The following is a 57,671-nucleotide window of genomic DNA, read 5'->3' as shown; positions in this document are numbered from 1 at the left end:
GCTGACGCTAGTCGTGGCAGTGGCGGCATCTGCTTAGCTGTTAGCCCTGCGCTTCGTGCAAAAGGGGTGAAAAACCGCTGCAGGCTCTTTGAGATACCAAGAGATGTCAAATTTATCATCGCGCCGCCTAGGATGCAGTTTTACATCGACTACGCCGCAAGGATCTATGAAATTTATCTAAAATATGTCTCCAAAGAGGACATCTACGTCTATTCGATCGATGAGTGCTTCATAGACCTCACTTCTTACTTGAAATTTTACGCTCTTGGCGCAAAAGAGATGGCGAAGATGATGATGGATGAGATACTAAAAACGACTGGTGTGACGGCGACTTGTGGCATGGGGACAAATTTATACCTCGCAAAGATCGCGCTTGATATACTAGCAAAGCACCAAGATGACGGCATCGCCTATCTTGACGAAGAGCTTTACAAAAAGCAGCTCTGGACGCATCAGCCGCTAAGTGACTTTTGGCGTATCGGAAAGCAAACTAGGCTAAAGCTCGAAAAATGCGGCATTTTTTGTATGAAAGATATCGCAAATGCACCAAAAAGCCTGCTTGAAAAAATTTTTGGCGTCGATGCCTATATCACGATAGATCACGCAAACGGCATAGAGCCAACGACGATAGCTGAGATAAAGGCGTATAAACCAAGCACGAAGTCCTACTTTAGCTCAGAAATTTTGCCAAGAGACTACGAGCGCTGTGAGGCGGTGATCGTGCTAAAAGAGATGGCTGACAGGCTCGCGCTTAGGATGATAAACAAAGATGTAAGAGCGAGTGGGCTAACGATAAATGTGAGATTTGCCGATAAGCTCGAGCCGCAGCAACGTGCAAGCGTAAGGTTTAAAACGCCAACAAATATCTCAAGCGTGCTGATGAGCGCGGCTGAGGAGCTACTTTTAAACAAGATAAAAAACGTTGGGCTAATCAGGCAAATAGGCATATCTGCAAACGATGTGGTAAAAGAAAATTTGGTTGAGTTTAGCCTATTTGAAGATGACGCTAAAGAAAAAGCGGTGTTAAAATCGCTAAATTTGATAAAAGAGAAATTTGGTAAAAACTCGATCCTGCGCGCGATCGACCTGCTGCCAGAGGCGACTGGGCAAGATAGAAACAAAAAGATCGGAGGGCACAAGAGCGGTGAGTAAAGATAGGGCGAAAATTTTTAGCTCGTTTAATCCTCTTTCTACATTAGAGCGAGCCTTGCGTCAAAAAGAGCGAGAAAAATGCGAAAAACTAGAGCTTGATGAGAGCAAGGTCGATGAAATTTTAAAAAAGATAAGCGAGATAAAGATAGCTGACGAAGTGCGTGTGAGCTACCACGACGGCTTTACTTACGTAAAAACTAGCGGCCTAGTCTCAGATGTAAATTTCAAAGATAAAACCCTCATGATCGTAAAAACTAAGATCAAATTTGAGGATATAAACGAGGTGGAGATAGTTAGAAGATGGGCGATTGCTCGCCCTTTGAATTAGTTTTTGCGTGTGTTTGCGTCTGGAGTGAAAAGTGGCTTATCAAGAAGTTTGAAGTCGCCTATAAATTTCTGACCCTCTTCGCTTGTCGCCCATTTTATAAATTTCTCTGCATTCTCGATGTCAGTTTTAGGGCAGTGTTTTGGATTTACTGCGATTAGAGAGTAGAAGTTTTTAAGGTCGTTGTCGCCCTCGTTGATGATGACCATCTCAGGATGACCTTTTTGGTTTGCTTCATATTTGATATAAGTACCGCGATCAGTAAATGTAACGCCTTTTTGCTCAGCAGCAGCATTTATCGTAGCTAGCATGCCTTGACCTGTTTGCATATACCAGCTATCTTTTTCAGGGACTTCGCCAGCGATCTTTTTCCAGATGCCTTTTTCTTTATTATCTGTGCCTGATTTATCGCCACGTGAGAAGAATTTGATACCATCTTTTTTGATGAGCTCAAAGCTTTGTTTTATATCTTTACCTTTAAATTTATCAGCGATTGATTTATCAGCGATAACGACGAAATCGTTATACATTACGGCATTTCTTTTTAAGCCAAAACCTTTTTCTACAAATTCTTTCTCAACTTTTGGTGAGTGAACAAAAAGTATGTCAGCGTTGCAGTCTTCGCCAAGCTTTAGTGCAGCACCTGTACCAACAGCTGTCCATTTTATATCAACACCTGTTTTTGCTTTATAAGCTGGATAGATCGCATCAAGCAAGCCAGTGTTATCTGTACTTGTTGTAGTCGCCATGATTAGTTCATTGTCAGCGCCAAACGCCAAAACTGCGGCTGCTAGTGAGCCTAAAATAATCTTTTTCATTTTTCTCCTTTAAAAAAAATTGTGATATTATAGCACATTTAAAATAATCTTAAGAAATATGCTAGGAAAGAATAATTGGATTTTTTACTTAATGGCTTTACAGAAGCCTTTAATCTACTTTTAAACGGCAACCTTGAAACATATTCAGCCATCAAGGCTACTCTTTACACATCAAGCGTGTCGATACTTTTTGCTGTTCTTGTTGGCTTCCCGCTCGGTTTTATACTTGGCTTTTATGACTTTAGGGGCCGAAAAATTTTACGCCTTTTAAGCGACACGGCTCTTGCCATGCCAACAGTTGCGATCGGTCTTATTTTATATGCATTTATCACTAGAAACGGCCCGCTTGGCAGCTTAAATTTACTCTTTACGCTAAAAGCGGTCATGCTAGGTCAGTTTGTGCTCGCCCTTCCTATCATCATCTCGCTTACTGCAAGCGTGGTAGAAAATATGGAGAAAAAGCACTATCTAACTATCCTAAATTTACGCCTTGCGCCGGCAAAGCTAGTTTGCTGTGTGCTTTACGAGCTGCGCTACGCTCTCATGGTAGTTATCGCCACCGCATACGGCAGGATCGTGGCTGAAGTAGGCGTTGCGATGATGATAGGTGGCAACATCAAGTACTTTACTAGAACGATCACCACAGCTGTTTCGCTTGAAACGAACAAGGGCGAATTTGCCATGGGTATAGCGCTTGCCATGGTTTTGATATTCATCGCATTTTTGGTAAATTTAGCGATCTTTGCGCTCAAAAAACTCGACAAATAGGAGCAAATTTTGATAAAGATAAGAAATTTACACCTAAGCTACGGCAAAAGCGAGATCCTAAATATCCCAAGCCTTGATATAAATACCAAAAAGATAACCGCTCTAATGGGCAGTAATGGCAGTGGCAAAAGCACGCTAATAAGAGTGCTCTCGCGCCTGCAAAGCCCAGATAGCGGCGAAATTTCACTTTGGGGAGAAAATAGACCGAGCCTTGAAATGCTACGTAAAATTTGCGTTTTACTGCCTGAGCCTGCCCTTTTAAAAAGAAGCGTTAGAGAAAATTTCAAAGTCATCTTAAAAAGCAGAAATTTACTAAGCGAATTTGATGAGCGAACTAGCGAAGCACTCGCTTTTGTGGGACTTGATGAGAAATTTTTAGACAAGCGCCACTTTGAGCTAAGCTCCGGGCAAACTCAGCGCATCGCATTTGCACTTGCACTTTCTTTAAGAGCGCCATTTTATCTGCTTGATGAACCGACAAATAGCGTTGATATCGGCACTTCAAAACTCTTTAGCAAGGCTATAAATTTGATGCACGAGAGATATGGCTGCGGCTTTGTCATCGCAAGTCACGACGAGAAGTGGCTTAGTATGCTAGCAAACGAGTGCGTGTTTTTGCACAAAGGCAGGGTCTGCGAGTTTGAATACAAAAATATCTTCGAGATAGAGGGTGGTGTGCTAAGCTTTGGTGGTGGCGCACGGCTAAATTTACCTTCAAATTTTAAAGGTAAAAGCAAGATAACGATCAACCCAAGCAAGATAAAAATTTCTAAAAAAGGTGGAGAGGGTCAAATTTCAGGGATTTTACACTCGGCCTCGCTTTATATGGGCGATGAAAAGCTTTTGAAGGTCAAAGTTGGCGACTTTTTGATCAAAATTTTTAGCCACGATGATGAAATTACAAAGATCGGAGAGAGGGTATTTTTAGAATTTGAAGAGGACTCAATGCTAGCTTTGGAGTAAAATTTACTCCCACTCTTTAAATTTAGCTCAAATTTAAAAATGGATATCAAAAAATAGCTAAATTTTAATAATCCTGCTAAAAAATCATATTTTGTGCAATCCCCTAAAAATGGCGTTTTTAAATATGCAATTAAGGCATATTTAAGCTTTTTTTAACTTTTCTAATTTATTTTATTTTAAGCCACATTAATAAGGCAATTAATTGTATAGTTTCAGTGTCGTTAAAAAACTATTTAAGGAAAAAGGTGAGCACAAAAGAGGAATTTGCAGCTGGCAGAAAACTTTACTACGCTACTTTCTCTAAATTCTTCGTATTTAGTGAAGATGAAAAGAGATTTGATGGCCTTAGTAAAATGCTTGATCTCATTGAAGAATATAGCTTAAACGATGAAATATCGCGAGCTGTTGCAAATATAAAAAGTAAATTTAATGAAAAAAATCCAGAGAATTTGATCACCGAATTTGATGACATTTTTCACACTCCGCCAAGTCCGCTTCGAAACTCACTCTCTTTTTACGATGAGGGTTATGAAGTGGGTCATGCTTGCGCTGATGTGCGTAAAATTTTGGCTAAGACAAACATCAGAAGAGATGAGAGTAAATTTAAAGAAAATGAAGATAATGTGGGCTTTGTCTTTACACTTATGAACGAGTTTATCGGTAAATTTGACGAGTGCGAAGAGGAGCTTTTTAAAAATATTATAAATCCAAACATTGATGAGTTTATAGAGAATTTATATGAGCATAAAAATAGTGAAATTTACAAGGATGTGGCCGTTTTGCTAAACGAATTTATCGCGTTTGAGCGCGTGGCACTAAACTCACCAAAACCAGTCAAGATAGACCACAAAAAGAGCGATGGTCTTTCAAGATCAGAAAGCATAAGAAGAGAAAAAAACAGGATAAGAAAACTAAGAACGGAGGGTACATATGCAAAATAGACGCGAATTTCTAAAAAAAGTCGGTCTAGTTGGCGCTGTGGCAGCAAGTGGTGCGGTAGCAGCAAATGCTAATGAAAATTTAAAATCAGGCAAGAGTAAAAAGACCGAAGTGCTTTATAAAAGAAGCAAAAACTGGGAACTTTACTACAAACAAGCAAAATAAAATTTGATAGAAATTTAAGAAAGGATGAAAATGTCTGAAGCTAGATTAAACGCTACGCCAAACAACATCGGCCGTAGATCGTTTTTAAAAATGGCTGCATTAGCAAGTACTTGTGGCGCGGCCGGCTTTGCAGCAAGCAATGTCACAAGAGAAGCAACAGCTCAAGAGATGGCAAACCCATTTCCAGACTCAAAAATAGTAAAAACTGTCTGCACAGTTTGCTCTGTAGGATGCGGAGTATTAGCAGAGGTAGAAAATGGTGCATGGGTACGTCAAGAAGTAGCACAAGATCACCCAGTAAGTGCTGGTGGTCACTGCTGTAAAGGTGCAGACGTTATCGATATGGTGCGCTCACACTGCCGTGTAAAATATCCGATGAAAAAAGTTGGTGGCAAGTGGCAACGCATCTCTATGACGCAAGCACTTGACGAGATCGGCGCAAAGCTAAAAGCTTACCGCGAGAAAAATCCAGAGCAAGTAATGTTTCTAGGATCAGCAAAAGATAGCAACGAGCAGAGCTACTACATCAGTAAATTCTCTGCGATGTTTGGGACAAATAACCTAGATCACCAAGCAAGAATTTGACATAGCGCAACAGTCGCCGGTGTGGCGAATACGTGGGGTTATGGAGCTATGACAAATCACCTTGGAGATATCCAAAACGCGAAGTCTATCTTTATAATCGGCGCAAATCCAGCGGTAAATCACCCAGTTGGCTTTAGACACTTTTTAAAAGCAAAAGAGAATAATGGCGCAAAGCTGATCGTTGTCGATCCAAGATATACAAGAACAGCTGCAAAGGCTGATTATTTTGCTCAAATTCGCCCAGGCACAGACATACCATTTATGTATGGCATGATGAATCTCATCTTTGAAAATGGCTGGGAAGATAAGAAATTTATAGATGAGCGCACATACGGCATCGATGAGATCCGTAAAGAGGCTGCAAAATGGACACCAGAAGTCGTTGAAGATGTGACTGGAGTGAGCGCTGCAACGCTAAAAGAGATCACAGAAATTTATGCTAAAAACCGCCCTGGCTCAGTCGTTTGGGCGATGGGTCTAACTCAGCACACAATAGGCAGCTCAAATACTCGTATAGCTCCGATCTTGCAACTAGTTCTTGGCAACATGGGCGTAAGTGGCGGCGGATGCAACATCCTAAGAGGCCACGACAACGTTCAAGGCGCTAGCGACATGGCAAACGCACCTGATAGCTTGCCTGGATACTACGCTAAAAACGAAGCTACATGGAAATATTTTGCCAAAATGTGGAAAGTGGATTACGAGTGGTTACAAGGAAATTTCGTAAAACCTGAGTGGATGATGAAGCCTGGATTTACTCTAGCTCGCTGGTGGGCTGGTGTGCTTGATGGCAAAGATGGCAACGACGCTATTGAAAACGCAGGCGATAGCCTAAAAGCTCTTGTGGTTATAGGTAACGGCATAACATCTACTGCGCAACAAGCAAAGGTTCAAGAAGGTCTTGACGGACTTGAGCTTTTAGTACTTATGGATCCATTTGTAAATGATGCTGGCGTTATCACTAATAAAAAAGATGGCGTTTATCTTCTCCCAGCAGCAACTCAATATGAAACTAGCGGCACAGTCGTAGCTACAAACAGAAGTGGTCAATGGAGAAGCCAAGTATGTAAGCCACTTTATGAGAGCATGCCAGATCATGAAGTTTTATTTGAACTAGCTAAACGCATAGGCTTCTATGACGAGCTAACTCGCACTATAAGGGACGCTGATGGCAAGATAGAGTGGCCAGAAGCTGCTACCCGCGAGATAGCAAATATCGTAAAAAGTATCGGACTTACAGGCTGGACACCTGAGCGCCTAAAACGTCACCAAGAGAACTGGGATAAATTTGATGAAAAAACACTTATGGGTAAAGAGGGCACTGACGTAGCTGGTGAGTATTACGGCTTGCCATGGCCTTGCTGGACGGAAAAGCACCCTGGTAGTCCAAATTTATATGATATAAGCAAACCAGTAATGCAAGGTGGTATGGGATTTAGAAACCGCTTTGGTTTAGAGCATAACGGCGTTAATCAGCTTGCCGCAATGGGCTCTGCTCCAGAACAAGGTGCGATAAATGGCGGATATCCTGAGATAACTAAGAAAAATATCGAAGAGGTTCTTGGCATAAAACTTACAGATGAAGAGCGCGAAAAAATGGGCGCTACATGGGCTACTGATGGCAGTGGCATAATCGCTGAAAAATGTATGCAAAAGGGCATAGCTCCATACGGCAATGCACGTGCTAGAGCGATAGTTTGGACATTTGTTGATCAGATCCCTCAGCACAGAGAGCCGATCCACTCACAGCGTCAAGATCTTGCGCAAAAATATCCAAGCTTTGAGGATAAACCAAATCACTACCGCGTATATACGAAGTATAAGAGCTTGCAACAAAGTAAGGACTTCTCAAAAGAATTCCCTATCAACCTCATTACAGCTCGTCTAGTAAATTTCAGTGGTGCTGGTATGGAGACGCGTGCTAGTAAGTATCTATCACGCATTACACCTGAGATGTTTGCCGACATCCACCCAGAGCTAGCGGCTAAACATGGCATTAAAAATTGGGATTTTGTTTGGGTTCATTCACCTGAGGGCACTAAGATCAAGGTTCGCGCAAGGATCGTGCCATCAGTTAAGCCTAATATGATCTTCTTGCCATTCCACTGGGCTGGATATATGCAAGGTGTTGATATGACTGGAAATTTCCCTGAGGGAACAAGACCTTTTGCAGTTGGCGAGAGCGCAAATACCGTAACAAACTACGGATATGACATAGTCACTCAAATTCCAGAAACAAAAGGCGGTCTTTGCCGCATAGAAAGGGCATAATATGAGCGCATTTAACGATAACAATAGACTTAAATTTTACTGCGACACAGATAGATGCATTGATTGCAACGGCTGCGCAGTAGCATGTGATGAAGCTCATGAACTACCTATCGGCGTTAGAAGACGCCGCGTTATAACGCTAAATGAGGGTGTACCAGGTAAAGAAATTTCAACGTCAATCGCATGTATGCACTGTGAAGACGCGCCTTGTTCGCTTGTTTGTCCGGTTGATTGTTTCTACATCAGAGCTGATGGCATCGTGCTTCACGATAAAGATATCTGCATAGGCTGCGGATACTGCTTATATGCTTGCCCATTTGGTGCGCCACAATTCCCTAAAGATGGTGCTTTTGGTGCAAGAGGCGTAATGGATAAATGTACCATGTGTGCAGGCGGTCCGCTACCAACTAATAGTGAAGAAGAGCGCGAAGTATATGGACAAGATAGAATTTCTGAGGGCAAGGTGCCAGTTTGTGCTGCGATGTGCTCTACAAAAGCTTTGTTAGTTGGCGAGTCAGATGTGATCGAAAAAATCTACAATGACAGAGTTGCTGCAAGAGGTTATGGCGAAAAAGACCTAAAACAAACTACTGTTTGGAAGATCGCTTACTACGCTGGCGACAGACTAAAACTAAAAGCGTAAATTTATAGGTGCTTTTTGCACCTATAAATCATTAAAATTTAACAAAAGTGTATTTTTACTGAACTTTAAGCACTCTATCAGGAGTGTTTAAATATAATCCACTTTTCTAATACTTGGACAGATGGGTGAGCGGCTGAAACCACACCCCTGCTAAGGGTGCAGCTCTTAATCGGGGCTCGAGGGTTCAAATCCCTCTCTGTCCGCCACCAACACAGTATTTTTCTTTCTAATTTCCCTAAATTTCGGTGTTTTAGCTACATTTATTAGCAGATATTTTTGTCCTAAATTTCAGACAAATCAGCTTTGTTACAGAAAATTTGCACTTTTGTTACAGAAACTATTTGGATCATTCTATGAGCTCTAGATTGATCACCAAGGTTCCCAATAGACCAAATTTCTACTTTTTTGATACTGCTCTTAAAGATGGCAAAAAGCTAACTGTTAAATTTTGCCTCTTTACAAAAGATATAGATGAGGCGGCAAGACTGGCAAATTCTATAAAAGCCGCAGCCAACGAAGCTCTTGCTAAAAAGATAACCACGACACACGCGAACTCTAAAAGTCTAAGAGCCTTAATAAACATTAAAAGGCAAAATGAGCGGTGCATTAAACAAAATGGCATATTTTTAGATGTTAGCGAATATAAAGAGCTCTCACAAGAGGTGATAGCTAAATTTTATAATCTAGTAGCGCCAGAAGAAAAGCTTGAAAAAGAGTTCAAAACATTATTGGATACATCTTTAAGTCCAAAAGAAACCATACCGATATCCTTTGAAGCAGTAGCTAAAAGATATGTGCAAACAGAGTGTTTAAAGCTAAAATCTAGTGATAAGACAAAGGGCTATTATGTTAAAACTGGCAAGCTCTTGGATGAGTTTTTTAAAGATCATCAAGGTAAAGAGTTTAGCTACGGCGATGCTGAAAACTTTCAAACAACTCTAACAAGCAAAAAGCTCAACAAAAAGACCATCAACAACTATACATCTTACTCAAAAAGGCTCTTTGACTATGCCATAAAGATGGGCAAGCTCACGACCAATCCTTTTAAAATGCTTACATCTTTTAAAATTTCAGCTGACGAGAAGTCGCCAAAAGATAACTTTAGCCTAGATGAACTAAAAATAGTTTTTGATACTAAAAGGCTTGATCTACAAAACTATATGATGTTTGCACTTCATACTGGGCTAAGGCTTAATGAAATTTGGCAACTTGATAGCAAAAGTGTAGGCGAAGAAGATGGTATAAAATTTATAAATGTTAAGACTGCCAAGCAAAAAGGAGGCGTTAGCAAATATAGGCAAATTCCGCTGCATAAGAATATTGAGCATTTGGGTGATTTGAAGTGGCTAGAGCAAATCAAGAAAGGAAAAGAGAGTAGTGATTATTTTGGAAAGCGCCTAAATAGACATATCCACAAATCTATCCCAAGTGCAAATGTTAGTTTTCACAGACTACGTGGCAATTTCGCAAAAGCCATTAAAGACTATTGTTTGGAAAATTCTCTAGCAGATCTTACTTCCGTTCTTTTAGGTCATAGCACAGACATAGCAACTGATACATATGCAAAAGGAGTGTCCTTGAAGGCTAAAAAAGAGGCATTAAAGGGGCTTGATGACTATTATTTACTAATTATTTAAAAATACCTATTTTGAAAAGTATGATTAGGTGGTAAAGGTTGTAATTATCTTGGTGTAAATTATAGAGATGGTGTTGGCTTTGACAAAAATATACAAAACGCATACTCTTACTTCAAAAAGTCTTGTTATGACTACAACTATGCTAGGGGATGCACAAATTTAGGCGAAATATTATACAAATATGGCAATTATACCAATGCAAAACAAGAGGCACAAGACGCGCTAAACAAAGCATATTATGAACTAGGCGACAAGAAAGCACTAGATATACTTAATCAATATTTTAGCAACTAAACACTCATGAGAAACTCTCCCATGAGTAAATTTATATCTTATAAAACCTCCCGCCAGAGATCTTCATCTTCGTCTTTTGACTCTTTTGCTTCTTGAACTAAAACGTTTAGTCTTTTAAGCAGTGCATCAAGCTTTTGATTTAGCACTGGCACTTCAGACTTCTTTTTTGTCACTATGTCTTGCTTTATGAGTAAAGAGCGCCTTTTAAATAGCTGCTCGTTATATACCAAAATTTCATTATCCCCAAGATCCACATTAGTAAAAATACTACTGATACCAAGCTCTTTTTGATAGCTTAACTCAGCCTTTAAAAGGTCATTTTCATCTATAAATATAGGCGAAGCTTTATAAATTTTACCATCGTGGTAATACTCAAATTTTTTTAACTTGCTAAAGTCTTTATCCTCTCCGCTGGCGTATTGTCTGACCGAGTTTTTAAAGAAGTATTGATTGGTTAAATTTCCCACCAGCTCTTTATATCTTGAGTCGCTACCAAGGCTAATTTTTAGCACATCTTCGTTTTGAAAGGCAAGTATTAGCTCAACCCTAGCCTCTCTTAGCACATCAGCGTGCAGGTCGGTTGATGGATTTAGCACACGCTGCGCCTCGTCTATAAAGATACTAACTGGCACCTTCTCTTCATTTGCTATGCGTTGCGCCATATTTGAAAGGGTGGAATTTAACATAAGCTCAACCGCACTATCCTTTAGCCCTTGAGAATTTACAACAACTATCTTTCCTTCATTTAGTAGCTTGCTTATGCTATTGCCATGATAGTTTAGCATCTCATCATCGGCTATGCTTTGCAAGGCAAAAAGCATAAATGTGTAGTTTGAAAAAAGTCTTGCTTTTTGTGACTCTTCATCATTTCTTACACCTTCATACTCCTTAAAAGCTTGTATGAAATTTTCAGATTTTTCATTAAACTCGCCTAATGCCCAAATTTTCTCATTTAAAGAGCTAGCCAAATGTCTTCTTTTGCTTATACCTTTTGCAAATGCTGTGTCGCTTTTTACATGGTCATCTACCAGCTTAACTAAGGCATAAAATTTTTTAAAGTCGCCTAGCTGCTGGGTTGATTTGCATAAATTTGCAAAGCTTGGCTTTATATCTTTTGCTCTATTTTCTATATATGTGGTGCAAAAACCTTGCTCCGTAAGGTCACATATCGCCTTCATCGTTGAAAGGGACTTTGTAGCGATATTTGCCGCTAAATTTCCCCAAAAAGGATCACGCTTTGTGCCAAATGTCTTTTGAAAGAAATTCATCAATAAACTCTCACTTGCATCATCCATTATGTTTATTTTGTTCCCCCATGGCACGTTTATCATTACGACATCTTTTAGCCTGCCATGCTTATTGGCTAGAAATTTAACCTTTTTATGCTCAACTCCTTTATAGTCAAAGACAAGCATCCCATGCCCTACTTTTATACGCTCATCCATCGCTGGCAGGATCGCTGAAGTGGTCTTACCGCAACCCGTTTGCCCTGTTATCATCGCATGCGTAAAGCTAATAGGTATGCTAAGAGCGTTTGAGGCAGCGACTTGAGCTAGCTCTTTTTTGTTGTTGATTAGTGAAAAAACTGACATATTATTCTCCTTTATTAGTTGATATTATTTCATTGGCTAGGCCATAAGCAATGGCTGATGATGCGTCTATATAGCAGTCTCTATCGGTGATCTGCTCTATCTTTGCTATTTTTAGGTTGCTGTTAGCCTTTATCATCTCATTGACTTTTGATTTGATTTTTAAAATTTGATTTGCGATTAGTTCGATGTCGCTTGCCTGACCTGATGCACCACCAAGAGGCTGATGAAGCATGAGGCTTGAGTTTGGCAACATATAGCGCTTATCTCCGTTTAAAAATATAAGTGCGGACATAGAGGCAGCTAGCCCCACGCAAAATGTATTGATTGGTGATTTTATGGTCTTCATAAAGTCGATTAGTCCAAAGCCATCATATATCGAGCCTCCAGGGCCACTTATATATATGTTTATGTCGCTTTGATCTACGCTGTCAAGATACAAAAGTGTCTTTTGTGTAGTCAGGCAAATTTCTTGATCAATCTGCCCATATAAAAAGATATTTCTATCAGCTAGCAAGCTCATGTGAATGTCGGCGAAATTTAACTTGTCAAACTCTGCCATCTTCTCTTCTTGTTTTTGGTTTTTGTGAGAGAAGTTTAAGATAGTAGATGAGTCTTTAAATTCCACCTATTGCTTCTAGAGCCGGTGGCTAGGTCGTTTATAAAAGCTCTATGTCGTCTATGTGATGTCCTAAAGCAGGAGTTCTTTTTTCATCGATGAATAAATTTAAGCTCTTACCAAGAAGATCTTCAAAGTAAATTTTAGCTAGCTCTTTAGAGTTTTTGTATTTAAAAGGAGCATGCGTGGCAAGATATAGTCCGTAGATATTATCAATAAGCCACTGCCTTGCGTATCTATCTTTGTTTGTTTCAAAATTTTTGTAAGAAAGATCATTTTTTAGATTTTCTAGCTCTTTTTTAAATTTGCTTAACACAAAAATATTTTCATCTTTAAAGGATTTATATATAAGCTCAGGGTCTAAAAGCAAGCTATCATCTAAAGATCTTAAGCGCTTTTTAGTAGGGGTGGTTTTTATTTTTATAACATTTTGCTTTATCTTCCAAATTTCATCATAAATTTGATCAAAGTTACCAAAAAATGCGGGTGAAAATATAACCAAGGCATCGTCTTCTCTAAAGCTTATATATTTATCTTTAAAAATTTCAAGCTCAAAAATTTCTGATCCCATATTGCTAAAAACTAGAGTTTGATTGTCCATATCTAGCCCCATAACAAAGCCTCTTTTTATGATCAAAACATTCATGGATTTTAAAAATCTCTGAACTTTTGCCTCGTCATAAACATAGCTTAAAAGATAACGCGTCATATCATCTGGCTGACTAATTGAAAAGTCTTTGTATTCGCCCTTCCAAAAGTACTCCCCTAGGTTTAAACACATCATTATAAAAGCAGCGTCTTGCATATATGCAAATTTTTTATCATCGTCTATTGATCTACTTTTTAGAGATTTTACATGCTTTTCTAGGTCATCATTTGGAGCTAGGATGTAACTATTTTTATCATTTATATGCTGTTTTTGGCTCGGTACCAAATTTTGATCTAGCTTTATAAGCGCAAAAAACTCTTCACATACTTTTTTTAGCTTTGTATTTATCTGCTTTCTTTTGCTGTCTATTTTTTCATCAAAATTTTTGATGTAGCCACGAAGTCTTGGCACATTTACTATTAGATCTTCGTCTTTACCACAAACTTTGCAAACTTCATCCATAAATTTTTCAGTCTGCTTATCTCTTTCTTTATCAACCAACTTTTTAAGTATAGGTAGATCATTTACATTAAAATCATAAAATTTACTAACAAAAAGAGAAAGTGCATATGTATTTACAATAGAGTTTAAAATAGGTGTTTGACATATTTTTAGGCTATTATTTGGTTGCCTTTTACTTCCATCATTAAAAAGATCATATTCAACCTCAAATGACATATTTTATCCTTGTAAACAAAATAAGCAAATTCTATCAATATTTCATTGTTTTAATATAAAAATCTGCATAAAACTGATGAGCTACTAAATTTAAATTTATCTTATCAAGTGATCTATCAAGAGAGATAAAAATAAAACATATACTTATACAATTTAAGTATTCAGTAAGAATAATTCTTATATTATTTTTCGCTTAGTAAATAAATTTCAAACATGGAATCAGTTATGAAAGATCTTTTTAAAATAGTAGTTTTTGTCGCTTTATCATTAAATTTCTTGTATGCAAAAGCTACGATACTAGTAGATGGCTACACAAAAAAATTGCTTTTTATGAACTTAAAAGATGGTGGCACTATCTATGTAGATAACGAAAAAAGAGGAGTGACATCTTTAAAAGAGCCAGCGTCCATTTTAGCCGAAAATGGCAAGCATGAAATAAAAGTATGCTTTCCAGACGGAAAAAGTACAACACATAAAATATGTGGGGAGCAAAACGTCACCCTATCAGATAATGAACAAATCAATATAAAAATAAAAGCAGACAAACTTACCGAGATGTCGCCACTAGAAAAAAATGAAGCAAAATGTCAATATGGAGATTTAGGGGCTTGTATTGTTTTGGGGATGAACTATTATAGTGATAAAAATGCACAAAAAGACTATAAAAAGGCAGATGAGCTATATCAAAAAGCTTGTGATGGTGGAAATATGAGAGGCTGCGTTGATGTTGGTTTTGCTTATATGTATGGCAAGGGCGTAGAAAAGGATACCAAAAAAGCGATAGATCTTTTTAAGAAAGCTTGTGAAAAAGGTGAAATGAGTGGTTGTGTTGTTTTAGCAGATGCATTTGAACATGGCAAAGGGATAAAAAAAAGATCCTCTAGAGGCTATGCGCCTATATGAAAATGCTTGTAATGGAGGCAATATGGCAGGTTGCGTTAAATTAGGGATCGCATATAAACATGGAACATGTGGTATAAAAAGCGTTTCAGAAGCAACAAAACTGTTTGAAAAAGTTTGTGATAGTGGGTATGAATGGGGATGCTACTATTTAAATCAGTTAAAATCTCAAAGATATTACTAGAACCATATAAAAGGCTTTAAATAATATAAAACTAATTCAAAGGGCGAGCAATCGCCCATCTTTTTATAAATTTTCATATTTTTTAAATTTATTTTTAATCACTTAAACTAAAAAACCAAATTCAAAATAAGACAAAAACAGCAAAAAGCTCCGTAAATTCAGCGTCAAAGAAATATGCAAATTTTGCATATTTACTTAAAAGAAAATTAAAAAAAAATATTAGTTTTAAAAATAATTTTATATTCTAAGGTATATAATAACCGAGTTATTAGAAATATTACTTGAAAGGAAATCTATGCAAAAGATTGTTCAAACAACCTGTCCGTATTGCGGAACTGGTTGCGGCATAGACCTTATCGTAGAAAACGGTAGGATAGTCGATGCAAAGCCGACTGAGAACCACCATGTAAATGATGGCGAGTTGTGCTTAAAAGGTATGTTTGGTTGGGAATTTGTAAATTCTCCAAAACGTTTAACTAAACCAATGATGAGAAAACTAAACGGAGAGTTTAACAAAGAGGGCAAACTTGAAGAGGTTAGCTTTGAAGAGGTTTATGAATTTTTAGGAAAGACTTTTAAAAATAGCGTTGAAAAATATGGTCCAAGCTCTATCATGGGCTTTAGTTCGGCTCGTTCAAACAACGAAGACAACTATGTATTTCAAAAATTCTTTCGTGCTTTAGGAAGTAACAACGTAGATCACTGCGCTCGTCTTTGACACGCTCCAACAGTGGCAGGTCTTGCCAGCACCCTTGGAAACGGAACAATGACAAACGATCTTGTTGAATTTGCAACTGATACAGATGTATTTTTACTAATAGGCACAAACACAAGCGAATGCCACCCGATCATCGCTATGCAGATGCAAAGAGGCTTAGAGCGTGGTGCAAAAATGATTGTTGTGGATCCAAAACGCACCGATATGGCTAAAAAAGCCGATATATTCTTGCAAATTCCAGTTGGCTCAAACATCAAAACACTAAACACAATGATGAACGTCATCATCTCTGAAAATTTACAAGATACAGAATTTATCGAAAAATATGCAGAGGGTTTTGAGTACCTAAAAGAAGCCGTAAAAGACTTCACTCCTGAGAGATTTGAGCGTGAGACTGGCGTCAAAAAAGAGCTTATCACTGAGGCTGCTAGGATGTATGCAAAAGCCGGCAGTGCTGCTATTTGCTACACTATGGGTATCACTCAGTTTAGCGATGGTACATCAAATGTCTTCTCGCTTTCAAATTTAGCGATCCTAACAGGAAATTTAGGTAAAAAAGGCGCTGGAGTAAATCCGCTTCGTGGACAAAACAACGTTCAAGGCTCATGCGATATGGGCGCACTACCTAACGTCATCCCAGCAGGTGCAGTAAATAGCGCTTACGCACAAGAGCAAGCTCGCAAAGTTTGGCACTTCGAGCTTAATCCAGTGCCTGGCTTTAAACTAACATATGCACCTGATAAGATGGATAGTGGTGAGCTAAAAGTGCTTTACGTTTACGGCGAAAACCCTGTTATGAGTGACCCTTGGACAGAGCACTTTGTGCATGCTACGCACCACCTAGACTGCTTTATCGTGCAAGATCTATTCTTTACTGAAAGTGCTCAAAAGGCCGATGTTGTCCTACCTGCAGCTGGTTGGGGTGAGAAAGATGGAACATTTATCAACACATCTCGCCGCGTTCAAAGAACTAGAAAAGCAAGCGAACCAGTAGGTGGCGTAGAGCCTGACTGGAAAGTAGTTTGCAACATTGCAAAAGCTATGGGACTTGAGGGATTTGACTTCTTAAGTGCAGAAGAGGTTTGGGATGAGCTTAGAAAACTAATGCCTAAATTCTTTGGTGGTATCAGCTACTATAGACTTGAAAAACTAGGTGGCATCAGCTGGCCATGCCCTGATGAAGATCATCCAGGCACACCTGATCTTTATACCGATCACAAATCAATGCTACCTGATGGTAAATTCCGCCTAGCTCCAGTACTTTACGCAGACGATAAAGATAAGCGTGCGAGCATGGAGGCTGAATTTAAAGCCAAAATGCATATACCTGATGGCTATCCAGTAGGCTCAGGTGCGATGAGCGAAGTACCTGATGAGGTTTATCCTTGCTTATTTACAACAGGTAGAAAAGTTTATCACTACCACACAGGTACGATGACTAGAGAGTGCCCACCGCTAGAGTATGGCGCTGGCATCGAAGGTCCACTAATCGAAGTAAGCCCTGATATCGCAAGAGAAAGAGAGCTAGAAGATGGCTGCTACGCAATGGTAGAGAACAAACGTGGCAGGATCGCAGCTAAACTTCGCGTAAATCCTGACCTTAGAGAAAGCACGATATTTACGACTTTCCATTATAGTGAGGCTGACGGTAACGAGCTTGCAAATGCACAAGATCACGATCCACTCTCAGGTATCACACCTCTTAAGATCACTATAGCTAACATAAAAAGGTTAAGCGAAGAGGAGTATATAGCATTTAGACAACAAAACGAGATGTCTATGCACTCTGAAAAACCTTATCTTTCACCTGTTAGATCATAATTTCAAGGGCGCAATGCCCTTGAATCATACAATTTCATAGAAATATTTTCTCTTATCATCTGCATTTAAGCTTCACTATAAAAGCTCTTCTTTGATCAAAAAATTTGCTTATAATGTGTATATATTTTGTATCTCTAACACTAATAAATACAACAAAGATATACTCTTATAAAATAAAAAATCAATCAAAAAATCAAGAAATTTTAAAAATAGCTACAAATTCGTTTATGAGATAAAAGCCCTAACAAGCACATAAATTCCAAAAACTACAATACAAAAATGACTAGAAAAATTTTAAATAAAGAAAGCATATCCAAACCTTTATTTTAAATTTTAAAAAACAAATTTTTAGCTCCGTTTTTTCGCGGCAAAAAGTGTGCTTGTGTTCTGCAAAGACCTGCACTATTTAAATTTAATAGGTCAAATTTAAAAACTAGCGCTAAAAATTTAAAATTTAATCTTTCCAAAGCCACCATTTTAGCTTGGCTTTGTCTGGGTGCGGAGTGTTTGCGTAATAACAAATCATGCGGTAAACATATAGAATACACCTATCACTGCCGCGTCCAAGCGCCTTTGTGCGTTCAAACATCTCCTCAGGATCCACTCCCTTTAGCGAAGCGATATCCTCGTAGCCCAGTGCCAGCAGATCGGCCTGCGTCGCCTCGCCGACATAGGGGATTTTCTTAAAATCGCTCAAATTTACCTCAAATTTCTTTTAAGCTCGCCAAGCTCGCCGCAATGAAATTTTAAATTTTATTCGTGCGCTACAAAGCTAGCTAAATTTCATCTTGCTACTACGCTGAGTCGCTATCCAAGCTTCTCACAAGGTGGTCTAATTTAAATTTCTTACACGAAAAGCCATACTTAAAATGATTTTAGATCAAATTTTATGCAAGTTAGGGTGCTAAATTTGCTCCAAAATGCGTTCGCAAATTTCTCTTGGATTTGCGTTTTCGTAGATCGGCCTGCCAACAACGATAAAGTCACTGCCCTCTTGCTTTGCGCTAACTAAATTTGCAACCCTCTTTTGATCGCCCGCACTCTCGCCAAAAGGCCTAACTCCAGGGCAAAGCGTGATGAAATTTTGATTTGTCACGTCTTTTATGAGCTTGCTTTCAAAGACCGAGCAGACCATGCCGTCAAGCCCCGCTTCAAAGCTCATCTGGCTAAATTTCCTGACCGAGCGAGATAGCGTATCGTTATAAACCGCTTCAAATTCGCTCTCATTAAAGCTAGTAAGTGCCGATACCGCAAGCACTAAAGGGCGATTTTGCAGCGCACTAAGACGCTCCATCACAGTTTTCATCGCGCGTATGCCAGCGCTTGCGTGCACGTTTATCATATCCACACCTATCTTTGAGACGACCTCAGCCGCGTCTGCCATCGTATTTGGGATGTCATAGAGCTTTAGATCAAGAAAGATTTTAAACTCCCCTGCCCCTTTTAGCTCCTCTATAAATTTAGCTCCGTCTCTAAGATAGCTTCTAAGCCCCACTTTTAGCCAAAGATCAAGCCCTTTTAGCTCTTTTACAAGGGCTAAATTTTCATCCTTGCTCGCCATATCAAGAGCGACGCAGAGCTTCACAGATCGCCCTTTATCTTATCTAGCACGCCGTTTATAAATTTTGGCGCCTGGTCGCTTCCAAGCTCTTTTGCAAGCTCGATCGCCTCGTTTATGATGACGGCTTTATCTGTCTGGCTAAATTTCATCTCGTAAAGCCCAAGTCTAAGGATAGCAAGCTCTGTTGCGCCAACCTTGCTAAAGTCGCCGTCTTTTAGGTGTGGCTTTAAAATTTCATCTAGTTTTTCTTTGTTTGCTAGCACCTCTTTAAAGGTCTGCTGCGCCTCGTTTTTGCGCTCATTTCTTATCTTTTTCTCTTCTAAAAATTCCTCTTCAAACTCCGCAGTTACCGGATTTATCTCGTTTGAGTAAAGTAGCGAAACGATGGCTTGTCTCACTTGATGACGTGTGGCCATTTTACTCTCCTAGCTTTTTGTATAAATTTAGCATCTCTATAACGCCCGTCATCGCTTCAAAGCCCTTGTTTCCAGCCTTGCTACCAGCTCGCTCGATCGCTTGCTCGATGTTATCTACTGTTAGCACGCCAAATGTGACTGGTTTTGCGTATTTTAGCGTGACGTTTGCGATGCCTTTGGTGGTCTCGGCACTTACATAGTCAAAGTGTGGCGTTGAGCCTCTTATCACCGCTCCCACACAGCAAACCGCGTCAAATTTACCGCTTGCAAGCACCTTTTCAAGCGCCATAGGTATCTCAAATGCGCCAGGGACTAGCACTAAAGTTAAATTTTTCTCGTCGCCGCCGTGGCGTAAAAATGCATCTTTTGCGCCCTCTACCAAGCGGTCTGTGATGATGTGGTTAAACCTTGCGTTTATGATCGCTATCTTTTCGTTGCCTTTTAGGGCCAAATTTCCCTCGATTATTTTCATATTTGCTCCTTTATTTTTTATGCAAGTTTAGCAAAAGCTTGTTTAAAAATAGACCCTTCGTCAAACTATCTTTAGCATGATGACGCTAAAGATGATGAGCGCCAAAAACAAGGCTTTTTTAAAATTTATCTTCTCACCTTCAAAAACTACGCCAACCACTACTGCTCCGATCGCTCCGATGCCTGTCCAGATCGCATACGCCACCGACATAGCGATAGTTTGCATCGCGTAGCTAAGTAGTGTTAGAGAAAGGGCGAAATTTCCAAGCAAAAGGATGAAATTTGCCCACTTTTTTACGCCTGTGCTTTTTGAAAATTTCGTGATAAAAAAGACGCCAGAGACCTCGCAACATCCAGCTAATAAAAGCGCTAAAAAATGGATCATTCTTTTATGCCTTTTAGCCCAAGCACGCCTAAAATGAGCGTCGCTATGAAAAATAGCCTAATGAAATTTGGCATGATCCCGCTTGTCACGTAGTCGCTGATGATCTCAGCTATGACGATAAAAACTGTCCCAAAGCCCACAAATACAGCGTATGAGATACTTACAGGCAGATATTTTAAAGCCTTCATAAACGAGACAAAACTTATGCTAACAAGCAGCGTCGTAAGCAAAAATTCACTTAAATTTGACGCGTGCTTTAGCCCATACGCCCAGCCACACTCAGCCACCGCACCTAAAAATATCCACAAAAAGCCTCTATTTGACATAAATTTACTTCATACCTTTTATGGTATCAACGATCTCTTTTACGTTTGCGCTAATCGCCTTATTTTCAAGGCTATCATCGTTATTTTGTCCAACTAATCCCTTTAAATTTCCAAAGACCCCAGGGTTAAATCTTAGCTCACTAGAGCTATAATGCCTCAAAACTTCGCCATTTCTAACGACTTCTACCTCGTAAGTAAGGTAGATATTGCCCGTCCTGTCGCTTTTAGCAAAGGTCGCCTCGCCTATAAATTCTCTGCGGTGAGTTACCTTTATCTTTAGCTCGTCGTTAGAATTTGGATCAAGCAAATTTTCTTTTGTAAGCGCCTCAGTGATTTGCTTGTTATACTTTTTCTCGATCATTTTTGGGCTTTGATAGAAAAATTTTGTCGGCTCGTGGCGCTGCACATGAGTGTAGCTAATGCCCTCAAATTTATACTTGCCAGCAAGTGGCACCTTTGGCTGAGATGAGCCGCAACCTACTAAAAACAACACTCCAAAAAGTAACGTTAAAATCCTTTTCATCTCTCTCCTTAGTTTAAAAATTTAAAATTTCCTCTATCTTTAGCGTGTCATTTACGACCTTTTCAAGCTCGTCTAAATTTAGCATATTTGGTCCGTCGCAAAGCGCTTCGCAAGGGTTTATGTGCGTCTCATAGAAAAATCCATCCACCCCAACGCTAGCTGCTGCTCTTGCAAGATACGGCACAAACCTAGCGTCTCCGCCACTTTTTTCGCCAAGTGCGCTTGGCATCTGCACGCTGTGGGTCGCATCAAAAATGACTGGCGCAAATTCTCTCATCATCACTAAATTCCTCATATCAACGACTAAATTTCCATATCCAAAGGTGCTTCCACGCTCGGTTAGCCAGACGCCATTCGCCTTTGCGACCTCGTATCCATCACCGCTCACACCCCTTGTTTCAAGCACCTTTTTCACAGAGTGCTTCATCGCTGAAGCTGCTAAAAACTGCCCTTTTTTGATATTTACGACCGCTTTTGTCTTTGCAGCTGCTACTAGCAGGTCAGTTTGACGGCACAAAAATGCAGGGATCTGTAGCACATCAGCCACTTCGCCAACAGGCTGAGCTTGATAGCTCTCGTGGATATCGGTTAAAATTTTAAAGCCAAATTCTTTTTTCACCTCAGCTAAAATTTCACAACCCTTCTCTAGCCCAGGGCCACGAAACGAGCTAATGCTCGTGCGATTTGCCTTATCAAAGCTCGACTTAAAGTAAAAGTCAAGCTTTGGATTTTCATTAAATTTAACTAGCCTTTTTGCCACTTCAAAAACAAGCTCCTTGCTCTCTATCACGCAAGGTCCAGCGATTAAGATCATTTTTTCTCCTTTATTTTTCTTTAACAACTAAAATTCCACTCACCACAACAAGCACGATACCTGCGAGTGCTAGGTGATTTGGCAACGCATCGCCCATAAAATAGCCAATTATAAGCGTAAAAATGACGTCAGCGTAGCTAACCGCAGCGATCACGCCAGCTTTTTTGCCAACTGCAAATGCCTTTGTCATAAACGCCTGAAAATAGTAGCCACTAAGCCCCATCAGCAAGATAAACACGACGTTGTGCCAGCTTGGCATAGCAAATTTAGAAAATAAAAAATCAAGAGGCTCATAGGTGAAAAACTCAGCCATCCCCATGCAAATAAGCGGCAAAAACGAGCCCCAAAGCATGAAGCTTAGCACGATCACGTTTGTGCCGTAGCTCTTGTTTAGCTCCTTGACACTCGTGTAGGCAATAGCCGCTCCAAGGCCGCTCCAAATGCCGATGATATCGGTTTTATTGATACCTAAATTTGGCTGGATAACAAGCAAAATTCCGCCAAATCCCAAAAAGACAGCAAACCAGCCAAGCGAGCTTAGACGCTCTTTAAAAACAATAGCTGCGAGAATGGCTGTGAAGATTGGATTTGTCTTTTGAAAGGTAAAGGCTGTGGCCAAATTTACATGTGCGACGTTATAAAAAAAGGCAAAAAGCGCCACCGTGCCCACAAAACCGCGAAACATCAGCAAGAAAAAGTGCCCGCCAGTTTGTTTAAATGGAAATTTATAGATGGCGTAGATGACGATGAAAAGTCCGATCAAATTTCTAAAAAAAACAACTTCGATAGAAGGCATATCTTTGCTCAGATACTTCGCAAATGCGCCAGTCACGGCAAACATGAAGCAAGCAAAGAGCATATAAAAAATGCCAAGATGTGAAATATAAAACCTTTTTAACATCGCAAAACCTCTAAATTTGAAGCACTCATTTTAATAAAAAATGGCTTAAATTTTGGTTGATTTTTTCTTTTATTTCGGCGCTTTTAAGCGTAATTTTATACTTTATATAAGAGAAAAATTTGTATAATCAGCCATCATAAAAAGGACAAAATTTGCAAAAAGTAATATTAGTAGGCAAGCCAAATGTCGGCAAAAGCTCACTTTTTAACCGCTTAGCAAGAAGACGCATCGCCATAACAAGCGACGTTAGCGGCACTACAAGAGATACAAACAAAGCTAAGATCGAAGTTGAGGGCAAAGAGTGTATATTAATCGACAGCGGCGGGCTTGATGATAGCAGCGAGCTTTTTAAAAACGTAAAAGCAAAGACCTTAGCAGAGGCTAAAAACTCAGACGTTATCCTCTACATGGTCGATGGCAAAATGATGCCAGATGATGAGGATAGAGCCATTTTTTACGAGCTTAGCAAGCTAAATTTACCAATCGCTCTAGTCATCAACAAAATCGATAGCAAAAAAGACGAGCAAAGAGAGTGGGAATTTGTAAGTTTTGGCGCAAAAAACTCATTTGGAATTTCAGTAAGCCACAACACTGGCGTCGATGAGCTTAGCATCTGGCTGGCAAAACACTTAGAAGCGAAAGTGCAGATAAAGGCCGATACGAGTGAAGATTTTGATGATTTTTTAGAAAACTATAACGACGAGGGCGAGCTAAGCGACGAGATAGACTATGAGAGCAAAAACATCAGAGTTGGCATCATAGGCCGCGTAAATGTCGGCAAAAGCTCACTTCTAAACGCTCTTGTAAAAGAGAGTCGCGCCGTCGTTAGCGACGTGGCAGGCACTACGATCGACCCAGTAAATGAAATTTACGAGCATGATGGCAGGGTTTTTGAGTTTGTCGATACTGCTGGTATCAGAAAGCGTGGCAAGATCGAGGGCATCGAGAGATACGCGCTAAATAGAACTGAGAAAATTTTAGAAGAGACAGACGTAGCGCTACTTGTGCTTGATAGCTCTGAGCCACTAACAGAGCTTGACGAGCGTATCGCTGGTATCGCTTCGAAATTTGAGCTTGGCGTCATCATCGTGCTAAACAAATGGGACAAAAGCAGCGAAGAATTTGACGAGCTTTGCAAAGAGATAAAAGATAGGTTTAAATTTCTCTCATACGCGCCTATCATCAGCGTCTCAGCACTTGGCGGCAAAAGAGTGCATAAAATTTACCCGCTCATAGTTGAAATTTACAAAAACTACACCCAAAAAATCCAAACTTCAAAGCTAAATGAAGTGATCGGCGAAGCGACCAAAGCGCATCCACTGCCACGCAACAAAGGCAGGGTCGTAAAAATTTACTACGCAGTGCAGTTTAAAACCGCGCCTATCATGATAGCGCTCATAATGAACCGCCCAAAATGCCTACACTTTAGCTACAAACGCTACCTGACAAACAAGCTTAGAGAGAGCTTTAGTCTAGCTGGCGTGCCTATCGTACTGATCCCTAAAAAACGTGGAGAGAGTGATGAAGACAAAGAACAATAATATCGTTTTGATAGGGTTTATGGGCGTTGGCAAGGGCACAACCGCAAGGGCGCTAAGCAAGGCGCTAAAGACGATGAACCTTGACTGCGACGACTTGCTAGAAAGCTCGCAAAATATGAAGATAAAAGCTATCTTTGATGAATTTGGCGAAGAATATTTTAGGCAGCTTGAAAAAGATCTAGCTAAATTTTTAGCCACAAATGTCAAAAATGCGATCATCTCGACAGGTGGGGGCTTTGCAAAGGTTAAAAATTTAAACAAAATAGGCACCGTGATCTATCTAAAAGCAAGCTTTGATGCGATCATGCAGAGGCTAAAAAATAGCAAAAATAGCGAGAAAAAGATCGCTAAACGCCCACTTTTAAGCGACCTAAAAAAGGCTGAGGCGCTTCATCTGGAGCGAGAGAAACTCTATGAGAAAAAGGCTGATTATATCGTTGAAGTGGAGGGCAAAACTCCAAAGCAGATCGTAAAAGAGATAAGGATACTTTTAAAAGTTTAGTTGCAAAGTGGCGAGGGCTACTTGCAACGATAAATTTCAAGATCAGGCTAGATGGCTGTCTGGCGTGGTGTTGGAATTTGTGATGTTTGAGCCAAATTTAACGTTTTGTAGTGAGAAATTTTGGCAAAATTTTGAGATAAATTTTGCTTCTCTTTATTAGAGCGCTAAAGCGACAAATGTTGTGCAGTCAAATTTTAATCAAGACTAGGCATTTAGTCTGCGAGATAAATTTTAAGATCAAGCTAGACACATAAAGTCTAACGTGATGTTAAAATTTAAAAAGCATTTTGGCGAAGTATCGTGAGATGATTTTTTGCTTCACTTGTTCGCAACGCTAAAGCGACGAGAGTAGTGTAGAAATTTTAAGCCGAGGCTAGACATATAGTCTGCCGAAAGCTTAAAATTTCAAATCTCTATCAAAAGCGCTCGCGAGAAAAAGCCAAAATTTGAAAGGATAAGATGAGAGTATTAACCGGCCTCCAACCCTCCGGCAAACTACACCTTGGCAACTATTTTGCCTCGATAAAGCAGATGGTTGATATGCAAGAGCAAAACGAGATGTTTATGTTTATAGCAAACTACCACGCGATGACCAGCCTTAGCAACGGCAAGGCACTAAAGAAAAATACATTTGACGCTGCGTGTGCCTTTTTGGCGCTTGGGATCGACCCAAACAAAAGCACGTTTTGGGTGCAAAGCGACGTTAAAGACGTGCTTGAGCTTTACTGGGTGCTAAGCCAGTATACGCCTATGGGGCTACTTGAGCGCGCGCACAGTTACAAAGACAAGGTCGCAAAAGGCCTTAGCTCGCACCACGGACTCTTTAGCTATCCAGTTTTGATGGCGGCTGATATCTTGCTATATAACGCGCAGGTCGTGCCTGTGGGCAAAGACCAGATCCAGCACGTAGAGATCGCGCGTGATATCGCGATCAAATTTAACAACGAACATGGTGAGATTTTCACTCTGCCTGAGGCAAAGATTGACGAAAATGTCGCTACCGTGCCTGGCACAAATGGCGAAAAGATGAGCAAAAGTTACGGCAATACGATCGATATCTTCGCAGACGCCAAGACACTTAAAAAGCAAATTTCAAGCATCGTGACTGATGGCACACCGCTTGAAGAGCCAAAGCAGTGGCAAAACTGCAATGTCTATAATATCGCAAAGCTATTCTTAGACGAGAGCGGACAGCGCGACTTGCAGGCTAGATATGAGCGTGGCGGCGAGGGACATGGGCATTTTAAAGCCTATCTAAACGAGCTTGTTTGGGACTATTTCAAAGAGGCAAGAGAGAAATTTGAATACTATCAAAACAACCCTGACGAAGTGTCTGGGATTTTAGAGGTGGGCGCTAAAAAGGCTCAAAATATAGCTAGCACAACGATAAAAAAAGTGCGTGAAGCAGTTGGAATTTACAGATAAGGAAAAATATGCAAAATTTATATCCCTACGCGCAGATAATTCACCTTTTTTGTGCGATTATCTTTGTTGGTTATCTATTTTTTGATGTGATTATATTAAGAGCGGCGAGCAAAAAGATGCCACCAGAGCTCGCTCAAAAGGCAAAACAATCCATCGGCTCAGTAGCTGTTAAGATCATGCCTATTTGCGTACTACTTTTAGTTTTAACTGGTGGCATGATGATGAGTAACTGGGTCGGCAGCAAGGCTGGAGGCTACTTTGAGACAAATTTACAGATCGCTTTTATGATCAAATTTTGCTTAGCGATGGTGATCGTGGCTGCGGTGATAGTAAATTTAAGCTGCAAATTTATATTTAAGCGCCCTAGCCCACTTGGCAACATCCACCCTATCGCACTTACGCTTGCGGTGGCGATCGTATTGCTTGCAAAAGTTATGTTTATGGTTTAAGGAGAGGATAATGATAAATTTAAAACTACTTGAGACAAACTACGATGAATTCGTAAAAAAACTAGAGGGCAAAAACGTTAAAGCTAGCTTGCTAGACGAGCTTTTACACACTTTTAACGAGCTAAAGCAAAAGCGCAAAGCACTTGAAAATTTCCAAGCTATCCAAAACGCAAAGAGCAAGGAGCTTGGCGTAAAAGCAAGAGCTGGTGAAGATGTGAGCGAGCTTAAGAGTGAGCTAAATTTAAACAAAGCTGCCCTTGCTGACGCTGATGAGATCGTTAAACAATATGAAGAAAAGCTTGAGCAAATTTCATTTAGCGTGCCAAATATCACTGACGATGACGTGCCATTTGGCAAGGACGAGGACGATAACGTCTGCATAAAAACGGTGCTTGAGCCAACTAAATTTGACTTTAAGCCAAAGGAGCACTGGGAGCTAGGTGAGAGCCTTGGCTGGCTTGACTTTGAAAGGGGCGCAAAGCTCTCAGGATCTCGCTTTACCGTGCTTCGCGGCATGGGAGCAAGGCTTAGTAGAGCGCTTGTTAATTACATGATCGACTTTAACAACGCGCGAGGCTTTGAGCTTGTAAATGTCCCTTATTTGGTAAGCTCAAATACACTTTTTGGCACCGGTCAGCTGCCTAAATTTGAAGAGGATCTTTACAAGGTGCGTGACGAGGATCTCTATCTCATCCCAACTAGCGAAGTGCCTGTGACAAATTTATACAATGACACCATCATTGAAGCCGAGCAGCTACCTATAAAGATGACTTGCTACTCAGCATGCTTCCGCCAAGAGGCAGGCTCAGCAGGACGTGACACAAGAGGCATGATCCGCCAGCACCAGTTTGAAAAAGTTGAGCTTGTAAGCATCACAAAGCCTGATCAAAGCGAGGGCGTACTTGCTGAGATGATATCTTGCGCTAGCGACTTGCTAACTAGCCTTGGTTTGCCTCACCGCCATATGCTTCTTTGCAGTGGCGATCTAGGCTTTAGCGCGGCAAAGACGGTGGATCTTGAGGTCTGGCTACCAGGTCAGGGCAAATACCGCGAGATAAGCTCTATCTCTAATACTCGTGATTTTCAAGCAAGAAGAGCGAAAATTCGCTTTAAAGATGGCAAGAAAAATATGCTTGTAAATACCCTAAATGGCTCAAGTCTGGCAGTTGGCAGGACGCTAATAGCGATAATGGAAAACTATCAAAAAGCTGATGGCACTATCGAAATTCCAGAAGTTCTTAAAAGGTATATGTAGTGGCTGATGACGAGGTTGTAGTTCTAAAACCACCTGGCGAGCAAGCAGAGCAAGCGCCTGAAGAGGCAAAATCCGAGGCACCTGAAGAGATCGTCTCGCTTGAGAGCATCGCAAGTGATGGCGTGCTTCAAGATGAGAGCATCCCAGAGCCAATACCAGTAAAAAAGAGCAAGAAAAAGCTCTTTATCATCATCGGTGCGGCTGCTTTGGCACTTGTCATCTTGATAGTTGTTTTGCTAATCGTCTTGCTAAAAAAAGATAAAAAAGAGGAGATAGACACTACAGCTATCGTAAAAAATATAGAAAACAACTACCAAACGCAAAATTTTGGCGCTTCAAAGATAGATGAGATGATAAACAAGGCTAACCAGCTTTACGAGCGTGGCAATAAATTTGAAGCGTTAAAAATTTATGAAAACATAGCTGTTTATAACCAGTCACTTTCAAACTACAACCTCGGCGTTTCGCAGATGAAACAAGAAAAATGTGACGAGGCGATCATCTCGTTTAACAAAGCGATAACTGACCGTGAAAACACCGCAGTTAGCGCCATAAACGCCGCTGTTTGCTCACTTGAGCTAAATAACACCAAAAATTTCAACTACTACATAGGGCTTGCAGACTCCTTTTTGCAGTATGAAAACAGCTCGCCACTTTACAGCTACTACTATGCGCTGGTTAATTATTACAAGGGTAATTATTACGAGGCGCTACAAGCACTCTCGCACCCTAGCACAGAGGACTATAAGGGCGAGTATGCTTATTTGAGCGCAAAAATTTTATCGCTTCTTGGCGATGATGAGAGAGCCATAGCTAAGCTTGAAGGGCAAAAGGCGTTTAAAGCTGATTTTACGCTAGCACAGCTCTACGCAAGACTTGGTAAATACGACAAGGCAAGGGACTATCTAACAAAGGCTTCTAAAAATACGCCAAATATCGATCTTATCAAGATGACTGAGGCGCTAATCGATCTAAAAACAGCTGATTATGGCGATGCGGCGGCATTTATCAAAGATGTTTATGACTACAACGCCTCGATGCCAAGTAAAATTTACAAGATAAAGACCATCCTAAAGCCAGATCTTTTTGACGTTAGCCTAGCTCAGGCGCACTTTAGCGACGATATGTTTTTTGATAGAACAAGGCGCTATGAGACGCTATTTTATTTTGCGCCGTATAAGGTTTTTGACGCAAAACAGAGCATCGAGCAGATAAGAAAAGGTGGAGTTAGCGTCTTTTTAGATGACACCTCAGCGGCAAATGACTACCTTAGCCAAAGTGCCGCCGCCTCAAAGGTCAATGCCAAACTTAGCGAAGCCATCGCAAAGGCACTTAACTACCGCTTAAAAGAGGCAAACAAGGACTTTGAAGAGCTTGCCAAAGCCTACCCAAACCACTCGATCTTGCAGTATAACCTAGCTCTTAGCTACGCTCAGCTTGGAAATTTTAGCCTTGCAGCAAAACACTTTATAGCAAGCTACCATCAGGACGTAAATAACCACCTTTCAGGTATCTTTGGGGCTATCTGCATGGATACAAATAGAAATTTAAACCCAAAACTAGTTGAAGAGATCGGCGAAAATTTAGAAAACGACAAGAGCCTAAAGCCTGTAAATTTATATGCCTCACTTTTAAGCCTAGTTAGCGGCAACCAAAGTGCGATGATAAGGTGGCTTGAAGAGCCAAAAGAGCCTACGACGCTAAATTTAGCCTTTGATATCATCATCGCTAAAATTTCAAACAACGATGAGCTAATGTCAAAAAAAGCTGATGAGCTTATGAAAATTTTGCCAAACGACATCATCGCAAATATCTTAAATTTCATCTCTAAAAACAAAGATCAAAACGTCAAAGAGTATGCAAAAGCGATACAAATTTACTTCATCGATAAAAATCTCGACTCAAATGCCTTCTACCACGGCGCTGATATCATCAAAAAGCAATACATCAAGCTGCTTCAGATCTCAGGTCTGCTAACAAGGGAGCGCGATAAGCTAAGAGACGAGCTAAAAGAGGCTCCAAAAAATATAAATTTGATCCAAACTCTAGCCTACGTGGATATCTTTACAAATGACTTTGATGAGAGCTATAAGCTTTATAATGAGGTCATAGACGAGTTTAAGATAAATGACGCTGGAACGCTCTTTTTAGCGAGTGTAGCAGCCACTGGAGCGAACAAAATAACAAATGCGATCGCACTTTTGGAGCTTACAAAGCTAAATGATCCAAGCGCTGTTGAAAACAGAGCCGCCCTTGGCTTTATGTATCAGCAAATCGATAACATAAAAGCAGCTCTTATACAATACAGCAAAGTAGGAAACGTAGAATATAACAACGAATTTTATGATTTTATGATAGATAACTAGAAAATTTAAAGCTAGGTCTTTAAAAGCCTAGCTTTAGATAAAAATGGCTCTAAAATTTAAATATTGGTAACTTCAAGCCTTATCTGATCTGAGACTTCACTAAATTTATAAAACAAATCACCACACTTATACTCTATACATTTTTCATTGATCTCATCTTTTTTATCTTTTTTAGACAAAATTTTCTTCATAACGCCAGGAAGCTCTCTTTGCAAAAGCAGTTTATAAGACATCCCCATGCCGTGAGTTAGAGACTTTATAAATTTGCCATCAACCTCGCTCTCATCTTTTATCATATGAAGTGTCGCGTCAAAATTTAGCTTCTTAAGAGTCTCGTAAAGCTTGGTTTTATCCTTTGATGGGGCTATATCTGTGTCATAAATGCAGTGATGGCTAACGTAAACTGGTTTTTTATAGCTACTTTGAACAGTTAAATGATCTAAATTTAGGATATTTCTTATCTCTTCTCTTGCATCACTAAAATAATATGGTGATTTCTCATTAGGTGTCCAGTAGGTCTTATCAAAAAAATAAAGACATAAATTTTGATACAAAGTGTCAGTGCTAAAACAAGGATAACTAGTAAAATCAATCTCTTTACCAAAACCAATAAGTCGCCATAAAAATATAGCATAAGAGCTATTATCTATCACCGCATCAACTAGCCATGGAGCGATCTTAGCGCACATATGTGCCAAGTATCCACCATGTGAGCTGCCTACCATTATCACTGGTAGATGTTCAAATTTGGCACTATTTATATATTTTTTTGTATAAAGCACGGCATTTAGCACGTCCATTGCTTGCATAACGCCAAAATTTTGATATTCATTTTTTGTTGGAACCATCGTAATGCTAGCATTTAGCCTAAAATCAGCCGGCAAAATACCGCTCTCTTTTCGAATAGTTATCTCTTTACTAAGAAATTTAAGTAGCAAATCAACCTTCTCGTGGCAGTCGATACTTTTTAGATCGATTGGTAAATTTATACCTATGCTTGACAGCTCTCTTGTTAAGATTTCGCGATCTATATCATCAAGTCCAAATTTCGCCCCAAGCTGTGGGCGGTTGCCTATACAGTGATAGTCCACACTAATGCATGCCACATCATAGTTCTCTGCCATGGTCTGCATGAGATGAGTTCTATATCCAGAGTCAGAGTCTGCTCCAAGACCAGGGATGATGACTAAAAGAGCTTTTGCCTCCTTGACATCGTCATAACAGGCATAAAATGATAAAGCAGAACTTCTTTTGATGCCAAGCTCCACATCATCACAAGATAAAATTTCGTAGCTTCCATTAACTAGCATCTTAACTCCTTTTAAATTTCGCTAAATTTCTCTACCTTTGTGAGACGTTATAAAAAAAGCTAACGATCTGTTTTGCTAGGCGCTCTTTGAAAAATGGCCAGATGTAGCTTGGCGAATAGACATTGCCAGCTTGCATGAGCGAGATATTTGTCGCTTTCTCACCGCCATCTTTTGGGCGCACTAGCACGCTTACTTGCATGTAGTAAGCATAGCTGTTTGTGCTAAAGTCGTCATCATAGTCATCATAATCAAATGGGAAAAACATCGAGTAGCCAAAGCCAAAACTTGGTCTGCCAAAGCCATATCCCATGCCCATTGAAAATCTAGGATCTCTTTTGGTTGTCCTAGAAAAGCTTTGCACGTCGCCAAGGATGATGAAGTCGGCATTTTTGATATTTGGCTCATTTCTAAAGCCAGCCTTTGCAAATTCGCTTAAAATTTCAGCATTTACATCTTGTCCGGTCGCGCTATTTTTAAAATTTACATATACGCTTTTGTTTGCTTCTCCAAGCGTAAAAAATATCGGATCGCTCGTTTTTACCGAGATATTTGGCGTACTGCTAGCACATCCGACAAAAAACACCGCTAGAACAAATAAAAAGAAATTTCTCATCTTCACTCCTATAAGAGCGATCTTATAGCACCTTCAAGCACACTTTTTGGTGTAAGACCGATAAATTTTGATCGCATCTTACCATCTTTATCAAAAAAATAGATAACTGGCACGCCCATAACGCCACCAACTGCCTTGCTGAAGTAATCCACCGAGACCTTGTCACTTGTAGTTTTAAAGGTGATGTTGTGCTCTTTTAAGATTTCGATATCCTTATCAAAACCCTTGCTAGGTCCTAAAATGCCGATAAATTGAACCTCTTTGCCATACTCTTTTTCAAGCGCGTTTAGATCAGGGATCGCAGCCTTGCACACTCCGCAGTCCGTGCCAAAGAAAAAGAGCATATATGGCTTATCGCCGATCTTTAGGCGCTTTTCGGTAGGGAAAAACTGCGTATCGATGCCACTTGAGTCATTTAGCGTGATGTGGTGCTTCTCATACTGCTTGACGCAGCCCAAAACTAGGGCTGAGACTAGGCATAAAAGTAAAATTTTATATCGCATTTGGTACCTTTGGATTTTCGATAGTGCGAATTTTCTCTAGCTTGCCGTGTCTTAGATAGACGATCTTATCGCCATATTCGCCTAGATCTGGGTTGTGAGTGACTAGAAGTATCGTCTTACCCTCTTTTCTTAGCTTGCAAAATAGATCAAGTATGATCCTCTCATTTGCCTCGTCAAGGTTACCAGTTGGCTCATCTGCTATTAAAATTTCAGGGTCGTTTATGAGTGAGCGCGCGATACAAAGGCGTTGTTGCTCGCCACCACTTAGCTGACTTGGTCTGTGCGTTAGTCTGTGAGAGAGGCCAACTGCCTCAAGCGCCTTTTTAGCATCATCTTCATCAACTGAGCTGTGATAATACTGCGCTATCATCACGTTTTCAAGTGCGCTAAGATATGGCACTAGGTGAAACTGCTGAAAGACAAGTCCGATCTTTTCACGTCTAAATTTAAGCGTATCATCGGCATTTAGGTTGCTCGCATCATCGCCACCAAGCATATATACGCCACTACTTGGAGTATCCATTAGAGAAAGGATATTTACAAGCGTACTCTTGCCACTACCGCTTGGTCCCATGACGCTGACCCACTCTCCCTTTTTAACCTCAAAACTTATATCATCAAGTGCTTTTACATCGCCAAAAATTTTACAAATATTTTTAAGTTCTAGTGCATTTTGCATATCATTCTCCTCTTAGTGTATCTGCCATTTTGTTATTAAGTGCCCGCTTAATCGGGTAAAACGCTGCGATCGCTGCAAAAAGAAGTGATATGACCACAGCTACTGGGATGCTTAGAATTCTAAAATCAATACTAGAATCAAATATCGCATAACCTAAAATTTGAGCTAGTAGATAACCTAAAAACGCTCCGACTAACGCTGAGATGAGCGCTGTTACAAATGTTTCAAAGCCAAATAGTCTTAGCACGTCTTTTTTGCTTGCGCCTATGGCTCTAAGAAGTGCGATCTCACGTGATCGAGAGAGCAAGATAGCACTAAGCGTTGTATTTACGCACATTGAAGTAATCAGCAAGATGACAAGGCTGACAAGTGCCATTAGAAGTTTGATCTTTTCTAAGATATAGCCCTCAGACTTTGAGACCTTTGCCACTGGTTTTGCGACTATTTCATCGTTGCTTATAGTTTTTGCAAGCGATGTTATCTCGTCAAAATTTCCAAGCACAACAGCTTCAGCGTAGTTTATCTTGCCAACTTTGTTTGAAATTTTCTGAGCCAAAGATAGCGACGTGATCAAAAGAGCATCCTCTTTATCGCCACTTGCCACTACACCTTTTATCTTTACATTTATGCTCTCGTTTGAGCCAATGGCACGAATTTCTATATCATCGCCTGCTTTAAAGCCAGCTTGACGAGCAAGATCGACGCCTATTAGCACGTTTTTATCGTCAAAATCGACATTTATCATCCCTCCATCTCTAACATCTAAAAACGGCTTAACCTTTTTTAGATTGCTAAATTTTGTCCCCATGACGATGGCGTTTGTCGGACCGATATTTGCCTGAGCAAAGAGATAACCGCTCTCGCCAAGAAGCTTATCTTTTGGCACTTTAGCGATCATTTCATTATAGGTTTTTTCACTCATATCATCACTTGTCGCCATATCTTTTGGAGCAAAGATCATATTTGCACCATAAGTTTTTAGCTCGCGTGAGACCTTTGAGTCGATGTCCAGATAGACATTGACAAATGCCGCACACACGCACGCTCCAAGCAAGATCGAGATCACGATGACCATAACCCTTGATGAGCCATTTTTTAGGCTTTTGTAGATTAGATTGTAAAAGAATTTGCTATTTGCGGTCATATAGCACCTCCGCAGGTAGTAAATTTATGACGTTTCTCATTGGCATTAGCGAGCCAACGACTGATATGAGCAAGGCAAATGCCACGCTAATTGGCAGCACGATCCATGCTATGCCTATGCCGTGAGAGAAGATGATGTAAGACATCACGTAGCTTAGCGCGTATCCTAAAAATGCTCCCGTGATGCCCGCAAAAAAGGCAACCACAAGGCTCTCGCTAGCAAAAAGGGCGTAAATTTCAAAGTTACTTGCGCCTATGGCTTTTAAAAGACCGATCTCTTTTTTACGGCGGTAAATTTCACTTGTCATTAGCGACGTTATGCCAATAGCTGAGACCACAAGAGCGATGATACTAACGATACCCATTAGGCTTTGAATTTTCTTTACGATATTACTCTCAGCATCACTTACTTGAAGACTGGCTTTTGCGCTAACGTTTGGTAAATTTTCTTCTATCTGAAATGCGATCGATCCAGCGTAGGCCGAGCAGTACCATTTGTCATACTCTGCGCTATCAAGGTTGTCTAAATTTCTTCTAGCCTTTAGCGATAGGTCATTTTCTGGGATCGTCATGGCTGAGACCTCGGCTTTTGTGTATGAGCCAGGATGCCCTGAGAGATCGCCAGCAAGTTTGAGCGAGCCTATTAGCTTATGTGCCTCATCACTTGCCCCTTTTAAGATGCCAACTACGCTAACCTCTTTTGTGCCATTTTTGCCCACAAGGCTAAATTTGTCGCCAACTTTTAAATTTTTAGCCTTTGCAAGCTCATCTCCTACTAAAATTTCATCCATGCTCTCATCTTTTGGCCAAGCGCCCTCAACACCCCAAAATCCATACAAGCTCTTAACGCCTGTGCTAAATTCTGGCTCATCTTTTAGTCCGATATTTTTATCAAAATATGTCCCCTCAAAGCTAAGCTCATCGCCCTTAGCGTCTTTAACTTTTGTCTCTAAAAACGGAGCAAAAGCGACGATGTTATTTCTCCAAAAGATCTCTTTTATCTTGTAGATATCAGCTTCTGGGAGTAAATTTTGTGATTTTAGTGGGGTGAAATTTTTACCCTCGATCTCGATGCTTAGGCTCTCACCGCGTGGTAAAACGACGATATTTGAGCCATATCCTCTAAGCTCGCTTGCCACTTGATCGCCGATTTTTAGCGTGATATTTAGCATGCAAGCTATCAAAAGAGCAGCTAGCAAGATGGTGATAAACGCCATCGTCTTTTGCACCTTTGAGCCAGTGATCGAGCTTTTTATCATTCTTAGTTGCATATTTTTCATTTTAACGTTCCATTTGTTTCTACATATTTTTCTGGATTTGCTTCAAATTTCGCCTGAGTTTCGTTGCTCTCAAAGAAATATGTGCGTCCGTAGTATAAATATGATCTTGAATCAAGATTGCTCACCTTTTTGTGGCTTACTGGGTCAAGCACCATCTTTTCGACGACCTTACTAAAGTAGTTTGCCCCTGCGACGATCGTTTTATAATCAACTATGATATTTTTACCATCGAAGGTAAATGCCATAGGGATTGGGTTACAACCGCCCTCTTTACCAACTGACGGTAAGAAAATTCTAACATTACAAGAGATACAAATAAGATCATTTCCTCTTTTTATATAGCCCATATCGCCGCATATCATGCACGAGTCAAAGACGATGACAGGCGAGACGCGGTCGCTAAAGCGGTTTAGCAAGAAAAATCTTATCTGTTTGCCCTCATCTGTGATGTAGGCAAATCTGTGAAGTTCATTATCTTTTAACATATCAACATCAAATATAAATTTATCTCCCACTGGCTCAACCAAGACTGGCTCTGAAATTTGAGGTGGGCGAGATGCGTAAAGGTCATAATAAAGAGAGAAGCCAAGCGCTATTAAAACGCTACAAAATGCAAATTTTGCATTGTCAAAGACATTTTCTCTAATGGCTTTTGTAAAGCGGTATTTGATAGAGCCAAACGTGCTCTTATCGATACTCTTTGGCACAAAGCAAAGCGCGATGATGCATAAAAGAAGGATCACTGCTATGTAAAAATAGGCACTAAATTCTGTGACGTAGATGCCTTTTGCGCTGATAGATAAAATTTGAGAATTTAGCTCGCTACTTATCTTTAAAGCGCCTGCACGTAAAAGCTCAAGTGCAGTTTGTGAGCTTCTATCAACTAGTAAAAATACTAATGTGATAAGAGCTAAAATTTTAGCTATTGATGATGGGATGCTTGCTTTTAAATTTGAAATGAAGAAAAATAAAAATAGTATCAAGATCATCGCAAAGATCATCAAAAAGAAGCTTATGACTGAAAGCGTGTCAAGCAGCTCGCCGCCAAATAACGGGAACAAAGCGCTACTTGAGCTATAGCCAAAGCCAAAGCCGATGCCTAAAATAAAAAACGTTACGATTTTTGCTATCTTAAGCTCGAAAAATATCCATAAAATGCTAATTAGTAGAAAAACCAGTGTCACAGAATCTATGAAAATTTTAAACTGGTCATCAACAAGCGCATGACGAGCAGCTTTAAAGATAAGCACACCAGCAACAACGCCAAGAAATGACGGTAAAAAGATCGTTTTTAAACTTTTGCCATTGTTATTTAAGGCAGCAAAAAGCGTAAATCCAAGGAGGGCTAAAAAGACCTGATAGAAGTATATTGACATAACAAAACCCTATGAGAATTTTTAAAAAGGGGCGAGAACGCCCCAAAGCGATTATTTAACAGGACCACCTGTCCATTGAAATTTATAAGTTGTTGTGAAAGGCTCAAACCATTTACCAACACCAGTCTCTTTATCAGCGTGGCGACCAAAGCCTTGTTTTTCTGGATTGTCGATGTGGAATTTAAGCTCATAGTTACCAACACCTGTATCCATTTTTACGTTAGCGCCGTAGTGTGGGCCATCGCTTGCAACCATTGGCATAAATGTACCTTTTTTAGTTTTACCATTATCAAGGTTTTTTAGCTCATAGTTGATCTTTAGATATGGGATCCACTCGCCTTCGCCAAAGCCGTTTTTGTTGCCTTTTATAGCGTGGATGTCAGCCTCTAAGTGAAGATCAGCTAAGCTTGGAGCTAGATCAACGCCTTTTGGCTCCATGTCGATTGGCTCAAGATAAACAGCAGCTATCTCCATACCATTAGCCTCTACAGGCTCGCCGATTGGGTGCTCTCCAGCAAGTGCAAAACCAGCTGCTAGGCTAAGTGCTAGAGCTGAACTAAGAATTTTATTCATTTCCTCTCCTTTTAATAAGATTAGTTTTTATTTTGTTTTGATTTCATGATAACGATGCCTATAATTAGGGCAAGCACCATAATGATTTGAGGTATTAAACTCTCGTAATATGGCATAAGTCCTAGCCAGTCTCTCATCCAGTCAGGAAAATTTAGTCCTTTTATGATAGTTGGGATGAAAATTTTGCCCTCAACTAGCTCGCCAACGCCCTTGCCAACAAAGACGATCGACATGTAAAAGATGATAGCTGATGTAAATATAAAAAATGGCTTAATAGGAATTTTAATAGCGAAAATTTTAAATAAGAAATAGACTATCAAAAGAACGATAAGACCTACAACAAAGCCAGCTGCGATCATTAAGTAGCCAGCTGAGTCTTTTGCATCAAAGATAAGCGCTTGATAAAATAGCACTGTCTCAGCGCCCTCTCTAAATACCGCTAAAAATACAGTCCACCAAAGCGCTGTGCTTGAGCCACTTGAGATAGACTCAGATACGTGAGATTTGATATAGTCGTTCCATTTTTTAGCGCCAGCATTTGAAAGAAGCCAGAAGCCAACATAAAATAGAAGTCCCACAGCAACAAGCATCGTGATGCCTTCCATAAGCTCTCTTTTTTGACCTGCTGCCTCGCCAAAGATGATGTTCATTATCCAAGCCATGACAAAGCTTAAGATGACAGCCACGCCAACTGAGCTATATACGACCTTACCCATAGATTTTGCATTGCCAGTTTTTACAAGATATGCAACGACGGCTGCAACGATTATAAGAGCCTCAAAACCCTCTCTTAAGATGATAGTTAGAGCCCAGATAAATAGCGTCCAAGGTGAGCTTGAACCGCTAGTTTTCTCAAGTGCAGCTGCTAGCTGAGATGACATCTTGCTTGCACTCTCTTCAAGTGTTTTTTCGTCTGCACCTGATTTCATAAGGGCCACAAGGTTACCAAATGTAGCTTCGATAGCTGTTTTTAAATTTACATCTATCGCACCTACTTTGTTCTCCATGCCGCTACCTTCAAACTCATCAAAGTAGATGTCTTGGATATCGCCCATAGCTTTAGCGCTATTGCCACCTTTGTAAAGCGCGATGGCTGCTTGAATTTTGTCATTTATGTTTTTAACAGTTTGAGTGTAGTCTGTGCCACTATCTTCGCTGCTATCGCTAGATGCTGCACTACTCATATCAACTTTTGCTAGTTTTACTGTCTCAGCTGGGAGTTTTGAAACGGCATCATAAGCTAGTTTTTTGATCTCTTCTAGCTTTGTTTTAAAATCATCTTTTGTTATGCCGTTAGCGATGCCACTGATCGCTTCACCCATCTTTCTTTGGATGTCAGCATCTATGCTTTTGCCATTTTCTATATATTGACGAACGGCGATTTCAAGTTGAGTATTTCTATAATCATTAAATTTAGCATCTTGGATAGAATTTTTAGCATCATCTTGTTTATCGCCCTCATAGCTTGCTATGGCTTTATCCAAAGTAGCTGATAAATTTTCAAATGCCACCTTCCACTCAGGGATAAATTTAGAAGTGTCATAGCCACTTGTAGCAGCTTGTGCTGGAGTGTCTGAATACTCACCAACAAGCTTATGACCATTTAAAATAACTGGCAAAACTTCAGCGATTTCGCTATTTATCTGATCTATTCTTTTTTGCACGTCATCTGGTGCTTCGCCAGCTTTTATCGCCTTTCTGATCTCGCCAAACTGCTTCTCCATAGAGTAAGCTTTTTTCTGACCTAAATTTATTCTGATGCCAGCTTCGACATCTTCAAATAGGCCAAAATAAGCATTTTGAGTATCGCTAACTGCTTGCTCGACGTTGCCAGCTCTATACTCTGTTATTACTTTTTGTAATGACTCTTTTATCTGAGCTGCGACTTGTGTGTAGTCGTCATTTTTTGCTACAAGCCAGATAGGCAGTAGCATGATAAGCATAAATTTAAAAAATTTATTCATTAGTTAAACCACCTGTAAAATATATTTTGCCCGAATATTAGCAAGCCTTTACTTTGATTAAAATAAAAACGATTATCATAAAAGAATGTAAATTGAAAGCATAAATAATATTTTTTACAATCTAATAATCAACTTTACGTAAATTTAGGGCTTTAGAGGGTTAGAGTAAAATTTCATATTGAGATAAAAAAGTTATATATTTTTGATAATTTTAATAGATAAGAAAAATTATTGATGAAATTTTAGATTATAAAAATCATAAAAATAATTTAAATTTTATAAATTTAAAAGGAGAGCAAGCGCCCTCCTTAGTGTTATACGTTTAATCCTGTATTTCTTAGCATAACGCGTTTGCGATATACATTTGAAACCTCAGCAGCGTCGCCAACTAAAAGCGCGTTTGTAGAACAGATAGCCGCACACATAGGCACTTTCCCCTCAGCCATTCTGTTTTGACCGTAAAGCTCTCTCTCCTCGTGTGAGTTAGTTGGCTCTGGACCGCCTGCGCACATAGTGCATTTATCCATTACGCCTTTTACGCCAAATGCCCCGTCTCTAGGGAACTGTGGCGCACCAAATGGACAAGCATATAAGCAGTATCCACAGCCTATGCACTTATGTTTATCATGAAGCACGATACCATCGGCTCTAATGTAGAAGCAATCAACCGGACAAACTTGCTCGCAAGGTGCGTCGGTGCAGTGCTGGCACGCGATAGTAGTTGAGACCTCTTTACCCTCTATGCCATCGTGAAGCGTGATAACCTTTCTTCTATAAATTCCCACTGGAAGCTCGTGAGCAGAAGAGCAGGCGACTTGACATCCAAAGCAGCTGATACATCTATTAGTATCTACAAAAAATTTCATTCTTGCCATTTTTCTCTCCTTACTCTTTACCTAGGGCGTCTCTCTCGCCATACTCGTGATAAAACGATGTTTTAAAGGTATTCTCCTCAGCTTTTTCTATGCGGCAAAGACCTGCGTTAAATTCTGAAATTTGAGTAACAGGGTCAAATCCGTAGTTGGTAACTGTGTTAAAGCTCTCGCCGATAACATAAGGCTTAGTGCCCTCTGGGTAGCGAGCTGAGAGATCGACACCTTGCATAACGCCAGCGAAGTTATAAGGCATACAAATTCTATCTGGAGTTACCATATAGCTGTGGTAGCATCTTACTTTGATCTTCGTGCCTTGTGGGCTGTGGATCCACATCATATCGCGATCTTTTATGCCGTATTTTAAAGCAAGCTCAGGGTGAACGTTAGCAAACATCTCAGGTGTGATGGCTGAGAGATATTTACTTGTTCTTTCGATCATTCCCGCACCACTTAAATTTACGACGCGTTGCGTGCTAAATACGATAGGGAATTCTTTTGACCAGTCTTTTGCTTGTTGCTCTGACTTAAATTTAGTAGAAACACGAAAATTTCTAGCTTGATCATCAAATGTCGGATACTTTTGGACAAGATCCCAGCGTGGTGAGTGGATAGGCTCTCTATGTTTTGGGATAGGATCAAGAAATTCCCAAACGATAGCTCTAGCCCTTGCGTTACCATACGGCACTACGCCTTTTTCACGGCATTTTTCTAAGATGATACCGCTGTAGTCCATGCTCCAGCTAGGTCCTATCTTAGCTTTTTCTTCTTCTGTTAGAGTGATGCCTAGGACTTTTTCTATATTATCTTTTGTGATTTGTGGGTAGCCACCTTTTATGGCTGAGCCAACTAAAGTTGCCTCTTCGCTAGCTAGCTGACTAACGCCGTTATGCTCTAAGCCAAAGCGGTTTCTAAAGCCAGAGCCGCCCTCTGCGTAAGGCTTGCTCATATCATAAAGTATCGGTGTGCCAGGGTGTTTTTCATCCCATGCTGGCCATGGCTTGCCGTAGTACTCACCTTTTACCTCGCCGCCAAGACCTATTAGCGTATCTGGGTCAAATTTATCCCAGTTTGCTTGGTGACGTCTAAACATCTCAGCAGTTCTGCCACCATAACCGATAGAATTTCCAACCCTTGCTATCTCATTTGTCGCATCATCTGGCCATACAAAGTCATCTTTTACTTGTTTTAGCTCTCTATCTACAACAGCCATCTTCATGCCTTTTACATATTCATCGTAAAAGCCAAATTTCTTAGCAAATGCAAACATTACTTCGTGATCGCCCTTGCTCTCATAAAGTGGATCAACGACTTTTGTTCTCCACTGACCTGAGCGGTTTGTAGCGTTTAGGTGACCTTCGTTTTCAAAGGCAGTTGCCACTGGCAAGATATAAACGCCATCTTTTCTATCTGAAAGGATAGAAATTTCATTTACAAATGGCTCAGCAACTACGATCATATCTAGTTTTGAAGCTGCTTCTTGAATTTTAGCTAGATGCGCCATAGATGTAAGGCCAGTTCCTTGAACCCAAAGAACTCTTAACGCGCCACTGCTAAAGGTATTTTCCTCTTTTAAGACGCCTTGCCACCATTTTGAAAGCGACCAGCCTTTTTCATTTCTCCAGTTTCTATCCTCTGGATTTTTAGGATCGTGGTAATAATACTCTTCAAAAACAGTGTTTTTAACTGGCGTGCCGCCTTGTTTTGGCTCTTTGGTTGAGACTGCAAAGCGTTTTACAAACTCGTCATAATCAACACCCCAGCCTTGGCAGTAGTACTTCCAAGCCGCGTCAGTTAGTCCGTAATACATCGGCAAGCTATCTGAGAGGTTACACATGTCGGTTGAGCCTTGAACGTTGTCGTGACCACGGATGATGTTACAGCCGCCGCCTGGTTTGCCCATGTTGCCTAGGATTAGTTGCAAGATAGGTAAAATTCTCGTATTTGAGCTACCAACTGAGTGCTGAGTGATACCAAGTGCCCAGACCACAGTGCCTGGTTTTGTATGAGCTAGGATATTTGCAGCCTCTATCAGCTTATCAACTGGCACGCCTGTAACGTCAGATGTGACCTCTGGTGTCCAGTGCTCAGCCTCTTTTGCTATCTCGTCGATGCCGTAAGTTCTATTTTTTATAAATTCTTTATCTTCCCAGCCATTTTTTAAGATGATGTGGATAAGGCCATAAACAAGTGCTATATCGGTACCTGATCTTTGTCTTAGATAAAGGTCAGCGTGTGCAGCTGATTTTGTAAAATTTGGATCAGCTACGATCACCTTTGCGTTGTTTCTATCTTTTGCTTGCAAAGTGTGCTTCATGCCGCCAACTGGGTTTGCCACAGCTGGATTTGCACCTATTATAAATATACATTTTGAATTTGCAGCCATATCTCCAAAGTGGTTTGTCATCGCGCCATAACCCCAAGTATTCGCCACACCGGCGACTGTTGCGCTATGTCAAATTCTTGCTACGTGGTCGTTGCTGTTTGTACCCCAAAACGCAGCAAATTTTCTAAAGTAATATGCCTGCTCGTTGTTAAATTTCGCAGATCCTAAGAATATAACGCTATCAGGACCATCTTCTTTGCGGATCTGAAGCATCTTATCGCCGATCTCATTTACAGCTTGATCCCATGAAATTCTCTGCCATTTGCCATCAACCTTTTTCATAGGATATTTGATGCGTTGTTTGCTGTGTGTAAGGTCGATCTGATCGATACCTTTTGAGCAGTGTGAGCCTTGAGATATCGGGTGAAACATCGCCATATCTTGGCGAACCCAAACACCATCTTGTACCTCAGCCTCGATACCACAGCCTGCTGAGCATATAGAACAAATAGTTCTAACCTTTTTTGAGCCAGGGAAAGGATCTTTTATCTCCTCTGCGCTAGCGTGTCTTATCGTATCATTTTGTCCAAAAGCCATTGTGGTGCCAGCACCTAGTGCGGCTAGCTTTAAAAATGAACGTCTTCCTATACGTGCATCACTCATGGTTTTCTCCCTTAGTATGCGATTTTATAGTAGGTTTCCCAATTTTTGCTTTTTTTATAAAGCACCTCTTTTTTGTTAGACTTGCCTACGACAACGCCATTGTCATCAGGAGCCAAGTCATCACTAGTCACTTTTGCTACGGCTGAGACTGCGAGTACTCCGCTGGCAGCACCGACTTTTAGAGATTTTTTGAGAAAATCTCTTCTTGATCCTTGCATTTTTTCTCCTTATGCCTCAAAAATTTTTGAGAAATTTGGTTCAATAATATGTAAAATTTGCATATTTAGAATTTCTAAAATATCGCAAACAGCCTATTTAAGGGTATTTTAGCACCCTAAAGTTAAACTATGTAAATTTAGCATATTTCTAAGTTAAGCAAAGTAAATATAAAAGTTTAATTAAGAATGTTAAGTATTTATTAAAAATATAGTTAAATATACTTTAAATTTATAAAATTTATTTGTAGTAGAAATTCTAGGGAGAGCTCCCTAGAAAATGTTATTTTAGATCGCTTTTATTTACGATAAATGGCACTGATCTAACGCCAGCTGCAAAATATTTTTTGCGCAAATTATCGATCTTTGCGACATCTTCTTTACTAACGCTCTTATCATCTACATTGTAGTCTTCAGCGTAGTATTTTCTTAAAATTTTAACCTTATCACTGTCACTCTTAGCAGCTTTTGCATCTTTGTAGATTAGTGAGCTTTTTTGAAGTGATGAGATGTCATGCACTGGAGTTAGGACGATCTCAACGTTGTTATCTTTTAGCGTTGTCTCGATCTTTGCTAGCTCAGCTCTGCAGTATGGGCACTCAGGGTCTGAAAACATTATGATAGTTGGCTTTTTAGGGTCACTACCAAGAACGATGATGTTTGCCTTGTCTTCATCTTTATAAATTTTAGAAATTCCCTTTGCGATGACCTCTTTTTTCACTTCAGCGAGGTATGATTTTTGCTCTTTTAGATCGATCACGTCCGGGAAGATGAAGTCACCTTTTGTAAAAACAATCTCATCTTGTGAGTTGCCATCTTTGCTTAATTTTACAACGACAGCTTCGATGTCGCCTGCCACTTTGTGACGATCAGCTACCTTTACTTTTACGCTGCTATCAACCATTTGAGAGTAGAAGTCCTCTATTTGCTTATCGCTTGCTGCCATTAGGCTAGTTGCCGCGATGACTGAGGCTAAGATCACTTTTTTCATTTTTATCCTTTTTAAAAATTTGGCGGATTATATTTGCTTTTTGTAAATGAATACTAACTGCGAAAAACCCTATCATTTCCCTGCTTCATTATGTCACTCTCAAGATCGAGCTGCTCAAGGTAGGCGATGATATATTTTCTACTTAAATTTAGCGCATCCTTGGCGTTTGTGACATTTACAAAGCCTTGATTTTTTATGATGGCTCGAAGCTTATCAAGGGCTAGTTTTAGCGAATTTCTAGTGATGAAAAGGTTATGCTCCAGCCTTATGACCCTGCCCATTGCGGTTAGCTTTTTAAGGGCATTGTCACCACTAACCCTATCGATCTCTAAATCATCATATATATTATATGGCGCCGTAGGAGCAAGCTTGCCACTTTCTAAAATTTCATAAATTTTCTCTTCAAGCCTTACTTTTAGCTTGCTAAGATCAACGCCTTTTTTGGTATAGACACCGCTATCTTTGGCGATTAAATTTGCACTTTCAAGCTCATCAAGCGCTTTTTGGGCTAAATTTTGGCTAGCCCAAGCAAGTTTTAGGCTGATACTTTGAGCTGAAAAGACAGCAAATTCGTTCTTTTCTATCATAAATTTAATGGCTGATTTTATCCGCTCAACCGCGCTTAGATCATAGATATTTAAAGCCTTTTCATCGACAAAGACGTTTGAGACTTTTTTAGCCACGGCTACGGCTTCTTCGTGATTTAGACCAAATCTTTGATAAGAAGAGATGATGCCAAAGCCATTTTTGTGAGCCTCTTTTAAGATAGAAAAAGCTTCAACAAAATCATGCTTTAAAAGCGAGGCTAAAAAGAGAATTTTGCCAGCCTTTTTTAGTGGCTCAAGCACAGGATTTAGCACTCTGCCACCACCTATCACGCGCGCATCTGAGATGAGAACAAAGGCCTCATCAAATTTCAAAAACATATCGCTTTGAAATTTAAATGTTACAAAGTAGCTATCATCTTTTTGGCTAAGTATTAGCACCTTTGCGGGCACGTTTTTAGCGCCCACGCAAAAAGTCACGCTTTGAGAGTGGATGAGATTTTTAGCAGTCACGACCGCATCAACCTCTCTAAATCCCCTAAAAAAGCCCTTTTTGCTAAGTAGCTGACCCTTTTTTAGCTCACTAAGCTCTATGCCAGTTAGATTAAGCGCCACGCGGCTGCTAACTCCGGCGCTATCAACGAATTTATCGTGGCTTTGCACGCTTCTTACTAGCACCTCTTTGCCAGCGTCGTAGTTAAAAAGCTTCTCGTTTTTACTAACGCTTCCCTCTATAACGGTGCCAGTTACGACATTTCCGATACCTTTTAGACTAAAAACCCTATCGATATAGTATCTAAAAACGCCATCCTCATCGCGCTTTTTGGCTCTTAGCGTAAAGAGGTAGTTTCTAAGCTCATCGATGCTCGCCTTATCCTTTATACTAACGGCAAAAATTTCTAAAATTTGCAGATTTTTAAATTTAGAAATTTCATCTCTTATCTCTTTTTTTCTTAAATTTATGGTCGCTTCATCGACCAAATCGCACTTTGTAAGCGCCACGATCACAGATTTCACGCCAAGGAGATTTAAAATTTCAAGGTGCTCCAAGCTTTGGGGCATAAGCCCGTCATTTGCCGCCACCACAAACAAGCACGCGTCAAAGCCATACGCGCCACTTATCATCGTTTTTATGAGATTTTCATGCCCTGGCACATCGATAAATGCGATATTTTCGCTATTTTTGCTTAAATTTGAAAAACTTAGATCGATCGTTATGCCACGCTTTTTCTCCTCTTCAAGATTGTCCCCCTCAAAGCCGTTTAGCTCCTTTATAAGCGCGGTTTTGCCGTGGTCGATATGCCCTGCTGTTCCTATTATTAAACTCATTTTTCTTCCGTTTCATTTATTATTTTTATTAGCACTTCTACGTCCTCATCAAGAAGCGATCTAAGATCGAGCATAAATTTGTCATTTTCTATGCGGCCGATCACATTTTTTTGCCTAAATTTAAGCTCGTTTAAATTTGCCTCTCCACTAAATGCAAGTGCCACGCTTGGCAGCTTTTTATTTGGCATAGCACCGCCCCCTACAAAGGTAGATGTGCGCACTATCTCAAGCGGATTTTTTAAATTTTTATTTATAAAATTTGCTAAGCCTTCAAGCTCTTTTACACTTTTGTGAAGCAGTTTTTGCGTTGTGATTAGCTCAAATTCTTTGTTTAGATAGGCTTTTATGCTCTCAGCCAAAAGCGAGATGATCACTTTATCGACGCGAAGCATCCTTAAAAGCTGGTTTTTCCTGAGCTTTGCGATGAGCTCTTTTTTGCCGACTATTATGCCACACTGCACCGCACCAAGCAGCTTATCACCGCTAAAGCTAACTAGCGAAACATCTTTTAAATTTTTTAGATCTGGCTCGTTTTTGTCTAAGTTAAAGGGCAAATTTCCGTAAAATCCACTGCCAAGATCAAAATAATCTATCAAATTTCGCCTGCTTGCTAGCTCGCTAAGCTCATTTGCCGTAGTCTCTTCGCTAAAGCCAACGATGTCAAAATTTGATCTATGAACCTTTACAAGCATCGCCGTCTCTTCGCTGATCGCCTCTTCGTAGTCTTTTAGCCTAGTTTTGTTTGTCGTGCCGACCTCTTTTAGGATGCAGCCTGCGTTTGCCATCACCTCTGGCACTCTAAAACTGCCGCCGATCTCGACTAGCTCGCCCCTGCTAACGACCACCTCCCTGCCCTTTGCAAAGGTGTTTAGCACCAAAAATACAGCGCTTGCGTTGTTATTTACAACGATGGCGTCCTCAAAACCAAAGGCCCTTGCTATTAGCGAGCCAACGTAGTCATATCTGTTGCCGCGGCTGCCTGTTTTTAGGTTGTATTCAAGGTTTGAATACCCAGTGATGACAGGCGTTGCCCGCTTTAAAATTTCTTTATCTATAACGCTTCTAGCGAGGTTTGTATGTATGGCAACGCCGGTTAAATTTAGCACCCTTTGAAGGCTTGCTTCGTTAAATTTATCATACTCATCTAGGATCAAATTTATTATCTCTTCGCTCTCAAAGCTAGCATTTTCATTTAAAATTTTAGCCCTAACCTCATCTAAAATTTGCCTTGCAAGCATAGTGACTAAACTCGTGTCAAGCCCCAAAAATGCTTCGTTTTTTATGATCTTATCAACTTGTGGGATATTTCTTAAATTGTTCAATTTGCGCTCCTAGTAAGTTAGTTTTACCAAGGCGTGATTTTAACATAAAAATATTATAAATTAAAACTTAGAGCAAAAAAAGAGGATATAAATTTCAGAGTCTATTAATCCCATTAATATTAGAATAAGCCCGTTTTTGATAATAGGAGAAACAATGAAAGAATTTGGCTTTTATAACGATTTTGACGATGCTTTGATGCTAAATGAGCAGATAGAGATCAACAACGAAAATGGCGACTATCTAGTCTCAAACTCTCCAAAGCTAAAAGCAAACATCATCGCACCTGAGATAAATTTCTACCTTAAAAATACCACTGCAAGCGTCTTAGAAAAAGCCAAAAACACCCTTTTACTCTACGAGGCAAGAGCTAGCGCTTTTGATATGGCAAAGGATGTGGATTACGAAAAAGAGGTCGGCAAAAATATCGTCATTGTAAGCAACTCAGGCCGAGCAGAGCTAGCAAATTTACTAAAAGAAAATGGCTACAAAGTGATAGAGCTTACGCATTTTGAGGTTAAATTTATATACGGCGCAGCTGGCGAGCTAAGCGTTTTGGTGCTTAGAGCTGATGATGAGTTTGAGGTTGATTGCGACTTTTTCTTGGTTGAAAACGCAAGGGACTATATGCTAAAACAAAGCGGCTGCTACGAAATTTCAGGGCTAAAAGATGAAAAAGTGGTTGAAATTTTAAATGCAAAAAGCCCAAAATTTAGATATAAAAGCTTTACGCAGTACGACTCATCAATCTGCCAGTATCACGAGCGCAGGACTGAAATTTGCGGTCGTTGCGCCGAAGTTTGCCCAACGGTTGCCATCCTAAAAGAGGACGAGACAAAGCACCTCGTCTTTTCAGCGATAGATTGCACAAACTGTGGAAACTGCATCAGCGTCTGCCCTAGCGGCTCGCTAGACTCAACACTCATGCCTCAAAGCTCATTTGCCACTATCGCTAAGCTTTACAAAGATAAGATCGCTCTCATCGTATCTGAAGAGATAAATTTAGAAGAGCTTAGCATTAGCCTACCGCAAAATGTCCTACCTTTTGTCATCCTAGCCCCACATCTGCTAAGCCAAACGCACTTTTTGACGCTTCTTCAAGAAAGTGGCGCGAGTGTGATTTTATATAGCAAGAGCCTTGGCAAGGGCGAAAAGGACGCCATTAGTATAGTAAATCAAATTTATGAGCTTAAATTTAAAGAGCAAGCGATACATCACGCAAAAGACAAGGCTGAGCTTGAAATCGCACTTAAAAAAGCAAAACTAATAGCTGGCTCTCAACACTCAATTAACGAATATGCGCTGCCAAAGAGAGAAATTTTTGCCAAAAGGCTTGAGTTTATCGTAGGTAGCGATGATCTTGGCGTGGTAAAAAGTGGCGAGATGATAAGATACGGCGAGGTTAAGATAAACGCTGAAACTTGCACGCTCTGCCTTAGCTGTGTCGGCGCTTGTAACGTAAGCGCCTTGGTGGCTGATAAGAAGACAAATTCGATTTTATTTAACCCAAGCGTTTGCACCGCCTGTGGCTACTGTGAGCTAAGCTGCGCTGAGAAAAACACCATCTCGCTTGAGGTCGGTAAACTTGCACTTAAGCCTGAGAGCTTCGTTTATAGCGAGCTTGCGCATGATGAGCTCTTTGCCTGCGTGGAGTGCGGAAAAGAGTTTGCGACTAAAAAAGCAGTCGAGAAGATCGCAGCGATCATGCAGCCACGTTTTGGCAACGACAGAGCCAAGATAAAAGCTCTTTACTGCTGTGCCGACTGCAAGGCAAAGATCATGGTGCAAGCCCAACTAAACGCGATGAGAGAGGATTTATTAAATGGATAAGAACATCACAAAAGCAAGGGCATATTTTTACGAATTTTTAGCTTATCCGCTATTTTTTCACACGAGTGATGAGAAATTTGCAAGGTGGAGAGAGCAGCTAAGCTACCTAGCGCAAAATCCTTTGAGCGAGCAAAGCGCAGAGGCATTTGCAAATTTAGAAAAATTTAGCTTTAAAGAGCTTGTAAATGAGCAAAATGAGGTTCTTTTTGGCTTTACAAATATCCCTTTAAGCGCCTCATTTTATGAAGAGGGCAGAGACAACGGAGCTGCTAGACTTAGGGTGATCCACTGCCTAAACCTTAGCCCATATAGGCGTGATAAGGAGCTTTGCAAAGACAGCGAGGACTACGTTGGCTTTATATTTTTGGCGATGGCGACGTTTTTAAATGACGAATTTAATGGCGCAAAAAATATCAGCGACAAGCTTTTTATCGAGACTTTAAATTTATTTATAGATGAGTTTGGCTCGCTACTTTTGGCTCATAAAAATGCAAATTTCTTCCACTCCTATGCGATCATCTTGCAAGACTTCATCGAGCTTGAAAGAGCTGTTTTAAGCCTAGAGGCACCAGCCAAGCCACAAGGCGATAGCGTCGCGGTTACTGCGCTTAAAAAAGAGCCTTATCAAAGCAAGATGCCGACCTTTAAAACAAAACTTCACTGGGAGGAATTCTCCCCAGTCATCTCACACGAGTTTAAAGACTAAAATGGTTAAATTTGCTCTTACTCGAGCTAGGAGTAAATTTAACATCCGCTTAAATCCCGCAACTATTCTTGATATTTTTTAACTATCTTAGCCCTTTGGTAGTAAATTTCTTTAAATTTTTACAAAGGATTTACAATGGTAATGACACACTACATGGAGCTTTTATCGCTAGATCAACCTTACAATCTAATCCTCTATATGGTGATACCTATGGGGCTTGCTGAGCTTTTGGTGGCGATGGAGTTTTTTACGATGTATCACATGGATAGCGGCAAAAATGCTGGCTTTAAAGCTATTAGCAAATTTGTTGGCATAGTGCTTGGGGTCTATTTTACAGCTCTTGTGATCTATTTTATGGCAAAAATTTATCCAACCATAAAATGGCGCGGATATGCCGATGTCATCGCTATTTACTCATATCTCATCGGCGTCATCCCACTTCTTGGCATCGCGCTTTTAGAGCTAAATTTGATCTACAAAAACGCAAGCGAAAAGGCAAAGCTAAAGCTTCACTTTTGCCTACTCATATTTGCCTTGATCGTCGCACACGTCGCTATGATATTTGGCATGGTTGATCCTACCATAACAGGCTACAAGGCTGAAAATGGAGCAATGGATATGCAGATGAACATGCCAATGAACATGCCAGCAGATATGCCAATGCACGATCACCACATGATGATGCAAAATATGAGTGATGATAACTCAACTAATATGCACATGCATCACTAAATTTAAAGGCTCTTTAGCGCCTGCCAAAAAACTTTTGCTCTAAATTTCTAAATTTACTCTTTAGAGCTAGCTAGCAAGATCTCTCTAGGTCTTGCTTCAAGCTCTTTTACCTGCGTATCTTTGGGATTTAGAGCGATCTTTTTAAATTTCTCCAGCCTGCTATCAAGCCCACCTTGACCACTCACACTTTTAACGACCTCATTGAAGTTATCATTTACCGATCTCACCGAGTTTCCAAGCCTATTTAGCTTATCAGCGACGGTACAAAATTTCTCATAAATTTCATTTGCACTCTTTAATATCTCTTTTGCCTCTTTGTTGCCATTTTCCATGCGCCACAAATTTGCCACCACACGAAGTAGCGGCATGAGCGTCGTGTGCGAGACTAGCACCACTTTTTTCTCGTAGCCGTAGTTAAATAAATTTGGATCAAATTTCAAAGCCTCCAAAAATGCCGGCTCAACTGGCACAAACATCAGCACAAAATCAGGGCTTTTCACAAGCGATGAGTAGTCTTTTTTAGCTAGCTCGTCGATGTGTTTTTTTATCGAAGCGATGTGCTCGCTAAGGGCTAGCTTGCTCTGCGCCTGGTCAGCTGCCGCGACTGCTTTTTCATAGGCGTGGAGTGAGACTTTGCTGTCTATTATCATCTGTTTGTCGTCTGGGAAATTTATGACAAAGTCAGGTATGAGCTTCTTGCCGCTCACGTCAAAACTCTCTTGCGTCACGTAGTGCGTGCCCTTTTCTAGCCCAGCAGCCTCCAGTGTGCGCTCAAGCTGCATCTCGCCCCAGTTGCCAAGGACTTTGTTGCTGCCTTTTAGCGCCGTGCTTAGCGAGTTTGCCTCTTTTGACATATTTTTGCCAAGCTCGACCACCTCTTTTAGCTGCGCACTAAGCTCGCCTGCGCTCTTTTGCGAGTCGCTGTGGGCGTCATTTACCCTCTTTTCAAAGCTTGTTATCTTCTCCCCAAGTGGTGTTAGCAAGAGCTCAAGCGACTCTTTGCTATTTTTTGAGAAATTTGCACTTTTTTCTTCAAATATCTTATTTGCAAGGTTTGCAAACTCTAAATTAAGCTCGTTTTTCACCTTGTTTAAATTTTCTTCTTGCGATCTTAGAATGTTTTCTTTGGCCTCGATCTCGCTTTTTAGAGCGACGATAGCGCGTTTTAGCTCGTTTTCACTCTCGTTTGATCTTTTTAGCTCATCCTCTTTTGCGCTAAGCTCGCTTTGTAAATTTAAAGATAGCGACTTTGCCATCTCAGCCATCTTTGTCTGACTGCCAAGCTCCTCATTTAGACGCCTTAGCTCGCGCTCTAGCTCGTCCTCTTTTTCGTCTTTTTGCTTGAGTGAAATTTTATACTCGTCTAAATTTTTAGCTAGCTCATCTATCTTGTCGCTACTTGCTTCAAGCTTCGCTCTTTGCTCGATATTTAGCCGCTCGCTATCTTTTAACTCATCTTGTAATTTTTCTAAAACTTCTCTTTGTTTTGCATTTTGCATCTTTGCATTTATCAAAAAAGCTACCAACACCATGCAGATAAGCGTAAGAGCTGCTACCAAAATATATAAATTTTCTATCGTTAGCACTAAAATTTCCTTTTAAATTTTGGCTTTATTATAGGTGAAATAGCTTTAAATTTAAAGGGCATTTAAGCCCTTTTGAGAGTTTATTTGTTTAGATAGGCAGCCAGCCAGCACAAAAATATAAAGACAAAGATGATGGCTGACATGATAAGTGGCGTCGTGGTCGTAAAGAGTGCTAGCATGGCTGATGAGACGATACCGCTTCCATATTGCAGTGAGCCAATGAGAGCATTTGCTCTGCCTTTCATCTCTTGAGGTGCTTGATTAAGAGCGGCTGCATTTGAGCAAGAGGCGATGATACCGTTCATACTAAAGACGAAAAACATAGGTATGATAACGCCCCAAACTCCGGCGACACCAAAAAAGGTAAGCGCTAAAAGCAAAGCCGCAGCAACAAAAGCGACTGTACTTGAGGTAATAAGAAGCGAATTTAGGCTAAATTTATTGACCAAGCTCTTGTTTAAAAAACTAAGCGCCGCCACACCAAGTATATTTACGCCAAACAAAAAGCCATAGTACTTGCTCGGTATGCCAAAATAATCTATATAAACAAATGACGATCCCGTGATAAAGGCGTATGCTGCGATGTAAAAGAAGGTTACACTTAGAGTGTATTTCATAAATTTAGCATCTTTTATAAGCACAAAATAGCTCTTAAACGAGTTTATCATCGGCTCTTTTGAGCGCTTCTGCTGTGGCAACGTCTCTGGCAAGAAGAAGATAAGGATAAACAAAAAAGCACTTGCAGCTGCCATTAGCCAAAATATCCAGTGCCAAGTGCCAATCTCTAGTAATGCGCCACCAAGCAGCGGTCCTATGATAGGAGCTGCAGCCATAATGATGACTAAGTTTGAAAGCATCTTTGCAGCTTCGCTATTTTCAAAAACATCGCTGATCATCGCACGGCTAAGCATAGGTCCCACGCACGCGCCTGTGGCTTGAAAGATACGCCAGATTATCACTTCGCTCATGCTTTGTGACATGGCACATCCGATGGAGCCAACGACAAAGAGCGCCATACCGATAAATAGCGGGAGCTTTCGCCCTATCCTGTCGCTAATGGGCCCCCAAATGAGCTGTGCGATAGCAAAACCGATCAAAAAGCCAGTGCTCCGCATCGCCATGAAGCTGTCGCTCCATCGTAGGCATGGCAGGCAGATAGACATCCGTTGATAGCGAGGTGCAGGCCATTAGACCGCTTAGGATGACTAAAAACCAGATAGATGTTTTTGTTGATTGCAAGATTTCCCCTTTTTTAGCTGCGATTAAGATTTCGTAGATATAGCATAAATTTATAAATTTACAGCAACAAGCGCCCAAAACTAGCTTTGGGCGTAAATTTAGAAAATTTGCTTTGGTGGAGTGAGGTAAATTTATCAAGGTTTTGTTTGGCAAAGAGGTTTAAAATTAAAGGCAAAAATTAGGCGAGGTGATTTTTATCTAGACGAGATGGTTTTAAATTTTGAGGCAAGAGCTGCCAATCTGGTAATGACCAAACAAAATAAAATTTAATAAAACTCAGGCGAAGTTTTTTTCGCTTAGACGAGTCGAAATTCGATTTTTAAGCGGAGCGTGTTATTAAAATTTAAATGTCACAAAGTCTCTGATGAAGTATCGTGAGATGGATTTTGGGGTTGCAAAGAAATTTTCATCCCAAGACTAGACATATAGTCTTTCAAGATATTAAATTTAATAAATTTAGGTGCAGGATTTTTCGCTTAGACAAGGCGGTTTTAAATTTTGTGACGGGAGTTACCGAGTGGGTAATGACCGAGCAAAATTTAAAACCAACGAAGTATAAGTAGAAAAAGACAAGCCTAATAAGTCTAAATTTTAAACTTCGTATCTCTCTCCTGGTTTCATTTCGATTACCTCCCACGGCAACCCCTGCTTATTTAGCTCGTCCATGAAAGGTTTTGCGTCGAAATTCTCCATGTTAAAGACACCTTTTCCGCTCCAGATGCCTTTTGCCACCATCATCGAGCCGATCATCGCTGGCACGCCTGTGGTGTAGCTAACAGCCTGCGCGCCTGTCTCGGCGTAGCAAGCCTCGTGGTCGCATACGTTGTAGATATAGACTTGGCGCTCTTTGCCATCTTTTAGCCCACGTATCACGCAGCCGATGTTTGTTTTGCCTTTTGTGCGAGGACCAAGGCTTGCAGGATCAGGTAGAAGCGTCTTTAAAAACTGGATCGGCACGATTTTCATGCCGTTATGCTCGACCTCGTCTATGCGGAGCATTCCCACGTTTTCTAGGCACTTCATGTGGGTTAGGTAGCTTTGTCCAAAGGTCATGAAAAAGCGAATTCTCTTTAGTCCTTTGATGTTTTTTACTAAGCTTTCTAGCTCCTCGTGATAGAGCAGATAGCTATCTTTGACGCCAACTTTTGGGTAGTCCCACTTAAACATGATCTCCATAGGCTTTGTCTCGATCCACTTGCCAGCCTCCCAGTAGCGGCCATTTGCGCTAACTTCGCGTAAATTTATCTCTGGGTTGAAATTTGTCGCAAATGGATATCCGTGATCGCCAGCGTTGCAGTCTAGGATGTCGATCTCGTGGATCTCGTCAAATAAATTTTGCTGTGCATAGGCGCAAAATACGTTTGTCACGCCCGGGTCAAAGCCAGAGCCAAGAAGCGCCATGGTGCCAGCGTTTTTGAAGTCACCATCCTTCGCCCACTGAAGCTTATACTCAAATTTTGCGGTGTCTGGGTGCTCGTAGTTTGCGGTGTCGATGTAAGGTATGCCAGCCTTTACACAAGCGTCCATAAGGGTTAGGTCTTGATACGGCAGCGCGACATTTAGTAGCAGATCAGCCTTTGTTTGTTTGATGAGCTCCACTACGGCCGCTGTGTCGTCAGCGTCGATCTGCGCGGTGTTTATCTGCACGCCAAGGCGATCTTTTATAAATTTAGCGATCGCGTCGCACTTGCTTTTTGTGCGGCTTGCTAGGGTGATATTTGTAAAAACGTCCGAGTTCATCGCACATTTTACGGTTGCGACTTGGCTAACGCCACCTGCTCCGATGATTAAGATATTTGACATTTTTGGCTCCTTAAAATTTTAGTGATTTTAGCAAAGTTAATATAAATTTCTAGCTTCAAAAGGTAAAATGAGCCAAATTTTAAAGGTAAAAAGATGAATAAAATTTTGCCATTTTTAGTGCCTATTTGCCTCTTTGCAAATAGCTGCGACGAGCTGGTGCAAGAGAGCGTAAATGAGTTTTATAAAAGTGATAGAAATTTAGCTCGCGCTATAAATTTAGCCGAGCAAGCGACTGATGTCTGCTTAAAAGAGGACAACACCGAGCAGGCGATCACTTCGCTCATAAATGGCGCTAGCATTTGCATGGTAAATAAAGAGCCACAAAGGGCGTTAGAGCTCTCACAAAGAGCCCTAGAGCTCGCGGCAAACGTTAGCGACAAACTGCTGCTAGCTCGCTCTTATCAAAACATAGGCGCAGCAAAAAAGGCGCTAGGCAAATATGACGAAGCGCTTGCTAATTTTCAAGAAGCTCAAAAAATTTATGACGTCACGCCAAATACCCCAATGCGCGACGAGCTGCTTTGCATAAAGTCTATCGGCAGCACCTACTACATGAAAAATGACTTTGCAAAAGCCTACGAAAACCACATTTTAGCGTTAAATTTACTTGATATCACGCCAGATCTAAGTGGCAACGAGCTTGTGCGCTCAGAGCTTTTAGTAGAGCTTGCTAACGACCTAGCAAAGCTTGAAAGAAAGGACGAAGCTGCCAAAAACTACAAAAAAGTGCTTGAAATTTTAAAAGGCAAAGAGCAAAACCCTCGCGCGCTGGGTCTTTTAGAGCGAGCCAGCAAAGGACTAAAGGAGCTTAACTAAAGTTTTTCTTTAGGCTCTTTAGCACGAAATTTGCAAGCTCTAGCCCCTTTGAGCGGTGAGAAATTTTGAGCTTTGTCTCGTTATCTAGCTCGCCAAGCGTCTTTGTAAAGCCATCTGGGATAAAGAGTGCGTCGTAGCCAAAGCCGTTTGTGCCGCGCTCCTCATCTATCGCTTCGCCATACATAAAGCCATGCGTCGTGTAGTCGCCAAATTTTGAGCTAATGGCGATACAGGCGGTGTAGTGAGCTGACGAGCTCTTTAAATTTAGCGCCTTTAGCTTGCTAATTAGCTTTGCTCTGTTGTTTGCGTCATTTGCGTTTTTGCCGCACACTTTGCCATTTTCATCAAGGTCAAAGTAGCGCGCTGAGTAGATCCCTGGCTCGCTACCAAGTGCATCAACGCTGATGCCACTATCATCACTAAGTGCGATAAACTCACTATCAAGCCCTTGCTCTTTAAGCTTTGCAAAAACCGCTTTTGACTTTATGAGCGCATTTGCTTGAAAGCTGCTACCATCTTCAACGATCTCAAATGGCTTTACAACCTCGCTTAGTGCGTAAATTTCATAGCCTTTTAAAAACTCTTTTATCTCTTTTACTTTATC

The 57,671-nt window shown here is 40.5% G+C and carries 55 protein-coding genes, 1 tRNA gene and 1 pseudogene (2 of these 57 only partly in view); 24 read left to right on the top strand and 33 right to left on the bottom strand.

Annotation, left to right across the window (positions count from 1 at the left end):
• Positions 1–1,152, top strand: partial view of a DNA repair protein gene (locus tag CCS77_RS01750; RefSeq protein WP_107916379.1) — the 3' portion only. 117 nt of this gene lie to the left of the window's left edge; the window shows 1,152 of its 1,269 coding nt (coding positions 118–1,269); its start codon lies off the left edge, out of view; it ends in the stop codon at positions 1,150–1,152.
• A complete protein-coding gene (locus tag CCS77_RS01745; RefSeq protein WP_107916378.1) occupies positions 1,145–1,480 on the top strand; it encodes a YolD-like family protein in 336 nt (111 codons plus the stop codon). Before CCS77_RS01750 ends, CCS77_RS01745 begins: the two co-directional genes overlap by 8 nt.
• Here CCS77_RS01745 and tupA read toward each other — a convergent pair.
• Positions 1,477–2,295, bottom strand: a complete 819-nt coding sequence (tupA, locus tag CCS77_RS01740) for a tungstate ABC transporter substrate-binding protein TupA (RefSeq protein WP_002941321.1) — start codon at positions 2,293–2,295, stop codon at positions 1,477–1,479. The two genes, CCS77_RS01745 and tupA, sit on opposite strands and share 4 nt — an antisense overlap.
• A gap of 75 nt (positions 2,296–2,370) precedes the next feature.
• Between tupA and tupB the strand changes: the two genes are divergently transcribed.
• From tupB to CCS77_RS01700, 8 genes are all read left to right on the top strand, one after another.
• Positions 2,371–3,063 (top strand): tungstate ABC transporter permease TupB, encoded by a 693-nt coding sequence (tupB, locus tag CCS77_RS01735; RefSeq protein WP_107916377.1) that lies wholly within the window; start codon positions 2,371–2,373, stop codon positions 3,061–3,063.
• Positions 3,064–3,072: 9 nt separating this feature from the next.
• Positions 3,073–4,026 carry a tungstate ABC transporter ATP-binding protein TupC gene (tupC, locus tag CCS77_RS01730; RefSeq protein ID WP_107916376.1) on the top strand — a complete coding sequence of 318 codons (954 nt, stop codon included), beginning with the start codon at positions 3,073–3,075 and terminating at the stop codon, positions 4,024–4,026.
• Positions 4,027–4,271: 245 nt separating this feature from the next.
• Positions 4,272–4,967, top strand: coding sequence for a TorD/DmsD family molecular chaperone (locus CCS77_RS01725; RefSeq protein ID WP_107916375.1), 696 nt, complete (start codon positions 4,272–4,274; stop codon positions 4,965–4,967).
• Complete coding sequence (locus CCS77_RS01720) at positions 4,957–5,130, top strand: twin-arginine translocation signal domain-containing protein (protein ID WP_002941238.1); 174 nt, start codon at positions 4,957–4,959, stop codon at positions 5,128–5,130. Before CCS77_RS01725 ends, CCS77_RS01720 begins: the two co-directional genes overlap by 11 nt.
• 30 nt (positions 5,131–5,160) lie before the next feature.
• Complete coding sequence (locus CCS77_RS01715) at positions 5,161–7,986, top strand: formate dehydrogenase subunit alpha (protein WP_107916374.1); 2,826 nt, start codon at positions 5,161–5,163, stop codon at positions 7,984–7,986.
• A 1-nt stretch (position 7,987) separates the two neighbouring features.
• Positions 7,988–8,629 (top strand): formate dehydrogenase FDH3 subunit beta, encoded by a 642-nt coding sequence (gene fdh3B / locus CCS77_RS01710; RefSeq protein WP_103594862.1) that lies wholly within the window; start codon positions 7,988–7,990, stop codon positions 8,627–8,629.
• A gap of 115 nt (positions 8,630–8,744) precedes the next feature.
• A tRNA-Ser gene (locus CCS77_RS01705) sits at positions 8,745–8,835 on the top strand.
• Positions 8,836–8,982: 147 nt separating this feature from the next.
• A complete protein-coding gene (locus CCS77_RS01700) occupies positions 8,983–10,266 on the top strand; it encodes a tyrosine-type recombinase/integrase (RefSeq protein ID WP_201741722.1) in 1,284 nt (427 codons plus the stop codon).
• 332 nt (positions 10,267–10,598) lie between these two features.
• Here the strand turns inward: CCS77_RS01700 and CCS77_RS01695 are convergent, their stop codons facing one another.
• Genes CCS77_RS01695 through CCS77_RS01685 form a run of 3 tightly spaced genes read right to left on the bottom strand, consistent with a single transcriptional unit; the run spans position 10,599 to position 14,095 of the window.
• Positions 10,599–12,152, bottom strand: coding sequence for a hypothetical protein (locus CCS77_RS01695; protein ID WP_107916373.1), 1,554 nt, complete (start codon positions 12,150–12,152; stop codon positions 10,599–10,601).
• Position 12,153: 1 nt separating this feature from the next.
• Complete coding sequence (locus tag CCS77_RS01690; protein WP_236635285.1) at positions 12,154–12,777, bottom strand: ClpP family protease; 624 nt, start codon at positions 12,775–12,777, stop codon at positions 12,154–12,156.
• A 31-nt stretch (positions 12,778–12,808) separates the two neighbouring features.
• Positions 12,809–14,095, bottom strand: coding sequence for a hypothetical protein (locus tag CCS77_RS01685; protein ID WP_107916372.1), 1,287 nt, complete (start codon positions 14,093–14,095; stop codon positions 12,809–12,811).
• Positions 14,096–14,320: 225 nt separating this feature from the next.
• Here CCS77_RS01685 and CCS77_RS10580 point away from each other — a divergent pair, with 225 nt between their 5' ends.
• The 3 genes from CCS77_RS10580 (at position 14,321) to CCS77_RS01670 (ending at position 17,718) form a co-directional block, all read left to right on the top strand.
• Positions 14,321–14,998 carry a tetratricopeptide repeat protein gene (locus CCS77_RS10580; protein ID WP_236635283.1) on the top strand — a complete coding sequence of 226 codons (678 nt, stop codon included), beginning with the start codon at positions 14,321–14,323 and terminating at the stop codon, positions 14,996–14,998.
• Between the two features lie 22 nt (positions 14,999–15,020).
• Entirely contained in the window at positions 15,021–15,179 is a 159-nt protein-coding gene (locus CCS77_RS10410) for a hypothetical protein (protein WP_161545283.1), read from the top strand.
• Between the two features lie 295 nt (positions 15,180–15,474).
• A complete protein-coding gene (locus CCS77_RS01670; protein WP_223230228.1) occupies positions 15,475–17,718 on the top strand; it encodes a molybdopterin oxidoreductase family protein in 2,244 nt (747 codons plus the stop codon).
• A gap of 454 nt (positions 17,719–18,172) precedes the next feature.
• On the opposite strand, the gene CCS77_RS01665 is transcribed toward CCS77_RS01670, so the two are convergent.
• From CCS77_RS01665 to CCS77_RS01625, 9 genes are all read right to left on the bottom strand, one after another.
• A complete protein-coding gene (locus tag CCS77_RS01665; RefSeq protein WP_107916371.1) occupies positions 18,173–18,415 on the bottom strand; it encodes a helix-hairpin-helix domain-containing protein in 243 nt (80 codons plus the stop codon).
• Between the two features lie 207 nt (positions 18,416–18,622).
• A complete protein-coding gene (gene pyrF / locus CCS77_RS01660; RefSeq protein ID WP_107916370.1) occupies positions 18,623–19,303 on the bottom strand; it encodes an orotidine-5'-phosphate decarboxylase in 681 nt (226 codons plus the stop codon).
• Positions 19,300–19,695 (bottom strand): transcription antitermination factor NusB, encoded by a 396-nt coding sequence (gene nusB, locus CCS77_RS01655; RefSeq protein ID WP_004317696.1) that lies wholly within the window; start codon positions 19,693–19,695, stop codon positions 19,300–19,302. The genes pyrF and nusB overlap by 4 nt, the downstream gene beginning before the upstream one ends.
• Position 19,696: 1 nt before the next feature.
• Positions 19,697–20,167 (bottom strand): 6,7-dimethyl-8-ribityllumazine synthase, encoded by a 471-nt coding sequence (gene ribH / locus CCS77_RS01650; RefSeq protein WP_004317743.1) that lies wholly within the window; start codon positions 20,165–20,167, stop codon positions 19,697–19,699.
• 60 nt (positions 20,168–20,227) lie between these two features.
• A complete protein-coding gene (locus CCS77_RS01645; RefSeq protein WP_004317710.1) occupies positions 20,228–20,551 on the bottom strand; it encodes a DMT family transporter in 324 nt (107 codons plus the stop codon).
• Entirely contained in the window at positions 20,548–20,877 is a 330-nt protein-coding gene (locus tag CCS77_RS01640; RefSeq protein ID WP_004317694.1) for a DMT family transporter, read from the bottom strand. Before CCS77_RS01640 ends, CCS77_RS01645 begins: the two co-directional genes overlap by 4 nt.
• Positions 20,878–20,881: 4 nt before the next feature.
• Positions 20,882–21,400, bottom strand: coding sequence for a hypothetical protein (locus CCS77_RS01635; RefSeq protein WP_107916369.1), 519 nt, complete (start codon positions 21,398–21,400; stop codon positions 20,882–20,884).
• A 13-nt stretch (positions 21,401–21,413) separates the two neighbouring features.
• Positions 21,414–22,214, bottom strand: coding sequence for a 3-deoxy-8-phosphooctulonate synthase (gene kdsA, locus CCS77_RS01630; protein WP_004317708.1), 801 nt, complete (start codon positions 22,212–22,214; stop codon positions 21,414–21,416).
• A 10-nt stretch (positions 22,215–22,224) separates the two neighbouring features.
• On the bottom strand, positions 22,225–23,115 hold the full coding sequence (locus CCS77_RS01625) for a DMT family transporter (RefSeq protein ID WP_021084553.1): 891 nt from the start codon (positions 23,113–23,115) through the stop codon (positions 22,225–22,227).
• A 152-nt stretch (positions 23,116–23,267) separates the two neighbouring features.
• Here CCS77_RS01625 and der point away from each other — a divergent pair, with 152 nt between their 5' ends.
• From der to CCS77_RS01595, 7 genes are all read left to right on the top strand, one after another.
• Entirely contained in the window at positions 23,268–24,656 is a 1,389-nt protein-coding gene (gene der, locus CCS77_RS01620) for a ribosome biogenesis GTPase Der (protein WP_107916368.1), read from the top strand.
• Positions 24,637–25,158, top strand: a complete 522-nt coding sequence (locus tag CCS77_RS01615; protein ID WP_103595231.1) for a shikimate kinase — start codon at positions 24,637–24,639, stop codon at positions 25,156–25,158. Before der ends, CCS77_RS01615 begins: the two co-directional genes overlap by 20 nt.
• 7 nt (positions 25,159–25,165) lie before the next feature.
• Positions 25,166–25,318 carry a hypothetical protein gene (locus CCS77_RS10405; RefSeq protein WP_161545282.1) on the top strand — a complete coding sequence of 51 codons (153 nt, stop codon included), beginning with the start codon at positions 25,166–25,168 and terminating at the stop codon, positions 25,316–25,318.
• A gap of 299 nt (positions 25,319–25,617) precedes the next feature.
• A complete protein-coding gene (gene trpS, locus CCS77_RS01610; protein ID WP_107916367.1) occupies positions 25,618–26,583 on the top strand; it encodes a tryptophan--tRNA ligase in 966 nt (321 codons plus the stop codon).
• 8 nt (positions 26,584–26,591) lie between these two features.
• Complete coding sequence (locus CCS77_RS01605) at positions 26,592–27,032, top strand: copper resistance protein CopD (RefSeq protein WP_107796721.1); 441 nt, start codon at positions 26,592–26,594, stop codon at positions 27,030–27,032.
• Positions 27,033–27,042: 10 nt separating this feature from the next.
• A complete protein-coding gene (gene serS / locus CCS77_RS01600; RefSeq protein ID WP_107916366.1) occupies positions 27,043–28,287 on the top strand; it encodes a serine--tRNA ligase in 1,245 nt (414 codons plus the stop codon).
• Positions 28,287–30,653, top strand: a complete 2,367-nt coding sequence (locus tag CCS77_RS01595; RefSeq protein ID WP_107916365.1) for a tetratricopeptide repeat protein — start codon at positions 28,287–28,289, stop codon at positions 30,651–30,653. The genes serS and CCS77_RS01595 overlap by 1 nt, the downstream gene beginning before the upstream one ends.
• A 56-nt stretch (positions 30,654–30,709) precedes the next feature.
• Here the strand turns inward: CCS77_RS01595 and CCS77_RS01590 are convergent, their stop codons facing one another.
• The 16 genes and pseudogenes from CCS77_RS01590 to selA form a co-directional block, all read right to left on the bottom strand.
• On the bottom strand, positions 30,710–31,963 hold the full coding sequence (locus tag CCS77_RS01590) for a DUF2920 family protein (RefSeq protein ID WP_107916364.1): 1,254 nt from the start codon (positions 31,961–31,963) through the stop codon (positions 30,710–30,712).
• Positions 31,964–31,994: 31 nt separating this feature from the next.
• Complete coding sequence (locus tag CCS77_RS01585; protein WP_009294895.1) at positions 31,995–32,576, bottom strand: hypothetical protein; 582 nt, start codon at positions 32,574–32,576, stop codon at positions 31,995–31,997.
• Between the two features lie 8 nt (positions 32,577–32,584).
• On the bottom strand, positions 32,585–33,079 hold the full coding sequence (locus CCS77_RS01580) for a TlpA family protein disulfide reductase (protein ID WP_009294896.1): 495 nt from the start codon (positions 33,077–33,079) through the stop codon (positions 32,585–32,587).
• On the bottom strand, positions 33,069–33,758 hold the full coding sequence (locus tag CCS77_RS01575) for an ABC transporter ATP-binding protein (protein WP_107916363.1): 690 nt from the start codon (positions 33,756–33,758) through the stop codon (positions 33,069–33,071). The genes CCS77_RS01580 and CCS77_RS01575 overlap by 11 nt, the downstream gene beginning before the upstream one ends.
• 1 nt (position 33,759) lies before the next feature.
• Positions 33,760–34,902 (bottom strand): ABC transporter permease, encoded by a 1,143-nt coding sequence (locus CCS77_RS01570; protein ID WP_107916362.1) that lies wholly within the window; start codon positions 34,900–34,902, stop codon positions 33,760–33,762.
• A complete protein-coding gene (locus CCS77_RS01565) occupies positions 34,889–36,181 on the bottom strand; it encodes an ABC transporter permease (RefSeq protein WP_107916361.1) in 1,293 nt (430 codons plus the stop codon). The genes CCS77_RS01570 and CCS77_RS01565 overlap by 14 nt, the downstream gene beginning before the upstream one ends.
• The gene (locus tag CCS77_RS01560; RefSeq protein WP_107916360.1) at positions 36,178–37,557 is read right to left on the bottom strand and encodes a Fe-S-containing protein; all 1,380 of its coding nucleotides are present in this window, start codon (positions 37,555–37,557) and stop codon (positions 36,178–36,180) included. The genes CCS77_RS01565 and CCS77_RS01560 overlap by 4 nt, the downstream gene beginning before the upstream one ends.
• Before the next feature lie 51 nt (positions 37,558–37,608).
• Positions 37,609–38,130 (bottom strand): iron transporter, encoded by a 522-nt coding sequence (locus CCS77_RS01555; RefSeq protein ID WP_004317727.1) that lies wholly within the window; start codon positions 38,128–38,130, stop codon positions 37,609–37,611.
• Between the two features lie 20 nt (positions 38,131–38,150).
• A complete protein-coding gene (locus tag CCS77_RS01550) occupies positions 38,151–40,094 on the bottom strand; it encodes an FTR1 family iron permease (RefSeq protein ID WP_107916359.1) in 1,944 nt (647 codons plus the stop codon).
• A gap of 314 nt (positions 40,095–40,408) precedes the next feature.
• Positions 40,409–40,969, bottom strand: a complete 561-nt coding sequence (gene fdh3B / locus CCS77_RS01545) for a formate dehydrogenase FDH3 subunit beta (protein ID WP_103581836.1) — start codon at positions 40,967–40,969, stop codon at positions 40,409–40,411.
• 10 nt (positions 40,970–40,979) lie between these two features.
• On the bottom strand, positions 40,980–43,646 hold the full coding sequence (locus CCS77_RS01540; protein WP_256372121.1) for a formate dehydrogenase subunit alpha: 2,667 nt from the start codon (positions 43,644–43,646) through the stop codon (positions 40,980–40,982).
• A gap of 48 nt (positions 43,647–43,694) precedes the next feature.
• Positions 43,695–43,889: pseudogene (locus CCS77_RS10575) on the bottom strand (hypothetical protein); the annotation flags it as partial.
• Between the two features lie 77 nt (positions 43,890–43,966).
• Positions 43,967–44,173 (bottom strand): twin-arginine translocation signal domain-containing protein, encoded by a 207-nt coding sequence (locus CCS77_RS01530; RefSeq protein ID WP_004317725.1) that lies wholly within the window; start codon positions 44,171–44,173, stop codon positions 43,967–43,969.
• Between the two features lie 280 nt (positions 44,174–44,453).
• Positions 44,454–45,161: a thioredoxin domain-containing protein gene (locus CCS77_RS01525; RefSeq protein ID WP_107916357.1), complete on the bottom strand. Its 708-nt coding sequence runs from the start codon at positions 45,159–45,161 to the stop codon at positions 44,454–44,456.
• 53 nt (positions 45,162–45,214) lie between these two features.
• A complete protein-coding gene (selB, locus tag CCS77_RS01520) occupies positions 45,215–47,035 on the bottom strand; it encodes a selenocysteine-specific translation elongation factor (RefSeq protein ID WP_107916356.1) in 1,821 nt (606 codons plus the stop codon).
• A complete protein-coding gene (selA, locus tag CCS77_RS01515; protein ID WP_107916355.1) occupies positions 47,032–48,357 on the bottom strand; it encodes an L-seryl-tRNA(Sec) selenium transferase in 1,326 nt (441 codons plus the stop codon). Before selA ends, selB begins: the two co-directional genes overlap by 4 nt.
• A gap of 154 nt (positions 48,358–48,511) precedes the next feature.
• On the opposite strand from selA, the gene CCS77_RS01510 reads away from it, so the two are divergent.
• From CCS77_RS01510 to CCS77_RS01500, 3 genes are all read left to right on the top strand, one after another.
• The gene (locus tag CCS77_RS01510) at positions 48,512–50,185 is read left to right on the top strand and encodes a 4Fe-4S dicluster domain-containing protein (RefSeq protein ID WP_107916354.1); all 1,674 of its coding nucleotides are present in this window, start codon (positions 48,512–48,514) and stop codon (positions 50,183–50,185) included.
• Positions 50,178–50,891, top strand: coding sequence for a TorD/DmsD family molecular chaperone (locus CCS77_RS01505; protein WP_107916353.1), 714 nt, complete (start codon positions 50,178–50,180; stop codon positions 50,889–50,891). The genes CCS77_RS01510 and CCS77_RS01505 overlap by 8 nt, the downstream gene beginning before the upstream one ends.
• A gap of 135 nt (positions 50,892–51,026) precedes the next feature.
• The gene (locus CCS77_RS01500; RefSeq protein WP_107916352.1) at positions 51,027–51,623 is read left to right on the top strand and encodes a DUF6803 family protein; all 597 of its coding nucleotides are present in this window, start codon (positions 51,027–51,029) and stop codon (positions 51,621–51,623) included.
• Positions 51,624–51,676: 53 nt separating this feature from the next.
• Here CCS77_RS01500 and rmuC read toward each other — a convergent pair whose 3' ends face one another.
• From rmuC to CCS77_RS01485, 3 genes are all read right to left on the bottom strand, one after another.
• The gene (gene rmuC, locus CCS77_RS01495; protein WP_107916351.1) at positions 51,677–53,209 is read right to left on the bottom strand and encodes a DNA recombination protein RmuC; all 1,533 of its coding nucleotides are present in this window, start codon (positions 53,207–53,209) and stop codon (positions 51,677–51,679) included.
• A gap of 80 nt (positions 53,210–53,289) precedes the next feature.
• A complete protein-coding gene (locus CCS77_RS01490) occupies positions 53,290–54,330 on the bottom strand; it encodes a multidrug effflux MFS transporter (protein WP_201741721.1) in 1,041 nt (346 codons plus the stop codon).
• A 709-nt stretch (positions 54,331–55,039) separates the two neighbouring features.
• Positions 55,040–56,251, bottom strand: a complete 1,212-nt coding sequence (locus CCS77_RS01485; RefSeq protein WP_103581806.1) for a saccharopine dehydrogenase family protein — start codon at positions 56,249–56,251, stop codon at positions 55,040–55,042.
• A gap of 93 nt (positions 56,252–56,344) precedes the next feature.
• Between CCS77_RS01485 and CCS77_RS01480 the strand changes: the two genes are divergently transcribed.
• The gene (locus CCS77_RS01480) at positions 56,345–57,067 is read left to right on the top strand and encodes a tetratricopeptide repeat protein (RefSeq protein WP_107916350.1); all 723 of its coding nucleotides are present in this window, start codon (positions 56,345–56,347) and stop codon (positions 57,065–57,067) included.
• Here the strand turns inward: CCS77_RS01480 and CCS77_RS01475 are convergent.
• Positions 57,060–57,671, bottom strand: the 3' portion of a protein-coding gene (locus CCS77_RS01475) for a non-canonical purine NTP pyrophosphatase (RefSeq protein WP_107714305.1). The gene runs 30 nt beyond the window's last position; only the last 612 of its 642 coding nucleotides appear in the window; its start codon lies beyond the right edge, outside the window; the stop codon is at positions 57,060–57,062. The genes CCS77_RS01480 and CCS77_RS01475 overlap by 8 nt on opposite strands.

It is taken from the genome of Campylobacter concisus (genome assembly GCF_003048375.1).
Lineage (GTDB): Bacteria > Campylobacterota > Campylobacteria > Campylobacterales > Campylobacteraceae > Campylobacter_A > Campylobacter_A concisus_T.
This window is presented reverse-complemented; position numbering and strand designations above follow the sequence as displayed.

What these genes read in the sequence shown, in the direction of transcription:
- tupA (WP_002941321.1), bottom strand. Translation starts at nt 2,295, where the DNA reads ATGAAAAAGATTATTTTAGGCTCACTAGCAGCCGCAGTTTTGGCGTTT.
- CCS77_RS01720 (WP_002941238.1), top strand. Translation starts at nt 4,957, where the DNA reads ATGCAAAATAGACGCGAATTTCTAAAAAAAGTCGGTCTAGTTGGCGCT.
- fdh3B (WP_103594862.1), top strand. Translation starts at nt 7,988, where the DNA reads ATGAGCGCATTTAACGATAACAATAGACTTAAATTTTACTGCGACACA.
- CCS77_RS01700 (WP_201741722.1), top strand. Translation starts at nt 8,983, where the DNA reads ATGAGCTCTAGATTGATCACCAAGGTTCCCAATAGACCAAATTTCTAC.
- CCS77_RS01695 (WP_107916373.1), bottom strand. Translation starts at nt 12,152, where the DNA reads ATGTCAGTTTTTTCACTAATCAACAACAAAAAAGAGCTAGCTCAAGTC.
- CCS77_RS01685 (WP_107916372.1), bottom strand. Translation starts at nt 14,095, where the DNA reads ATGTCATTTGAGGTTGAATATGATCTTTTTAATGATGGAAGTAAAAGG.
- CCS77_RS10580 (WP_236635283.1), top strand. Translation starts at nt 14,321, where the DNA reads ATGAAAGATCTTTTTAAAATAGTAGTTTTTGTCGCTTTATCATTAAAT.
- CCS77_RS10410 (WP_161545283.1), top strand. Translation starts at nt 15,021, where the DNA reads ATGGCAGGTTGCGTTAAATTAGGGATCGCATATAAACATGGAACATGT.
- nusB (WP_004317696.1), bottom strand. Translation starts at nt 19,695, where the DNA reads ATGGCCACACGTCATCAAGTGAGACAAGCCATCGTTTCGCTACTTTAC.
- ribH (WP_004317743.1), bottom strand. Translation starts at nt 20,167, where the DNA reads ATGAAAATAATCGAGGGAAATTTGGCCCTAAAAGGCAACGAAAAGATA.
- CCS77_RS01645 (WP_004317710.1), bottom strand. Translation starts at nt 20,551, where the DNA reads ATGATCCATTTTTTAGCGCTTTTATTAGCTGGATGTTGCGAGGTCTCT.
- CCS77_RS01640 (WP_004317694.1), bottom strand. Translation starts at nt 20,877, where the DNA reads ATGTCAAATAGAGGCTTTTTGTGGATATTTTTAGGTGCGGTGGCTGAG.
- CCS77_RS01635 (WP_107916369.1), bottom strand. Translation starts at nt 21,400, where the DNA reads ATGAAAAGGATTTTAACGTTACTTTTTGGAGTGTTGTTTTTAGTAGGT.
- kdsA (WP_004317708.1), bottom strand. Translation starts at nt 22,214, where the DNA reads ATGATCTTAATCGCTGGACCTTGCGTGATAGAGAGCAAGGAGCTTGTT.
- CCS77_RS01625 (WP_021084553.1), bottom strand. Translation starts at nt 23,115, where the DNA reads ATGTTAAAAAGGTTTTATATTTCACATCTTGGCATTTTTTATATGCTC.
- CCS77_RS01615 (WP_103595231.1), top strand. Translation starts at nt 24,637, where the DNA reads ATGAAGACAAAGAACAATAATATCGTTTTGATAGGGTTTATGGGCGTT.
- trpS (WP_107916367.1), top strand. Translation starts at nt 25,618, where the DNA reads ATGAGAGTATTAACCGGCCTCCAACCCTCCGGCAAACTACACCTTGGC.
- CCS77_RS01605 (WP_107796721.1), top strand. Translation starts at nt 26,592, where the DNA reads ATGCAAAATTTATATCCCTACGCGCAGATAATTCACCTTTTTTGTGCG.
- serS (WP_107916366.1), top strand. Translation starts at nt 27,043, where the DNA reads ATGATAAATTTAAAACTACTTGAGACAAACTACGATGAATTCGTAAAA.
- CCS77_RS01590 (WP_107916364.1), bottom strand. Translation starts at nt 31,963, where the DNA reads ATGCTAGTTAATGGAAGCTACGAAATTTTATCTTGTGATGATGTGGAG.
- CCS77_RS01585 (WP_009294895.1), bottom strand. Translation starts at nt 32,576, where the DNA reads ATGAGAAATTTCTTTTTATTTGTTCTAGCGGTGTTTTTTGTCGGATGT.
- CCS77_RS01580 (WP_009294896.1), bottom strand. Translation starts at nt 33,079, where the DNA reads ATGCGATATAAAATTTTACTTTTATGCCTAGTCTCAGCCCTAGTTTTG.
- CCS77_RS01575 (WP_107916363.1), bottom strand. Translation starts at nt 33,758, where the DNA reads ATGCAAAATGCACTAGAACTTAAAAATATTTGTAAAATTTTTGGCGAT.
- CCS77_RS01570 (WP_107916362.1), bottom strand. Translation starts at nt 34,902, where the DNA reads ATGACCGCAAATAGCAAATTCTTTTACAATCTAATCTACAAAAGCCTA.
- CCS77_RS01565 (WP_107916361.1), bottom strand. Translation starts at nt 36,181, where the DNA reads ATGAAAAATATGCAACTAAGAATGATAAAAAGCTCGATCACTGGCTCA.
- CCS77_RS01560 (WP_107916360.1), bottom strand. Translation starts at nt 37,557, where the DNA reads ATGTCAATATACTTCTATCAGGTCTTTTTAGCCCTCCTTGGATTTACG.
- CCS77_RS01555 (WP_004317727.1), bottom strand. Translation starts at nt 38,130, where the DNA reads ATGAATAAAATTCTTAGTTCAGCTCTAGCACTTAGCCTAGCAGCTGGT.
- CCS77_RS01550 (WP_107916359.1), bottom strand. Translation starts at nt 40,094, where the DNA reads ATGAATAAATTTTTTAAATTTATGCTTATCATGCTACTGCCTATCTGG.
- fdh3B (WP_103581836.1), bottom strand. Translation starts at nt 40,969, where the DNA reads ATGGCAAGAATGAAATTTTTTGTAGATACTAATAGATGTATCAGCTGC.
- CCS77_RS01530 (WP_004317725.1), bottom strand. Translation starts at nt 44,173, where the DNA reads ATGCAAGGATCAAGAAGAGATTTTCTCAAAAAATCTCTAAAAGTCGGT.
- CCS77_RS01525 (WP_107916357.1), bottom strand. Translation starts at nt 45,161, where the DNA reads ATGAAAAAAGTGATCTTAGCCTCAGTCATCGCGGCAACTAGCCTAATG.
- selB (WP_107916356.1), bottom strand. Translation starts at nt 47,035, where the DNA reads ATGAGTTTAATAATAGGAACAGCAGGGCATATCGACCACGGCAAAACC.
- CCS77_RS01510 (WP_107916354.1), top strand. Translation starts at nt 48,512, where the DNA reads ATGAAAGAATTTGGCTTTTATAACGATTTTGACGATGCTTTGATGCTA.
- CCS77_RS01505 (WP_107916353.1), top strand. Translation starts at nt 50,178, where the DNA reads ATGGATAAGAACATCACAAAAGCAAGGGCATATTTTTACGAATTTTTA.
- CCS77_RS01500 (WP_107916352.1), top strand. Translation starts at nt 51,027, where the DNA reads ATGGTAATGACACACTACATGGAGCTTTTATCGCTAGATCAACCTTAC.
- CCS77_RS01490 (WP_201741721.1), bottom strand. Translation starts at nt 54,330, where the DNA reads ATGGCGATGCGGAGCACTGGCTTTTTGATCGGTTTTGCTATCGCACAG.
- CCS77_RS01485 (WP_103581806.1), bottom strand. Translation starts at nt 56,251, where the DNA reads ATGTCAAATATCTTAATCATCGGAGCAGGTGGCGTTAGCCAAGTCGCA.
- CCS77_RS01480 (WP_107916350.1), top strand. Translation starts at nt 56,345, where the DNA reads ATGAATAAAATTTTGCCATTTTTAGTGCCTATTTGCCTCTTTGCAAAT.